Annotated in this window: 52 protein-coding genes and 1 tRNA gene (1 of these 53 only partly in view); 27 read left to right on the forward strand and 26 right to left on the reverse strand. The window is 66.4% G+C overall.

The annotated features are described in order from the left end of the window. Positions 1-7 precede the first annotated feature (7 nt). A complete protein-coding gene (gene tyrS / locus N5D30_RS16190; RefSeq protein WP_220813836.1) occupies positions 8-1,207 on the reverse strand; it encodes a tyrosine--tRNA ligase in 1,200 nt (399 codons plus the stop codon). Positions 1,208-1,387: 180 nt separating this feature from the next. Between tyrS and N5D30_RS16195 the strand changes: the two genes are divergently transcribed. Further along, positions 1,388-2,818: a peptidoglycan DD-metalloendopeptidase family protein gene (locus N5D30_RS16195; RefSeq protein ID WP_279909765.1), complete on the forward strand. Its 1,431-nt coding sequence runs from the start codon at positions 1,388-1,390 to the stop codon at positions 2,816-2,818. A 1-nt stretch (position 2,819) separates the two neighbouring features. Beyond that, the gene (locus N5D30_RS16200; RefSeq protein WP_279909766.1) at positions 2,820-3,911 is read left to right on the forward strand and encodes an anhydro-N-acetylmuramic acid kinase; all 1,092 of its coding nucleotides are present in this window, start codon (positions 2,820-2,822) and stop codon (positions 3,909-3,911) included. A gap of 51 nt (positions 3,912-3,962) precedes the next feature. Here the strand turns inward: N5D30_RS16200 and erpA are convergent, their stop codons facing one another. Continuing rightward, a complete protein-coding gene (erpA, locus tag N5D30_RS16205; RefSeq protein ID WP_220813833.1) occupies positions 3,963-4,313 on the reverse strand; it encodes an iron-sulfur cluster insertion protein ErpA in 351 nt (116 codons plus the stop codon). A 167-nt stretch (positions 4,314-4,480) separates the two neighbouring features. Continuing rightward, complete coding sequence (argC, locus tag N5D30_RS16210; protein WP_279909767.1) at positions 4,481-5,515, reverse strand: N-acetyl-gamma-glutamyl-phosphate reductase; 1,035 nt, start codon at positions 5,513-5,515, stop codon at positions 4,481-4,483. A 136-nt stretch (positions 5,516-5,651) separates the two neighbouring features. On the opposite strand from argC, the gene hemJ reads away from it, so the two are divergent. From hemJ to N5D30_RS16230, 4 genes are all read left to right on the forward strand, one after another. Then, positions 5,652-6,077, forward strand: a complete 426-nt coding sequence (gene hemJ, locus N5D30_RS16215) for a protoporphyrinogen oxidase HemJ (RefSeq protein ID WP_279909768.1) — start codon at positions 5,652-5,654, stop codon at positions 6,075-6,077. A gap of 21 nt (positions 6,078-6,098) precedes the next feature. Beyond that, a complete protein-coding gene (locus N5D30_RS16220; RefSeq protein WP_279909769.1) occupies positions 6,099-7,061 on the forward strand; it encodes a nitronate monooxygenase family protein in 963 nt (320 codons plus the stop codon). A 95-nt stretch (positions 7,062-7,156) separates the two neighbouring features. Continuing rightward, positions 7,157-8,140: a DUF805 domain-containing protein gene (locus tag N5D30_RS16225; protein ID WP_279909770.1), complete on the forward strand. Its 984-nt coding sequence runs from the start codon at positions 7,157-7,159 to the stop codon at positions 8,138-8,140. 3 nt (positions 8,141-8,143) lie between these two features. Next, positions 8,144-8,950, forward strand: a complete 807-nt coding sequence (locus tag N5D30_RS16230; RefSeq protein ID WP_279909771.1) for an SDR family oxidoreductase — start codon at positions 8,144-8,146, stop codon at positions 8,948-8,950. Here N5D30_RS16230 and N5D30_RS16235 read toward each other — a convergent pair. After that, positions 8,947-10,428, reverse strand: coding sequence for an AAA family ATPase (locus N5D30_RS16235; protein WP_220813827.1), 1,482 nt, complete (start codon positions 10,426-10,428; stop codon positions 8,947-8,949). The two genes, N5D30_RS16230 and N5D30_RS16235, sit on opposite strands and share 4 nt — an antisense overlap. 243 nt (positions 10,429-10,671) lie before the next feature. Here N5D30_RS16235 and coq7 point away from each other — a divergent pair, with 243 nt between their 5' ends. Further along, on the forward strand, positions 10,672-11,319 hold the full coding sequence (gene coq7 / locus N5D30_RS16240) for a 2-polyprenyl-3-methyl-6-methoxy-1,4-benzoquinone monooxygenase (RefSeq protein ID WP_279904544.1): 648 nt from the start codon (positions 10,672-10,674) through the stop codon (positions 11,317-11,319). A gap of 65 nt (positions 11,320-11,384) precedes the next feature. Here coq7 and N5D30_RS16245 read toward each other — a convergent pair whose 3' ends face one another. Beyond that, entirely contained in the window at positions 11,385-11,807 is a 423-nt protein-coding gene (locus N5D30_RS16245) for an OsmC family protein (RefSeq protein ID WP_192329118.1), read from the reverse strand. 236 nt (positions 11,808-12,043) lie between these two features. Between N5D30_RS16245 and crp the strand changes: the two genes are divergently transcribed. Then, complete coding sequence (gene crp / locus N5D30_RS16250; RefSeq protein WP_220813825.1) at positions 12,044-12,688, forward strand: cAMP-activated global transcriptional regulator CRP; 645 nt, start codon at positions 12,044-12,046, stop codon at positions 12,686-12,688. Positions 12,689-13,161: 473 nt separating this feature from the next. Here crp and trpC read toward each other — a convergent pair whose 3' ends face one another. The 12 genes from trpC to N5D30_RS16310 form a co-directional block, all read right to left on the reverse strand. Continuing rightward, positions 13,162-13,995, reverse strand: coding sequence for an indole-3-glycerol phosphate synthase TrpC (gene trpC, locus N5D30_RS16255; protein ID WP_279909772.1), 834 nt, complete (start codon positions 13,993-13,995; stop codon positions 13,162-13,164). Next, positions 13,992-15,038, reverse strand: coding sequence for an anthranilate phosphoribosyltransferase (gene trpD / locus N5D30_RS16260; RefSeq protein ID WP_279909773.1), 1,047 nt, complete (start codon positions 15,036-15,038; stop codon positions 13,992-13,994). The genes trpC and trpD overlap by 4 nt, the downstream gene beginning before the upstream one ends. Further along, positions 15,038-15,631: an aminodeoxychorismate/anthranilate synthase component II gene (locus tag N5D30_RS16265; protein WP_279904547.1), complete on the reverse strand. Its 594-nt coding sequence runs from the start codon at positions 15,629-15,631 to the stop codon at positions 15,038-15,040. The genes trpD and N5D30_RS16265 overlap by 1 nt, the downstream gene beginning before the upstream one ends. A gap of 12 nt (positions 15,632-15,643) precedes the next feature. Further along, positions 15,644-17,122: an anthranilate synthase component I gene (trpE, locus tag N5D30_RS16270; protein ID WP_279909774.1), complete on the reverse strand. Its 1,479-nt coding sequence runs from the start codon at positions 17,120-17,122 to the stop codon at positions 15,644-15,646. Positions 17,123-17,195: 73 nt separating this feature from the next. Beyond that, positions 17,196-17,960: a phosphoglycolate phosphatase gene (locus tag N5D30_RS16275; protein ID WP_279909831.1), complete on the reverse strand. Its 765-nt coding sequence runs from the start codon at positions 17,958-17,960 to the stop codon at positions 17,196-17,198. Positions 17,961-17,998: 38 nt separating this feature from the next. Continuing rightward, positions 17,999-18,673, reverse strand: coding sequence for a ribulose-phosphate 3-epimerase (gene rpe, locus N5D30_RS16280; protein WP_279909775.1), 675 nt, complete (start codon positions 18,671-18,673; stop codon positions 17,999-18,001). A gap of 138 nt (positions 18,674-18,811) precedes the next feature. Continuing rightward, on the reverse strand, positions 18,812-19,639 hold the full coding sequence (locus tag N5D30_RS16285; RefSeq protein WP_220813819.1) for an ABC transporter permease: 828 nt from the start codon (positions 19,637-19,639) through the stop codon (positions 18,812-18,814). A 16-nt stretch (positions 19,640-19,655) separates the two neighbouring features. After that, positions 19,656-20,903, reverse strand: a complete 1,248-nt coding sequence (locus N5D30_RS16290) for an ABC transporter permease (RefSeq protein WP_279909776.1) — start codon at positions 20,901-20,903, stop codon at positions 19,656-19,658. 123 nt (positions 20,904-21,026) lie between these two features. Beyond that, complete coding sequence (locus N5D30_RS16295; protein ID WP_279909777.1) at positions 21,027-22,067, reverse strand: ABC transporter substrate-binding protein; 1,041 nt, start codon at positions 22,065-22,067, stop codon at positions 21,027-21,029. 43 nt (positions 22,068-22,110) lie between these two features. Then, a complete protein-coding gene (locus N5D30_RS16300) occupies positions 22,111-23,220 on the reverse strand; it encodes an ABC transporter ATP-binding protein (protein ID WP_279909778.1) in 1,110 nt (369 codons plus the stop codon). Positions 23,221-23,449: 229 nt separating this feature from the next. Beyond that, positions 23,450-24,079 (reverse strand): response regulator transcription factor, encoded by a 630-nt coding sequence (locus N5D30_RS16305; RefSeq protein WP_279909779.1) that lies wholly within the window; start codon positions 24,077-24,079, stop codon positions 23,450-23,452. Next, a complete protein-coding gene (locus N5D30_RS16310) occupies positions 24,076-26,448 on the reverse strand; it encodes a transporter substrate-binding domain-containing protein (RefSeq protein ID WP_279909832.1) in 2,373 nt (790 codons plus the stop codon). Before N5D30_RS16310 ends, N5D30_RS16305 begins: the two co-directional genes overlap by 4 nt. Positions 26,449-26,555: 107 nt before the next feature. On the opposite strand from N5D30_RS16310, the gene N5D30_RS16315 reads away from it, so the two are divergent. After that, the gene (locus tag N5D30_RS16315) at positions 26,556-27,533 is read left to right on the forward strand and encodes an alpha/beta hydrolase family protein (protein ID WP_279909780.1); all 978 of its coding nucleotides are present in this window, start codon (positions 26,556-26,558) and stop codon (positions 27,531-27,533) included. 34 nt (positions 27,534-27,567) lie between these two features. On the opposite strand, the gene N5D30_RS16320 is transcribed toward N5D30_RS16315, so the two are convergent. The 3 genes from N5D30_RS16320 to N5D30_RS16330 are packed head-to-tail and all read right to left on the reverse strand — an operon-like array spanning position 27,568 to position 30,039. Further along, positions 27,568-28,344 carry a TerB family tellurite resistance protein gene (locus tag N5D30_RS16320; protein ID WP_279909781.1) on the reverse strand — a complete coding sequence of 259 codons (777 nt, stop codon included), beginning with the start codon at positions 28,342-28,344 and terminating at the stop codon, positions 27,568-27,570. A gap of 1 nt (position 28,345) precedes the next feature. Then, positions 28,346-29,017, reverse strand: a complete 672-nt coding sequence (murU, locus tag N5D30_RS16325; RefSeq protein WP_279909782.1) for an N-acetylmuramate alpha-1-phosphate uridylyltransferase MurU — start codon at positions 29,015-29,017, stop codon at positions 28,346-28,348. Then, positions 29,014-30,039 (reverse strand): phosphotransferase, encoded by a 1,026-nt coding sequence (locus N5D30_RS16330; RefSeq protein WP_279909783.1) that lies wholly within the window; start codon positions 30,037-30,039, stop codon positions 29,014-29,016. Before N5D30_RS16330 ends, murU begins: the two co-directional genes overlap by 4 nt. A 126-nt stretch (positions 30,040-30,165) precedes the next feature. On the opposite strand from N5D30_RS16330, the gene N5D30_RS16335 reads away from it, so the two are divergent. The 11 genes from N5D30_RS16335 (at position 30,166) to N5D30_RS16385 (ending at position 44,272) form a co-directional block, all read left to right on the forward strand. Further along, on the forward strand, positions 30,166-32,934 hold the full coding sequence (locus N5D30_RS16335; RefSeq protein ID WP_279909784.1) for an LPS-assembly protein LptD: 2,769 nt from the start codon (positions 30,166-30,168) through the stop codon (positions 32,932-32,934). Further along, the gene (locus tag N5D30_RS16340) at positions 32,915-34,207 is read left to right on the forward strand and encodes a peptidylprolyl isomerase (protein ID WP_279909785.1); all 1,293 of its coding nucleotides are present in this window, start codon (positions 32,915-32,917) and stop codon (positions 34,205-34,207) included. Before N5D30_RS16335 ends, N5D30_RS16340 begins: the two co-directional genes overlap by 20 nt. Positions 34,208-34,301: 94 nt before the next feature. After that, positions 34,302-35,300, forward strand: a complete 999-nt coding sequence (gene pdxA / locus N5D30_RS16345; RefSeq protein WP_279909786.1) for a 4-hydroxythreonine-4-phosphate dehydrogenase PdxA — start codon at positions 34,302-34,304, stop codon at positions 35,298-35,300. A gap of 121 nt (positions 35,301-35,421) precedes the next feature. After that, positions 35,422-36,234 carry a 16S rRNA (adenine(1518)-N(6)/adenine(1519)-N(6))-dimethyltransferase RsmA gene (rsmA, locus tag N5D30_RS16350; protein ID WP_279909787.1) on the forward strand — a complete coding sequence of 271 codons (813 nt, stop codon included), beginning with the start codon at positions 35,422-35,424 and terminating at the stop codon, positions 36,232-36,234. A gap of 31 nt (positions 36,235-36,265) precedes the next feature. Continuing rightward, positions 36,266-36,646, forward strand: a complete 381-nt coding sequence (gene apaG / locus N5D30_RS16355; protein ID WP_220813806.1) for a Co2+/Mg2+ efflux protein ApaG — start codon at positions 36,266-36,268, stop codon at positions 36,644-36,646. Then, positions 36,646-37,467: a symmetrical bis(5'-nucleosyl)-tetraphosphatase gene (locus N5D30_RS16360; RefSeq protein ID WP_279909788.1), complete on the forward strand. Its 822-nt coding sequence runs from the start codon at positions 36,646-36,648 to the stop codon at positions 37,465-37,467. Before apaG ends, N5D30_RS16360 begins: the two co-directional genes overlap by 1 nt. Continuing rightward, positions 37,464-37,793 carry a thiosulfate sulfurtransferase GlpE gene (gene glpE, locus N5D30_RS16365; protein WP_279904564.1) on the forward strand — a complete coding sequence of 110 codons (330 nt, stop codon included), beginning with the start codon at positions 37,464-37,466 and terminating at the stop codon, positions 37,791-37,793. Before N5D30_RS16360 ends, glpE begins: the two co-directional genes overlap by 4 nt. A gap of 275 nt (positions 37,794-38,068) precedes the next feature. Continuing rightward, a complete protein-coding gene (locus N5D30_RS16370; RefSeq protein WP_220813803.1) occupies positions 38,069-39,991 on the forward strand; it encodes a PrkA family serine protein kinase in 1,923 nt (640 codons plus the stop codon). A 114-nt stretch (positions 39,992-40,105) separates the two neighbouring features. Next, positions 40,106-41,377 carry a YeaH/YhbH family protein gene (locus N5D30_RS16375; RefSeq protein ID WP_220813802.1) on the forward strand — a complete coding sequence of 424 codons (1,272 nt, stop codon included), beginning with the start codon at positions 40,106-40,108 and terminating at the stop codon, positions 41,375-41,377. Positions 41,378-41,387: 10 nt separating this feature from the next. Then, complete coding sequence (locus N5D30_RS16380) at positions 41,388-42,953, forward strand: SpoVR family protein (protein ID WP_279909789.1); 1,566 nt, start codon at positions 41,388-41,390, stop codon at positions 42,951-42,953. An 80-nt stretch (positions 42,954-43,033) separates the two neighbouring features. Then, positions 43,034-44,272: a multifunctional CCA addition/repair protein gene (locus tag N5D30_RS16385; RefSeq protein WP_279909790.1), complete on the forward strand. Its 1,239-nt coding sequence runs from the start codon at positions 43,034-43,036 to the stop codon at positions 44,270-44,272. Between the two features lie 74 nt (positions 44,273-44,346). Here N5D30_RS16385 and folK read toward each other — a convergent pair whose 3' ends face one another. Next, a complete protein-coding gene (gene folK, locus N5D30_RS16390) occupies positions 44,347-44,877 on the reverse strand; it encodes a 2-amino-4-hydroxy-6-hydroxymethyldihydropteridine diphosphokinase (RefSeq protein WP_279909791.1) in 531 nt (176 codons plus the stop codon). After that, the gene (folB, locus tag N5D30_RS16395; RefSeq protein ID WP_279909792.1) at positions 44,874-45,227 is read right to left on the reverse strand and encodes a dihydroneopterin aldolase; all 354 of its coding nucleotides are present in this window, start codon (positions 45,225-45,227) and stop codon (positions 44,874-44,876) included. The genes folK and folB overlap by 4 nt, the downstream gene beginning before the upstream one ends. Before the next feature lie 75 nt (positions 45,228-45,302). Here folB and plsY point away from each other — a divergent pair, with 75 nt between their 5' ends. Beyond that, the gene (gene plsY, locus N5D30_RS16400; RefSeq protein ID WP_279909793.1) at positions 45,303-45,872 is read left to right on the forward strand and encodes a glycerol-3-phosphate 1-O-acyltransferase PlsY; all 570 of its coding nucleotides are present in this window, start codon (positions 45,303-45,305) and stop codon (positions 45,870-45,872) included. 19 nt (positions 45,873-45,891) lie between these two features. On the opposite strand, the gene tsaD is transcribed toward plsY, so the two are convergent. Further along, positions 45,892-46,917, reverse strand: coding sequence for a tRNA (adenosine(37)-N6)-threonylcarbamoyltransferase complex transferase subunit TsaD (gene tsaD, locus N5D30_RS16405; RefSeq protein ID WP_279909794.1), 1,026 nt, complete (start codon positions 46,915-46,917; stop codon positions 45,892-45,894). 204 nt (positions 46,918-47,121) lie between these two features. On the opposite strand from tsaD, the gene rpsU reads away from it, so the two are divergent. From rpsU to N5D30_RS16435, 6 genes are all read left to right on the forward strand, one after another. After that, positions 47,122-47,337 (forward strand): 30S ribosomal protein S21, encoded by a 216-nt coding sequence (gene rpsU, locus N5D30_RS16410; protein ID WP_021702507.1) that lies wholly within the window; start codon positions 47,122-47,124, stop codon positions 47,335-47,337. 152 nt (positions 47,338-47,489) lie between these two features. After that, positions 47,490-49,484 (forward strand): DNA primase, encoded by a 1,995-nt coding sequence (gene dnaG / locus N5D30_RS16415; protein ID WP_279909795.1) that lies wholly within the window; start codon positions 47,490-47,492, stop codon positions 49,482-49,484. A 67-nt stretch (positions 49,485-49,551) separates the two neighbouring features. Further along, positions 49,552-51,396 carry an RNA polymerase sigma factor RpoD gene (gene rpoD / locus N5D30_RS16420; RefSeq protein WP_220813794.1) on the forward strand — a complete coding sequence of 615 codons (1,845 nt, stop codon included), beginning with the start codon at positions 49,552-49,554 and terminating at the stop codon, positions 51,394-51,396. Between the two features lie 85 nt (positions 51,397-51,481). Next, the gene (locus tag N5D30_RS16425; RefSeq protein ID WP_279909797.1) at positions 51,482-54,829 is read left to right on the forward strand and encodes an EAL domain-containing protein; all 3,348 of its coding nucleotides are present in this window, start codon (positions 51,482-51,484) and stop codon (positions 54,827-54,829) included. A gap of 17 nt (positions 54,830-54,846) precedes the next feature. Then, positions 54,847-54,923: transfer RNA gene (locus N5D30_RS16430), tRNA-Ile, on the forward strand. A gap of 174 nt (positions 54,924-55,097) precedes the next feature. Further along, positions 55,098-56,045 carry a Dyp-type peroxidase gene (locus N5D30_RS16435; protein WP_279909799.1) on the forward strand — a complete coding sequence of 316 codons (948 nt, stop codon included), beginning with the start codon at positions 55,098-55,100 and terminating at the stop codon, positions 56,043-56,045. A gap of 51 nt (positions 56,046-56,096) precedes the next feature. Here the strand turns inward: N5D30_RS16435 and N5D30_RS16440 are convergent, their stop codons facing one another. The 3 genes from N5D30_RS16440 to N5D30_RS16450 all read right to left on the reverse strand — a co-directional run. After that, positions 56,097-56,255 (reverse strand): YqaE/Pmp3 family membrane protein, encoded by a 159-nt coding sequence (locus tag N5D30_RS16440; RefSeq protein ID WP_003084988.1) that lies wholly within the window; start codon positions 56,253-56,255, stop codon positions 56,097-56,099. Between the two features lie 83 nt (positions 56,256-56,338). Beyond that, positions 56,339-56,572, reverse strand: coding sequence for a DUF1145 domain-containing protein (locus tag N5D30_RS16445; protein ID WP_279909800.1), 234 nt, complete (start codon positions 56,570-56,572; stop codon positions 56,339-56,341). Between the two features lie 14 nt (positions 56,573-56,586). Continuing rightward, positions 56,587-56,619, reverse strand: partial view of a sulfatase-like hydrolase/transferase gene (locus N5D30_RS16450; RefSeq protein WP_279909801.1) — the end only. Its footprint extends 1,683 nt past the window's final position; the window shows 33 of its 1,716 coding nt (coding positions 1,684-1,716); its start codon lies beyond the right edge, outside the window — the gene reads right to left on this strand; its stop codon occupies positions 56,587-56,589.

Raw genomic sequence — 56,619 nt, forward strand, 5'->3', positions numbered from 1 at the left:
AAACTTTTTACTCGGCTTTCAGATGGATGCGTGCGAAGGCCTTCTTGCCGGCCTGGCAGACATGGCTGGAGCCCAGCTTGAACACGAAGCCACGATCCACCACCTCACCGTCCACCTTCACACTGCCGGCACTCAGCAGATCGCGTGCAGCCGCAGCGTTCTTCACCAGGCCTGCCTTATTAAGGACGGAGGAGACCGGCATATCCTCTATAGATAGAAGCTCGACTTCCGGAAGATCGTCCGGCAGCTCGCCATCCTTCAGGCGATTGCCAGCGGAACGATGGGCATTGGCCGCCGCCTCTTCGCCGTGGAAACGAGCAACGATCTCCTCGGCTAGCTTGATCTTGATGTCCCGGGGATTGGCGCCACTCGCCACGTCCGCCTTGAACTGTTCGATCTCTTCCATGGAGCGGAAGCTCAGCAGCTCGAAGTAGCGCCACATCAGCGAGTCGGGCATGGATACCAGCTTGTTGTACATGGCGCCCGGCGCCTCCTGGATACCCACGTAGTTACCCAACGACTTGGACATCTTCTTCACACCATCCAGACCTTCCAGCAACGGCATGGTGACGATGCATTGGGAGGACTGCCCATAGGCACGCTGCAGCTCACGCCCCATCAGCAGATTGAATTTCTGGTCGGTGCCGCCCAGTTCGACGTCGGCGCGCAACGCCACCGAGTCGTAGCCTTGAACCAGCGGATAGAGGAACTCGTGGATGGCGATCGGCTGGTTGCCTTCATAGCGTTTCTGGAAGTCGTCGCGCTCGAGCATGCGCGCCACGGTGTACTGCGACGACAGACGGATGAAGTCGGCCGGAGTCAGCTTGTCCATCCAGGTGGAGTTGAAGGCCACCTCGGTCTTCGCCGGATCGAGGATCTTGAATACCTGGGTCTTGTAGGTCTCGGCGTTGTCGAGCACCTGCTCGCGAGTCAGCGGCGGACGGGTAGTGCTCTTGCCACTGGGGTCGCCGATCATGCCGGTGAAGTCGCCGATCAGGAAGATCACCTGGTGCCCCAGCTCCTGGAACTGGCGCAGCTTATTAATAAGGACGGTATGCCCCAGGTGCAGATCGGGTGCGGTAGGGTCGAAACCGGCCTTGATGCGCAGCGGCTCGCCACGCTTGAGTTTTTCCACCAGTTCGGATTCGACCAGGACTTCTTCCGCTCCGCGCTTGATCAGCGCCAGCTGCTCTTCAACCGACTTCATGACAGGACTCATGCCACTCGCAAAACCAAAAGGGAACCAACCATACAAGATCACTGACCAATTACAAGCTCTGCGCCCGGGGCTGCCGCTCGACAGACAGCCTGGCTTCAGGGTTGCCTATGATGAATTATGATTATATTTTAGGCAGTTAATGCACTCTTCCAAGAAACACCCCGAGCCATGACCCATACCTCTCCCAAAGCTACGTCCTACCCGCGAAGCCATCTGCTGGCTGCCAGCGGTGTCGCGGCGCTGCTGAGCCTGGCCTTGCTGGTGTTCCCATCCCGCGAGGTGGAAGCAAGGAAGACCTACCTGTCGATGGAGCTGGACAATGGCTCCGAACAGATACTGCAGGAAAAGGACGACCTCCGACCCGAGCAGGTTCTGGGGGATCGAGGCGCATCACCCTTCGCCGATGCCAACCTCGCCAATAATCAGAAAAGCGCCCAAGCAGACGCTGATAACGAGAAGAAAGAAGAGCTTCAACCCGCCCCACCCTCCGATCCGCTGCAGAAGAGCGTCACCGTCACCAGCGGCGATACTCTCTCCACTCTCTTCGCACGTGTGGGCCTGAATGCCACGGCCCTGCACGAAGCCATCGACAGCAGCAAGGACGCCAAGCGCTTCAGCCGCCTCAATGTCGGCCAGACCCTGGACTTCAAGCTGACCGCCGACGGCAAGCTGGAGCAACTGAGCAGCAGACTCAACGATCTCGAAAGCATCTCCCTGACTCGCGACGACAAGGGCTTCTCCTTCAAGCGTGAGGTGGTCAAGCCTGATGTCCACACCAGTTACGCCCGCGGCGTCATCAACAGCTCGCTGTTCCTCTCCGCCAAACGCGCCGGGCTGCCACACAGCCTGACCATGGACCTGGCCAACGTGTTCGGCTACGACATCGACTTCGCCCAGGACCTGCGCGAAGGCGACGAGTTCGAGGTGATCTACGAGGAGCACACGGTCAACGGCAAGACGGTGGGCAACGGCAATATCCTCTCCGCCCGCTTCACCAACCGCGGCAAGAGCTATACCGCGGTCCGCTACACCAACAAGCAGGGCGTCACCAGCTACTACAACGCGGACGGGATGAGCATGCGCAAGGCGTTCATCCGCACGCCGGTGGACTTCGCCCGTATCAGCTCCAAGTTCTCCCTGGGCCGCAAGCATCCCATCCTGAACAAGATTCGCGCACACAAGGGTGTCGATTACGCCGCGCCACGTGGTACGCCGATCAAGGCCGCCGGCGATGGTCGTGTACTGCTGGCCGGGCGCAAGGGTGGTTACGGCAACGCCGTCGTCATCCAGCACGGCAACAGCTACCGCACCCTGTACGGGCATATGCAGGGCTTCGCCAAGGGCGTGCGTACCGGCGTAAACGTCAAGCAGGGCCAGATCATCGGCTATATCGGCACCACCGGCCTCTCCACCGGCCCGCACCTGCACTACGAGTTCCAGGTCAACGGCCAGCATGTGGACCCGCTCGGCCAGAAGCTGCCGATGGCGGACCCCATCGCGAACAACGAGAAGCAGCGTTTCCTGCAACAGAGCAAGCCACTGATGGCGCGCATGGATCAGGAAAAGGCCACTCTGCTGGCCGCCAACAAGCAACCCTGACATGTTGCGCTACCTGGGGGTGATGTCCGGCACCAGCCTCGACGGACTGGACATCGCCCTGATCCACCAGGCCTCCCACCCCGCCCTGCTCGCCCACCACTACATCCCCATGCCCGACACGCTACGTGCCGAGCTGCTGGCCCTGTGCTCGTCCGGCCCGGACGAACTGGCGCGCGCGGCGGTAGTCGAACAGCGCTGGGTTGAACTGGCAGCCGACGGCATCCATGCCCTGCTGCAGCGGGAAGGCTTGAGCGCCGGCGATATACGCGCCATCGGCAGCCACGGCCAGACCGTGCGCCACGAGCCGTCCCGCGGCTTTACCGTGCAGATCGGCAACCCGGCGCTGCTGGCGGAGCTGACCGGGATCGATGTGGTCGCCGACTTCCGGCGCCGAGACGTCGCAGCGGGAGGCCAGGGTGCGCCACTGGTGCCGGCCTTCCACGAAGCCCTCTTCGAGCGCGACGACCAGCCCAGAGCCGTGCTCAACGTCGGCGGTTTCAGCAACCTCAGCCTGATCGAGGCGGACCAGCCAGTGCGAGGCTTCGACTGCGGGCCGGGCAACGTGCTGCTCGATGCCTGGATCGATAAGAGCCTGAGCAAAGCCTTCGACCGCGGCGGCGACTGGGCCGCCAGCGGGCGGCTGAATGATGACTTGCTGCGTGCGCTCCTGAGCGATCCCTACTTTGCCACGCACGGTCCCAAGAGCACGGGGCGGGAGCTGTTCAACCTCGCCTGGCTCGAAAGCCATCTGGCCGCTCAGCCCGAGCTGGCTCCCGCCGATATCCAGCGCACACTGCTGGAGCTGACCGCGCGCAGCATCGTCGACTCGCTGCAGCAGGCTCAGCAGAGCACCACCGAATTGCTGGTGTGTGGCGGCGGTGCGCACAACGACACGCTGATGCGGCGCCTGCAGGAATTGCTGCCCGATTGCCGGGTGGCCAGCACCGCCTCGCGCGGCGTGCCGCCGGACTGGGTCGAGGCCATGGCCTTCGCCTGGCTGGCCCACTGCTGCCTGGAACGCATTCCGGCCAACCGCCCGAGCGTCAGCGGGGCGAAGGGCCCGCGCATCCTCGGCGCCATCTATCCGGCCTGAAGAAACGAAAAAGCCGCGCGATTGCGCGGCTTCTGTTCCCTTGGGTAGCGATCAGATCGAGAAGGACGATCCGCAACCGCAGGTGGTCGAGGCGTTCGGGTTGTTGATCACGAAGCGCGATCCTTCCAGCCCTTCCTGATAATCCACCTCGGCACCGGCCAGGTACTGGAAGCTCATCGGGTCGACCACCAAGCTGACGCCCTCGCGCTCGACGATGGTGTCATCGTCGGCAACATCCTCGTCGAAGGTGAAGCCGTACTGGAAGCCCGAGCAACCGCCGCCGGTGACGAACACACGCAGCTTCAGGCGCGGGTTGCCTTCTTCATCGACCAGGTTCTTCACCTTGTTCGCCGCACCCTGGGTGAAGATCAGGGGGGTTGGAGTGAAGGTCTCGACGCTCATCTTGCTGTTCTCCCGGCGCCAGGCGCCATGTCACGTACTGCACGGGCGAGGATTATCCGCTTGTCCGAGCAAATTGGTCAATTATTGCGCGAAGGCAGGGCACGAGGCCCTGCCTGTTTAGATGGGAACGCCCGCGACGAATTCAAGTTGTCGCGGCGGGATGGCGGTCAGGGCAGCAGGGCGGCGTGGGAGAGCCCCAGGCGCTCGTCCAGGCCGAACATGATGTTGAGGTTCTGCACGGCCTGGCCCGACGCGCCCTTGACCAGGTTGTCGATGGCGGACAGCACCACCACCAGGTCGCCGCCCTGGGGACGGTGCACGGCGATGCGGCAGACGTTGGCGCCGCGCACGCTGCGGGTTTCCGGATGGCTGCCGGCAGGCATCACATCGACGAACGGCTCGTCGGCGTAGCGGCGCTCGAACAGCGCCTGCAGGTCCACGCCGCGGTCGGCGACGGTGGCGTACAGTGTGGCGTGGATGCCGCGGATCATCGGCACCAGGTGCGGCACGAAGGTCAGGCCGACCGGGCCGTTGGCGGCGCGGCGCAGCCCCTGGCTGATCTCCGGCAGATGGCGATGGCCCTTGACCGCATAGGCCATCATGCTCTCGCTGGCCTCGCACAGCAGCGAACCAACCTTGGCGCCACGACCGGCACCGCTGACGCCGGAGGCGCAGTTGGCGATCAACTGACTCGAATCGGCCAGACCAGCCTCCAGCAGCGGGATCAGGCCGAGCTGGGTGGCGGTCGGGTAGCAGCCGGGGACGGCGATCAGCCGCGCACCCTTGATCGCCTCGCGATTGACCTCGGGCAGGCCGTAGACCGCCTCGGGCAGCAGGTCCGGCGCGCCGTGGGGCTGGCCGTACCACTTGGCCCACTCCTCGGCGTCCTGCAGGCGGAAGTCGGCGGACAGGTCGATCACCCGGGTGCCGGCGGCGAGCAGTTCGCCGGCCAGGGCATGGGCGACACCATGGGGCGTGGCGAAGAACACCGCATCGCAGGCGCCCAGGGTGGCGACGTCCGGCACGCTGAAGGCCAGGTTGTCGTAGTGACCGCGCAGGTTGGGGTACATGTCGGCGACCTTGACCCCGGCCTCGGAGCGCGAGGTAATCACCGCCACCTCGGCCTGCGGGTGCTGGGCCAGCAGGCGCAGCAGTTCCACCCCGGTGTAACCCGTGCCGCCGACGATTCCGACCTTGACCATTGCATACCCCCGCTGCGCGACCGTTGAGAAAGGCTGCCGATGATACGGCTCCGGGGCAGCCAGGGCCAACCTCGAGGATGCGCTCGGTCATGGCTTTCTCTACTATCGGCGACACATTTCGCGCAGGAAGTCGTCGATGCTCTATCTCTGGGTCAAGGCCCTGCACATCATCGCCCTGGTCTGCTGGTTCGCCGGCCTGTTCTACCTGCCCCGGTTGTTCGTCTATCACGCCATGGCCGAGGACGACGCCAGCCGCGAGCGCTTCTGCGTCATGGAGCGCAAGCTGTATCGCGGCATCATGAATCCCTCGATGATCGCCACGCTGGTGTTCGGCGGCTGGATGCTCCATCTCAATCCGGCCTGGCTGCAGCAGGGCTGGATGCACGCCAAGCTGACGCTGGTGGTACTGTTGGTCGGTTATCACCATGTCTGCGGCGCCCAGCTCAAGCGCTTCGCCCGCGGCGAGAACGCCCGCGGCCACGTGTTCTACCGCTGGTTCAACGAGGTGCCGGTGCTGTTCCTACTGGCCATCGTGGTGCTGGTGGTGGTGAAACCCTTCTGATCACGACAAGAGGAAAGCCCCATGTCCCTGCCCGCTCTGTTCGACCAGCGCCTGCGCCTGCCCGTGGTAGCGGCTCCCATGTTCCTGGTGTCCACCCCGCAACTGGTGCTGGCCTGCTGCAACGGCGGAGTGGTTGGCAGCTTCCCGGCCCTGAACCAGCGCGAGACCAGCGGCTTCAAGGCCTGGCTGGAAGAGATCGAGGCGGGTCTGAAGCCGGACGCGGCGCCCTACGCGGTCAACCTCATCGTGCATGGCAGCAACCCGCGCCTGCAGGCCGACCTGGCGGTGTGCGTCGAGCACAAGGTGCCGGTGGTGATCACCAGCCTGGGCGCGGTCAAGGAAGTGGTCGATGCCGTGCACAGCTACGGCGGCCTGGTCTTCCATGACGTCACCACTCGCCGCCATGCGGAGAAGGCGGCCGAGGCCGGCGTCGACGGCCTGATTGCGGTGGCCGCCGGCGCCGGCGGCCATGCGGGCACCTGGAGCCCGTTCGCACTGATCGCCGAGATCCGCCAGTTCTTCGACAAGACCCTGCTGCTCTCCGGCTGCCTCAACCACGGCCACGAGATCCTCGCCGCCCAGTTGCTCGGCGCCGACCTGGCCTACATGGGCACCCGCTTCATCGCCACCCGCGAGAGCAACGCCGACGGCGACTACAAGCAGATGATCCTCGACGCCCGCGCCGCCGACATCGTGCATACCCCCGCGGTCTCGGGCGTGCCGGCCAGCTTCATGCGCCAGAGCCTGGAAAAGGCCGGCTACGACCTCAAGCGCCTGCAGGACAAGGGCGACGTCGACTACGGCGAGAAGCTCAAGCCGATCAGCGACGAAGCCAAGGCCTGGAAGACCGTATGGTCGGCCGGCCAGGGCGTCGGCGGGATCGCCGATCTGCCGACGGTGGCCGAGCTGATCGCACGCCTGGACGACGAATACCGCGCCGCACAGGGCCGGGGCAGCCAACTGGCGGGGAAATGGCCGCGCTAGTGGCCATTTGGTGCAAATTGCCTGGCCGGCCGCTTGTGAGCGCCCGGCAAAGCCCCTAGGCTCAACGAATTTATAAAAGCGAACAGGGACGCAGCATGACCGAAGCACGTTACAAGATCGTATTCGAAGGGCAGTTGATGCCGGAGCAGACGCTGGAAACGGTGAAGGCCAACCTGGCCCGCCTGTTCAAGAGCGACCCGGGCAAAATCGACGTGCTGTTCAACGGGGCCCCGGTAGCGCTCAAGCGTGACCTGTCCGAGAACGAGGCCGACAAGTACCTGGTCGCCCTCCAGCAGGCCGGCGCCCAGGTGCGCAAGGAACAGGACCTTGCCGCCAGGCTGAGCCTGGTGGATATCGAAGAAGAGAAGGCCGTCAGCGAATCAAGCGAAGCTGGCAGCAGCAATATGGAATGCCCCAAGTGCGGGCACCAGCAGCCCAAGGCCACCGCCTGCTCCGCCTGCGGCATCGTCATCGAGAAGTTCCTCGCCCGCCAGGCACTGCAGGCCCAGAGCACTCCGGGGTCGACAACCGTGTCGCCCTACAGCACGCCCAAGTCCGATGTGGGCGACGGCTACGAGGAGTTCGCCGAGCTGAAGGTATTCAGCGTTTCCGGGCGGATTGGCCGGGTTCGCTATCTGGGTTGGTCGATGGCGCTGCTGCTCATCGCTATGCTGGCCTACGGCATCGCCGCAGGGATCATGGCCGCCTCGCCGATATTCGGCGGCATCCTGATGATCCCGGTGGTCATCGGCGCAGTCGTGGTCAGCGTGCAGATCGGCGTGCAACGCCTGCATGACATTGGCTGGTCCGGCTGGCTCTGGCTGCTCAACCTGATACCCGTGGTCGGCAGCGTGTTCGCGCTGCTGATGCTCATCGTCCCCGGCAACCAGGGCGCCAACCGCTACGGGCCGCCGCCGCCGCCGAACAGCGGTGGTGTCATCGCCCTGGCCTGCACCATGCTGCTGGTGCCTATCCTGGGCATCGTCGCGGCGATTGCCCTGCCGGCCTATCAGGACTATGTCAACCGCGCCGCGGAAGCACAACAGCAGCAAATCCAGCAAGCCCCCTCCGGAGAGTAGGCCTTGAGCGGTTACGCCCTGATCACCGGAGCCTCGAGCGGTCTCGGACTCGCATTGGCCGAGGCGCTGGCCCGGCGCGGGCGTAACCTGATTCTGGTCGCACGCCAGCGCGATGCCTTGGAAAGCATCGCCTGCGAGCTGAGCCAGCGCTTCGGCGTCGAAGCGCTGTTCCGCGTGTGCGACCTGGCCGAACCGCTGCAGCTCACCGGCCTGATCCAGGAGCTTGAGCAAAGCGAGCGGCACATCGATCTGCTGGTGAACAACGCCGGCATCGGCAGCGCCGGCCTGTTCGTGGAGCAGGACTGGTCCATCGAGCAGCAGCTGATCGAACTCAATGTTCTGGCCCTCGCCCGTCTCTGCCACGCCCTGGGGCTGGACATGAAACAGCGCGGTTCGGGACAGATTCTCAACGTGGCCTCGCTGGCCGCGTTCCAGCCCGGTCCGCTGATGGCCAACTACTTCGCCAGCAAGGCCTATGTGCTGCACCTGTCGGAGGCGTTGCGCAGCGAACTGGCGCCGTTCGGTGTGAAGGTCTCGGTGCTCTGCCCAGGACCGGTGGCCACTGCCTTCTTCCGCCGCGCCCAGTTGCGCAGCGAGGGACTGGACCGGCACGGCCAACTGGCCAGCCCGGAAGAGATTGCCCTGCTCGCCATCCGCGGGCTGGAGCGCAACCAGGCCATAATCATCCCCGGCTGGCGGCACCGCCTGGTGCCGCAGCTGTTGCGCCTGACACCCCGCGCACTGGTGCGGCGCATCGCCATGAAGATGGTCCGCCCGCTGTTGCCACGAACGGACGCCGAGCAGCCCTAGCCGGCGTTCACCGTCCGGCCATCGGCCCAGGCACGCAGGGCCGCCAGGTCCTCGGCCATCACCACCGACAGCGGCGCGGTGCTCTGGATACTGTTCAGCAACAGCGTCTGATCCACCGACTGCTGCCGCGCCTGGGCGGCGTACAGAGCGCTGACCACCACTTGCTCGATCTCGGCCCCCGAGAAACCCGCACAGGCGTGCGACAGCTCGGCCAGGTCGAACTGCTCGGGCTCCAGCTCGCGACGGCGCAGGTGGATGGCGAAGATGTCCGACCGTACTGCCGCATCCGGCAGGTCGACGAAGAACAGCTCATCGAAGCGCCCCTTGCGCACCAGTTCGGGCGGCAAGCGGTGGATGGCGTTGGCCGTCGCCACCATGAACACCGGCGCCTTGCGCTCGGCCATCCAGGTCAGCAGGGTGCCGAGCACACGCTGGCTGACACCATCGTCATTCTCACCGGTGGCCAGGCCTTTCTCGATCTCGTCCATCCACAGCACGCAGGGCGCCATCTGGCTGGCCAGCCTGAGCGCCTCGCGCAGGTTGCGCTCGGTCTCGCCGAAGAACTTGTTGTACAGACTGGCAAAGTCCAGGCGCAGCAGCGGCAGCCCCCAGAGGCCGGCCACCGCCTTGGCCGCCAGGCTCTTGCCGCCGCCCTGCACACCGACCAGCAGCATGCCGCGGGGCATGTCCGCACCCTTGCCGTTGAGGAATATCTCCTGGCGCTCGCTCAGCCAGCGCTTGAGGTTGGTCAGGCCGCCCACCTCGGCGAAGCGCGCGGTGTCGTACTCGAAGCTGAGCACGCCCTCCAGGTCGAGCAGCTGGAACTTGGCCTTGTTCAGCTCCGGGATGTCTTCCTGGGTGATGGCGCCGTCGTCGCAGATCACGTTGCGTGCCAGCGCCCGTGCCTCGGCGTGGGTCAGGCCACGCAGGTTCTTCACCATCTGCTGCAGGGTGCGGTTGTCGGTGCGCACCCTGGCTCCACGGTTGCGCTCGCTCCAGCGGGCGGCCTCCTCGCGGACGATGGCCAGCAGCTCCTCCTCGGTCGGCAGCGCCAGGCTGAAGCGCGCCGCGTAGCGCTGGACCTCGGCCGGCAGCTTCACCGCGTGGGAAACGAGCACCAGGGTCGGCTTGTGCGCCTCCTCGCTCATGGCGATTTCCTTGAGCAGACGCACCAGCCTGGGGCTGTCGCCGAGGAAGGGGTGCAGGTCGCACATCACGTAGAGGTTGGGTACCGGGTCGGCCTTGATCATGCGCAGCGCCTGCTCCGGCTCGCGGCTGTCCAGTTCGCCCATCGGCTCGCCGCCGAAGGCCAGACGCTGCAGGCCCTCGGTCACCGACCAGGTGTGGATGCCCAGACCACGCTTGACGGCGAGCGAAGTCAGCGTCTCCAGCACCCGGCGCTCGTCCCAGGACTCGATCACCACCAGCTTGACCCGGGACTCGAGCACCAGCCCCAGGTCGTGGATATCGTTCTTCAACACTCGCTCCTTGTGAGACCACCCGAACCAGGCCCACAGAATACCGAAAGCCACCAGGGAAGGCGCGTGGACTCCCTGTTCTGCAGGATAATCGACGGGACCGAGCCTCGTAGGGTGCACAGGCAGTCCCCTTGGTGCGCACGGCGCACCCTACACGGCAGCCATGCGGCCTCTTGTCGCCAAGCGGATTTCTGCCCGGGGGCTCAGGTAAACTGCCGGCATGCTTTCCCGCGGAGATGGCCCATGACCAACGAACGCCAGTTTTCCCCCGTCGACCGCCTGCTGATGCAGGCCGACGCCGCCATGCGCACCCTGCTGCCCTTCAGCGGCGCCCCGGCGCGGCCGTCGCCGGCCATCCTGCAGAACGAGTCCGAACTTAGCGACGAGGATGCCCGCCACGTGGCCGGCCTGATGCGCATCAACCATACCGGCGAGGTCTGCGCCCAGGCGCTCTACCAGGGCCAGGCGCTGACAGCCAAGCTGCCCGAGGTACGCAAGGCCATGGAGCATGCCGCCGACGAGGAGGTCGACCACCTGGCTTGGTGCGAGCAGCGCATCCGCGAGCTGGGCAGCCATCCAAGCGTGCTCAACCCGATCTTCTACGGCCTGTCCTTCGGCGTCGGCGCGGTCGCCGGGCTGATCAGCGACCGGGTCAGCCTGGGCTTCGTCGCCGCCACCGAGGACCAGGTGGTCAAGCACCTGGACGAGCACCTGGAGCAGATTCCGCCGGAGGACGCCCGGACCCGCGCCATCCTCGAGCAGATGCGCGAGGACGAGCAGCAGCATTCAACCAGCGCCCTGGAGGCCGGCGGCCTGCGCTTCCCGGCGCCGGTCAAGTTCGGCATGACCCTGCTGTCCAAGGTGATGACCAAGAGCACCTACCGCATCTGAATCGCGGACATGATAAAAAGGCGCCATCTGGCGCCCTTTTTCATTGACTCATGCGTGGGTGCGGATCAGCCCAGCTCGACGATTTCGTAGTCGTGGGTGATCTCGACGCCGGCGCGGCCTAGCATGATCGAGGCCGAGCAGTACTTCTCTGCCGACAGCTCGACGGCGCGCTTGACCTGCGCCTCCTTGAGGCCACGACCCTTGACCACGAAGTGCAGGTGGATCTTGGTGAATACCTTGGGGTCCTCGTCGGCGCGCTCGGCCTCGAGGAAAGCCTCGCAGCTTTCCACCGGCTGGCGCGACTTCTTCAGGATGCTGACCACGTCGAAGTTGCTGCAGCCGCCCAGGCCGATCAGCACCATCTCCATGGGACGCACGCCGAGGTTGCGACCACCCGCCTCGGGCGGACCATCCATCACCACCACGTGCCCGCTGCCGGACTCGCCGAGGAACATGGCCTCGCCGGCCCACTGAATACGCGCTTTCATCGCAAGGACTCCAACTCCCAGAAAAATGCCCGCCAGCTTAACACAGCACCTGGCGGGAGCTTTTCGACCCACCGGTCAGCCTGCAGGTCGGAAGCGCTGCAGACTGCGTCGCAAAAACGCATTACCACAGGCCACCTGTCTGTTAAGCTGCCGACGGATAACTGGCACACTTGTTCGGATAACTAATAAGAAATTCGCCTGCTGGACAAAGGCTTACTCATTTTCGGGACTCGGGCATGGTCGCTATTACCCTTACACCTAAGATCAAGAACATCGACAAGCTGCTCGCGCACTGTCACCGCCGCCGCTACACAGCCAAAAGCACCATCATCTATGCAGGGGACCGTTGCGAGACCCTGTTCTTCATCGTCAAAGGCTCGGTCACCATCCTCATCGAGGACGACGACGGCCGCGAAATGATCATCGCCTACCTCAATGCGGGCGACTTCTTCGGCGAAATGGGCCTGTTCGAGAAGGAAGGCGCCGAGAAGGAGCGCAGCGCCTGGGTCCGTGCAAAGACCGAGTGCGAGGTGGCGGAGCTGAGCTACACCAAGTTCCGCGAACTGACCCAGCAGGACCCCGAGATTCTCTATGCGCTCGGCAGCCAGATGGCGGACCGCCTGCGCAATACCACCCGCAAGGTGGGCGACCTGGCCTTCCTCGACGTTACCGGCCGCGTGGCCCGCACCCTGCTCGACCTGTGCAAGCAGCCGGACGCCATGACCCATCCGGACGGCATGCAGATCAAGATCACCCGCCAGGAAATCGGCCGCATCGTCGGCTGCTCCCGCGAGATGGTCGGCCGCGTGCTCAAGTCCCTTGAGGAACAGGGCCTGGTGCATGTGAAGGGCAAGACCATGGTGGTCTTCGGTACGCGCTGAAGAGCCCGCCAATCGGCGTAACGCTGTTCACATAAGGAATAATCGCGCGCTCTGCCCCTCGCCCTTCCGGGGAGAGGCGGGGAAACCAGCAGTCTCGCAGGTTTCCGCCCTCTCCCCCAGCATCTCTCTACTTAGGCGTGCCCCCGAGCAAGCACGTACGGTGCTAGGTTCTGTACGAAAAGTGCCTGCGCTCGGTGATGCTTCGTTAAAAACGGGTTCGGAATGCTCATTTACAGCTCGTAAACTCCGCTTCCTCACCCGTTTTTGCCTCGCCTGACCTTCGCTCGACGACTTTTCGTACAGACCCTAAGTGATGAGTTAACTGCTGTTGGTGAAATCAATCCCTGTGGGAGCGGACTTGTCCGCGAACGGGGCTGACAGCAAAGCTTCGCGGCCAAGGCCGCTCCCACACGGTCACGGCACTCGCCAGCAACACTCAAAGCCTAAGTGATCGGCTTTTTGTGGGCGCTCGATCAGTCCGGGTCGATGCCCGCCACCACGCGGCTGCCGGCGAAGAACAGGCGCTTGAGTTCCGTCCCCGGCTCCTCGGCGCGCATGAAAGCCTCGCCGACCAGGAACGCATACACCTCGTTGATTTCCATCAGCTCCACGTCGGCGCGGCTGAGGATGCCGCTCTCGGTGATCACCACTCGGTCGCGCGGAATGCGCGGCAGCAGGTCGAGGGTCGTCTCCAGGCTCACCTCGAAGCTGTGCAGGTTGCGGTTGTTGATGCCCACCAGCGGCGTATCCAGGGTATTCAGCGCGCGCTCCAGTTCGGCGCCGTCGTGCACTTCCACCAGCACGTCCAGGCCGACGTCCTTGGCGGCGGCGGCCAGCTCGGCCATGCGCACGTCGTCCAGCGCCGAGACGATCAGCAGGATGCAGTCGGCGCCGATGGCCCGCGCCTCCACCACCTGGTAGGGGTCGATCATGAAGTCCTTGCGGATCACCGGCAGTCGGCAGGCGGCACGGGCCTGCTGCAGGTACTCGTCGGCGCCCTGGAAGAAGTCGATGTCGGTCAGCACCGACAGGCAGGCCGCGCCGCCGGCCTCGTAGCTCTTGGCGATCTCGGCGGGGACGAAGTGCTCGCGCAGCACGCCCTTGCTCGGCGAGGCCTTCTTCACCTCGGCGATCACCGCCGGCTGCTTTTGCGCGACGCGTTCCTGCAGGGCGCGGGCGAAGCCGCGCGGGGCGTCGGCCTGGCGCGCCAGCGCCTCGACCTCGGCGAAGCTCACGCGGGCGCGCCGCTCGGCCACTTCCTCGGCCTTGCGGGCAAGGATCTTCTCCAGCACGGTTGGAATGCTCACCCTTCGTTCTCCACACGGAATACAGCGGTAAAGGAAGCCAGCTCGGTCAGCTTCTCCCAGGCCAGACCGGTGTGCAACGCGTCGTGCGCGAGCTGCATGCCCTCGTTCAGGCTGCCGGCGATATCGGCGGCATAGAGCGCGGCGCCGGCGTTGAGCACGATCATGTCGGCGGCCTTCTGGCCGTTCTCGGTCTTGCGCTTGCCCAGCGCGTCGCGGATCAGCGCCAGGGAGTCCTGGGCGCCCTCCACGGTCAGGCCGATCAGGCTCTGGCTCTTGATGCCGAAGTCCTCGGGCTGGATGCGGTATTCGCTGACCGCACCGTCTTTCAGCTCGGCGACGTGGGTCGGCGCGGCCAGGCTGATCTCGTCCAGGCCGTCGCTGGCATGCACCACCAGCACATGCTTGCTGCCCAGGCGCTGCAGCACTTCCGCCATCGGCCGGCACAGCGCCTGGCTGAACACGCCGATCACCTGGTGTTTGACTCCGGCCGGGTTGGTCATCGGGCCGAGCATGTTGAAGATCGTGCGCAGCCCCAGCTCGCGGCGTGGGCCGATGGCATACTTCATGGCGCCATGATGGGCCGGGGCGAACATGAAGCCGACGCCGACGCTCTCGACGCAACGCGCCACCTGTTCCGGCTTGAGGCTCAGGTAGACCCCGGCGGCCTCCAGCAGGTCGGCGCTGCCGCTCTTGCCGGAGACCGCGCGGTTGCCGTGCTTGGCCACCTTGCCGCCGGCCGCGGCGACCACGAAGGCGGCGGCGGTGGAGACGTTGAACACGTTCATACCGTCGCCACCGGTGCCACAGGTGTCGACCAGGCGCTCGGCGTCGATCTTCACCGGTGCGGCCAGCTCGCGCATGACAGTGGCGGCGCCGACGATCTCGTCGATGGTCTCGCTCTTCATGCGCATGCCCATGAGGAACGCGCCGATCTGCGCGTCGGTGCACTGGCCGGTCATGATCAGGCGCATCACGTCCTGCATCTCGGCGGTGGACAGGTCCAGCTGGGCGACCACCCGGTTGAGGGCTTCCTTGATGTCCATCAGCGCGCTCCGCCTTGTTGCTTGAGGAAGTTGGCGAACAGTTCGTGGCCCTGCTCGGTGAGGATGGATTCCGGGTGGAACTGCACGCCCTCGATGTTCAGGGTCTTGTGGCGCAGACCCATGATCTCGTCGACGCTGCCGTCGGCATGCTGGGTCCAGGCGGTGACCTCCAGGCAGTCCGGCAGGGTCTCGCGCTTGACCACCAGGGAGTGGTAGCGGGTCACGGTCAGCGGCTTGTTGAGGCCGGCGAACACGCCCTTGTCCTCGTGGAACACCGGGCTGGTCTTGCCGTGCATCACCTGGCGCGCGCGCACCACGTCGCCGCCGAAGGCCTGGCCGATGCTCTGGTGGCCCAGGCACACGCCGAGGATCGGCAGCTTACCGGCGAAGTGCAGGATGGCCTCGATGGACACGCCCGCTTCGGTCGGCGTGCAGGGGCCGGGCGAGACCACGATGCGCTCGGGCTTCAGCGCCTCGATCTCGGCGATGGTCAGTTCGTCGTTGCGGATCACATGGACATCGGCACCCAGCTCGCCCAGGTACTGCACCACGTTGTAGGTAAAGGAGTCGTAGTTGTCGATCATCAGCAGCATGGTAGGTCCCCCTTACTCAACGGACTGTTCGGCGAGGCTGACCGCGCGGAACATGGCGCGACGCTTGTTCAGGGTTTCTTCCCACTCCAGGGCCGGCTGCGAGTCGGCGACGATGCCGGCGCCGGCCTGCACGTGCAGCTCGCCGTCCTTGATCACCGCGGTGCGGATGGCGATGGCGGTGTCCATGTTGCCGTTCCAGGCGAGATAGCCGACGGCGCCGCCGTAGACGCCGCGCTTGACCGGCTCCAGTTCGTCGATGATCTCCATCGCCCGCACCTTGGGCGCGCCGGACAGGGTGCCGGCCGGCAGGATGGCGCGCAGTGCGTCCATGGCGCTCAGCCCCTCTTTCAGGTGCCCCGTCACGTTGGAGACGATGTGCATCACGTTGGAATAGCGCTCGATCACCATCTGCTCGGTGACCCTCACCGTGCCGGTGGTGGAGACCCGGCCAGCGTCGTTGCGACCCAGGTCGATCAGCATCAGATGCTCGGCGATCTCCTTGGCATCGGACAGCAGGTCCTTCTCCAACTCGATGTCAGCTTCCTCGGTGGCGCCGCGCGGACGGGTGCCGGCGATCGGGCGCACGGTTACCAGGTTGTCCTCGACCCGCACCAGCACTTCCGGCGAGCTGCCCACCACGTGGAAGTCGCCGAAGTTGAAGAAGTACATGTAGGGCGTCGGATTGATGCAGCGCAGTGCCCGGTACAGGTCGATGGGCGCCGCCTGGAACGGGATCGACATGCGCTGGGAGATCACCACCTGCATGCAGTCGCCGGCCAGGATGTATTCCTTGATCGCGTCGACCGCCGCCTCGTAGTCGTCGCGCTTGAAGCTGGAGACGAAGTCCGGCTCCTTGCCGGCCGGCTTGGACAGGTCCACGCCCAGGCGCGGGGTGATCGGCTGGCGCAGCTTGTTCAGCAGCTCCTGCAGCTGGGCCTGGCCCTGCTCGTAGGCGTCGGCCTGGGCCGGGTCGGCGAGGACGATGGCGTGCATCTTGCCGGCCAGGTTGTCGAACACGACGACCGCGTCCGAGACCATCAGCAGGATGTCCGGGGTGCCCAGCGGATCGGGATTCGGGCAGCGGGCCAGCTTCTTCTCCACGTAGCGCACGCTGTCGTAGCCGAAGTAGCCGACCAGGCCGCCGTTGAAGCGCGGCAGGCCGGCGATAGTCGGCACGTTGTAGCGCGCCTTGAACTGCTCGACAAAGGCCAGCGGGTCTTCGCTGTCGAGCTGCTCGACGACCTGGCCGTCGACGCTGACGCTGACCTGGTGGCCGTGCACGCGCAGTACGGTGCGCGCCGGCAGGCCGATGATCGAGTAGCGGCCCCATTTCTCGCCACCCTGGACGGATTCCAGCAGGTAGGAGTTTGGGGTGTCGGCCAGCTTGAGGTAGATCGACAGCGGGGTGTCGAAGTCGGCCAGGGTCTCGAATGCAAGCGGAATGCGGTTGAAGCCGTCGGCGGCCAAGCGCAAGAATTCTTCGCGGGTCATGCTCTGCCTCGTGGTATGAGGAAGTGAAACGGATGTCGGGCAAACGCGCCGGCGAGCGCCGGCCAGGGGAATGTCAGGCGCGCCAGCGCCAACGGGCCAGAGCCTTGAAGACATTCGTCCATTGTTTGCGGGCAACCACCACGATGCTGTCTCGGCGGGATGTAGAGTCCGGCGACATTAGCGCAGCGCCATCCGAGGCGCAACCGGGCAGCAACTGGCGCAGGTCGTCGAGCACCCGCGCCGGGCTCTCCTCGGCGATCGGCCGGCCGTGGTTGTAGCCGTAGGACAGCGCCACGCAGGGCACGCTGGCGGCACGGGCGGCCAGCACATCGTTGCGCGAGTCGCCGATGAACAGCGCGTGCTCCGGCTCCACTCCGGCCAGGCGCATGACGAACAGCAGCGCGGCCGGGTCAGGCTTCTGCTGCGGCAGGGTGTCGCCGCCGACGATCCAGCGGAAGTAGCGGCCGAGCTTCATCTCGTCCAGCAGCGGGGCAACGAAGCGCTCAGGCTTGTTGGTGATCAGCGCCAGCTCCACGCCCTGCTTCTTCAGCCACTTGAGGGTCGCGGTGACGCCCGGGTAGACGGTGCTCAGGGCATGGCTGCCGGCGTAGGCCTCGTTGAACAGTTCCAGGGCCTGCTCGGTGTCGGCATCGCTGACCTCGGTGTGGTCGATGCCGCCGGCCAGGGCGCGGCGCACCAGCACCCGGGCACCGTTGCCGACCCACTCGCGCACCCGCTCGACGCCGGCGGGCGGGCGCCCCAGCTGCACCAGCATGCGGTCGACCGCGGCGGACAGGTCCGGCACCGAGTCCACCAGGGTGCCGTCCAGATCGAACATCACCAGGCGTGGCAGGCTTCCTGCGAACAGCTCGTGGATCACGCGCGCACCTGGGCCAGCTCGGCGCGCATGGCGTCGATCACCGCCTTGTAGTCGGGCTGGTTGAAGATGGCCGAGCCGGCGACGAAGGTGTCGGCGCCCGCCTCGGCGATCTCGCGAATGTTCTTGGCGCTGACGCCGCCGTCGATCTCCAGCCGGATGTCGCGACCGGAGGCGTCGATCAGCGCGCGGGCCTCACGCAGCTTGTCGAGGGTACCGGGGATGAACTTCTGCCCGCCGAAGCCGGGGTTGACGCTCATCAGCAGGATCATGTCGACCTTGTCCATCACGTACTTCAGGCAGTCCAGCGAAGTGGCCGGGTTGAACACCAGGCCGGCCTTGGCGCCGCCGTCGCGGATCAGTTGCAGGGAGCGGTCGATGTGCTCGCTGGCCTCCGGGTGGAAGGTGATGTAGGAGGCGCCGGCCTCGATGAAGTCGCCGATGATGCGGTCGACCGGCTTGACCATCAGGTGCGCGTCGATCGGCGCGGTGATGCCGTACTTGCGCAGCGCCGAGCAGACCATCGGGCCGATGGTCAGGTTGGGCACGTAGTGGTTGTCCATCACATCGAAGTGAACGATGTCGGCGCCGGCGGCGAGCACCTTGTCGACTTCCTCGCCCAGGCGGGCGAAATCGGCGGACAGGATCGACGGGGCGATGGCGAAGGGTTGCATGGCGGCCTCAGGCTTCTATCACGGTGGCGCGATTGTAGCCTGAGTCAGGGGACGGGGCAGTTGTCGTATGTCAGGGAACGTGGGAGCGGCCTTGGCCGCGATGCTCTCCATCTCGCGGCCAAGGCCGCTCCCACTGGGCTATTCCGGTACGGCGGTACGCATCTTCTCGCTGCGCCCGCGCAGCCATTCCAGGGTCAGCAGCATGACCACCGAGAAGGCGATCAGCAGGGTCGCGGCGGCGGCGATGGTCGGCGACAGGTTCTCGCGGATACCGCTGAACATCTGCCGTGGCAGGGTGGCCTGCTCGGGGCCGGCGAGGAACAGGGTCACCACCACTTCGTCGAACGAGGTGGCGAAGGCGAACAGCGCGCCGGAGATCACCCCCGGCGCGATCAGCGGCAGGGTCACCCGGCGGAACGCGGTGATCGGCGAGGCCCCCAGGCTGGCGGCGGCGCGCACCAGGTTGTAGTTGAAGCCCTGCAGGGTGGCCGACACGGTGATGATGACGAAGGGCACACCAAGCACGGCGTGCACCAGGATCAGCGAGGTGTAGCTGTTGCCCAGGCCGAGCGGGGCGAAGAACAGGTAGCTGGCGACGCCGACGATCACCACCGGGGCGACCATCGGCGAGATCAGCAGGCTCATCACCAGCGCCTTGCCGCGGAACTCGCCGCGGGTCAGGCCGATGGCCGCCAGGGTGCCGAAGACCATCGCCAGCACGGTGGCGGCCGGCGCCACGATCAGGCTGTTCTTCAGCGAGCGCATCCACTCGGCCGAGGTGAAGAACGACTCGTACCAGCGCAGGGAGAAGCCCTGCAGCGGGTAGACCAGGAAGCTGCCGGAGTTGAACGACAGCGGGATGATCACCAGCACCGGCAGGATCAGGAACAGCAGCACCAGCGCGCACAGGCCGCGGTGGGTCCAGAACCAGGCGCGCTCGACGGGGGATTTGTAGGGGCTCAGCATCTCGATGTTCTCCTGATCAGCCCAGACGCAGGCGGCTCGCGCCCACCAGCCAGCTGTACACCACGTAGAGCAGCATGGTGGCCAGCAGCAGCAGGCCGCCGAGGGCCGTGGCCATGCCCCAGTTGATGGTGGTGTTGGTGTAGAAGGCGACGAAGTAGCTGATCATCTGGTCGTTCGGGCTGCCCAGCAGCGCCGGGGTGATGTAGTAGCCGATGGACAGGATGAACACCAGCAGGCAGCCAGCGCCGACGCCGGCCAGGGTCTGCGGGAAGTACACCCGCCAGAAGCTGGCGAACGGGTGGCAGCCGAGGGAGATGGCGGCGCGCATGTAGCTCGGCGAGATGCCCTTCATCACGCTGAAGATCGGCAGGATCATGAACGGCAGCATGATGTGCACCATGGCGACGTAGACGCCGGTGCGGTTGAACACCAGTTGCAGCGGCTGGTCGATCACGCCCATGGCGATCAGCGCGCTGTTGATCAGGCCACCGGACTGCAACAGCACGATCCAGGCCGCCACGCGCACCAGGATCGAGGTCCAGAACGGCAGCAGCACGAGAATCATCAGCAGGTTGCTGGTGCGGGTCGGCAGGTTCGCCAGCAGGTAGGCCAGCGGGTAGGCCAGCACCAGGCAGATGGCGGTGATCACCACGCCCATCCAGAAGGTGCGGACGAAGATGTCCAGGTAGATGGCCTGGTCCGGGGTGGCGGACGCCAGCTCGCCGAGGTCGTCGATGCGATGGTCGAGGGACGCCAGCAGGAAATAGGAGGTGAAGGCGCTGTCGTTGCGGCGGATCACCTGCCAGTACGCGGGATCGCCCCAGCGCTCGTCGAGGCTTTCCAGCGCGTCCTTGTAGGAGGCGGGCTCCTGCTTGAACGGCAGGGCGCGGCCGGTCTTGGCCAGCAGGCTGCGGTAGCCGGCCAGCTCCATGTTCAGGCGCTTGGAGAGGTCGCCGATGGTCTGGTTCTTGCGCGCCTCGGCCAGGTCCTGGGCCAGGGCCTGGTACACCGACTCTTCGGGCAGGCCGCGGCCATCCCAGGCGGCGATCGCCTCGACGGTGCGCGGCAGGCTGCCGACCACCTCGGGGTTCTCCACGCTCTTGTACAGCAGGATGCCGATCGGCAGCAGGAACACCACGAAGAGGAACACCAGCAGCGGCAGGATCAGGCCCTGGGCCTTGAGCCGGTTGATGCGCTCGGCGCGGGCCAGCTTCTGCTTCAGGGTCAGGCCGGCGAATTCGGTGAGGGATACGGTAGTGGCCATCGCGGGCTCCAGAGACACCGGGACAAAGCGCCCTCGCCCAAGGTCGGGCGAGGGTCAGGAGGGACGGGGGAGCGTCCCTCCTACCAACTCCCCTTCACAGGGAAGGGGCACTGCACGGGATGCTTATTTCGCCGCCCAGGCGTTGAAGCGCTGCTCCAGCTGCTCGCCGTAGTCGGCCCAGAAGGTCACGTTCATGGCCACCTGGTTGGCGATGTTCTCCGGGGTGGTCGGCATGTCCTTGAGCAACGCCGGGTCGAGCAGCTCGACGGCCTTCTTGTTGGCCGGGCCGTAGGCGATGTTCGAGGAGTAGATCTTCTGCTGCTCGGGCTGCACGCTGAACGCGGCGAAGGCCTTGGCGGCGTCGCTGTCCTTGGCGCCCTTGGGGATGGCCCAGGCGTCGAAGTCGTAGATGCCGCCGTTCCACACCACCTTGAGGTTGCTCTCCTTCTGCACGGCGGCGATGCGGCCGTTGTAGGCGGAACTCATCACCACGTCGCCGGAGGCGAGGAACTGCGGCGGCTGGGCGCCGGCTTCCCACCACTGGATGTGCGGCTTGATCTGGTCGAGCTTCTTGAAGGCACGGTCCTGGCCTTCCTGGGTGGCGAGCACGGTGTAGACGTCCTTCGGCGCCACGCCGTCGGCCATCAGGGCGAACTCCAGAGTGTACTTGGCGCCCTTGCGCAGGCCGCGCTTGCCCGGGAACTTGGCCACGTCCCAGAAATCGGCCCAGCCGGCCGGTGCGGCGGACAGCTTGTCGGCGTTGTAGGCGAGCACGGTGGACCAGACGAAGAAGCCCACGCCGCACGGCTGGATGGCTCCTTCGACGAAGTCTTCCTCGTTGCCGAACAGGGACGGGTCGAGTTCCTCGAACAGGCCCTCGTCGCAACCGCGGGCCAGCTCGGGCGACTCCACTTCCACCAGGTGCCAGGACACGCTGTTGGTGTCGACCATGGCCTTCACCTTGGCCATCTCGCCGTTGTATTCGCCGGCGACGATCTTGCCCTTGCCGGCTGCTTCCCACGGTTTGTAGAAGGCCTTGACCTGGGCGTCCTTGTTGGCGCCGCCGAAGGAGATCACCGTCAGGTCGGCGGCCATCGCCTGGGAGGCGCCGAACAGGCCGAGGGCCAGGGTCCCGAGGCGGAACATGCTGCGGATGTTGCTCATTGTTGTTTTCTCCACTGTGCAGGGTTGGAAATGCGCGGCGCCGTCACTCGACGACCAGAGGGTCCAGCGCCCTTACGTGCTCCACATGCCAGCCGAGCGGTACCACGTCGCCCACGCCCAGGGCGGGGTCGAGTTCGGCGATCGGCTGCTTGACGAAGAAGTTGGGGTTGCCGCACACCTCCATGCGGATGCGCACGTGGTCGCCCAGGTAGATGAACTCGGCCACCCGGCCGCTGAAGCGGTTGGCGCAGCTCTCGCTGGCGCCGTTGATGCGTACCCGCTCGGGGCGGATCGACAGGCTGACCGGCTCGCCCGGCGCGCCGACCTTCACCGCCAGCGCTTGCACCTGCTCGCCACGGGCGGTGCGCACGGTGCAGCGCTCGCCGTCGCGGCTGACCAGCTCGCCGGCAAGGCGGTTGTTCTCGCCGATGAAGTGGGCGACAAAGGTGTTGCTCGGCGCCTCGTAGAGGTCGCGCGGCGGGGCGATCTGCTGGATCTCGCCCTGGTGGAACACCGCCACCCGGTCGGACATGGTCAGCGCCTCGCCCTGGTCGTGGGTCACGTAGACCACGGTCACGCCCAGGCGCTGGTGGATGTGCTTGATCTCCATCTGCATGTGTTCGCGCAGCTGCTTGTCGAGCGCGCCGAGGGGCTCGTCCATCAGCACCAGCTGCGGCTCGAACACCAGCGCGCGAGCCAGCGCCACGCGCTGCTGCTGGCCGCCGGAGAGCTGCGCCGGGTAGCGGTTGCGGAAGTTGTCGAGCTGGACCATGGACAGCGCGCGCTTGACCCGCTCGGTGATGTCGGTCTTGCTCATGCCGCGCACGGTGAGGGGGAAGGCCAGGTTCTCGGCCACCGTCATGTGCGGGAACAGCGCGTAGTTCTGAAACACCATGCCGATGTCGCGCTTGTGCGGCGGCACGTTGTTGATCGCGCGCCCGGCCAGGAGAATCTCGCCGGCGGTGGGCGTCTCGAAGCCGGCCAGCATCATCAGGCTGGTAGTCTTGCCGGAGCCGGACGGGCCGAGCAGGGTGAGGAACTCGCCCTTGCGGATGTCCAGGTTGAGGTCTTTGACGATCAGGCTCTCGCCGTCGTAGCTCTTCTGCACGCCCTTGAAGCTGACGAGCACGTCGCTGGAAACATTCTCGGCCATCACCACACCTTTGTTCTTGTTGCCGTGGTGTAAGACTAGAAAGCCATGGAGCCAGCGCAAATCGGGCGGTATGAGAGATTGCTATAAGGCTTGCAGACGACGCGTTGTAGGGATCGCCCTACACACAGCAAGTCAGGTAGGAGCGGCCTAGGCCGCGATAGGGGGGAGTGCTGGAGCATCGCGGCCAAGACCGCTCCCACAGGGAGAAACTCGCAGCCTCTGGCACCTTCTACAGCAGCTTGTGCTCCACCGCGTACTTCACCAGGTCGGCCACCGAGTGCAGGTTAAGCTTCTGCATCAGGCGCGCCTTGTGGGTACTGATCGTCTTGCTGCTGACCGACAGCTGCTGGGCGATCTCGTTGACCCCCTCGCCGCGCACCAGGCGCTCGAACACCGAGAACTCGCGCTCGGACAGCAGCGAGTGTGGCGGCCGCGAATCGGTCAGGCCGACCTCGAAGACCATCCGGTCGGCCAGCTCCGGGTCGATGTAGCGGCCGCCCGTGGCGACCTTGCGGATGGCGGTGAGCAGCAGCGCCGGGTCGCTGTCCTTGGTGGCGTAGCCCGCCGCGCCGATCTTCAGGGCGCGGGCCGCCATCTGCGCCTCGTCGTGCATGGACAGCACCAGCACCGCCGGCGGTTCCGCCAGCGCGCGGATGCGCGGGATCGCCTCCAGGCCGTTGACGCCGGGCATGGATATATCCAGCAGCACCACCTCGCAGGGGGTGTGGCGCAGGGTCTCCAGCAGTTGCTCGCCGTTGCCCGCCTCGCCGACCACGGTCATGTCCCTCGCCAGGCCGATCAGCTGCTTGATGCCCTCGCGGACGATGGTGTGGTCTTCGGCCACCAGTACTCGAATCACGCTACGACCTCTCTATCCAGTGCCACCCGCACGCTCAGCGTAGTGCCCTCCCCAGGCGCGCTGTCGATCGCCAGGCTGCCGCCGAGCATCAGCACGCGCTCGCGCATGCCGACTAGGCCGAAGGATTGTGCGCGCTGCGCGCCCGCCTCGAAACCCCGACCATCGTCACTCACCCGCAGCAGCAGCTCGTCACCCTGCACCTCCAGGCCGACCTCCACGGTGTGCGCCTCGGCGTGGCGCAGCACGTTGGTCAGCGCCTCCTGCAGCACGCGGAACAGGCCGATGGCCTTGGCGTCGGACAGCGCCGGCAGCTGCTCGGGCACCTGCACCAGGCAGGGAATCTGGCTGCGCGCCTCGAAGCGCCGCGCCTGCCACTCGATGGCCGAGGCGATGCCGGCGTCGAGGATCGGCGGGCGCAGCGCGGTGGCCACGTCGCGCACCAGCTGGAACAGGTTGGCGATCAGCTTCTTCATGCTGTCCAGGCGCGCCTGCAGGCCGGCGTCGAGACCGGCGTAGGCCAGTTCGCACATGGAGGTCTCCAGCTTGAGCACGGTGAGGACCTGGCCCAGCTCGTCATGCACCTCGCGGGCGATGCGCGCTTTTTCTTCCTCGCGCACGCTCTCCAGGTGCGCGGACAGTTCGCGCAGTTGGGCGCGCGACTCGGCCAGTTCCAGTTCGATGGCCTTGTTCTCGCTGATGTCCCACACCACGCCGTCCCACACCACGTGTTCGGCGCTCAGCTGGCGGGCACTGGACTTGATGTCGGCCCAGCGCACGCGGCCGTCGCGGGTCAGGATGCGGCCCTGCCAGTGCCAGTCGCTGGCCGTCTCGATGGCGGCGTCCTGGGTGGCGTGGTAGGCGGCGCGGTCGTCCGGGTGGACCAGGCTGCGGATGCCGAAGTCCGCCGCCATGATGGTCGCCGCCGGGTAGCCGACCAACTGCTCGCTGCCCTCGCTGATGAAGGCGAAGTCCACCGGCGCGCCGGGCACCGGGCGCTCCAGGCGGAACACCAGGCCCGGCACGTTGCCGGCGATGCCCTTGAGGCGCGCCTCGCTCTCCTCCAGGGCGGCGCGGGCCCGGCGCCGCTCGGTGACGTCGGTGAGGTAGACCACCAGGTACTCGGCCTCGCGAAAGCGCAGGAAGCCCAGGGTCACGTCCGCCGGCATCCAGCTGCCGTCGGAGCGCCGGCAGTTGCTCTCGAAGTTCAGCGCGCCCTCCTCGTGCTGGCGCACCCGCTTCCACAGGCTGAGCCAGCGATCCATGCCCAGGCCCGGCTCGAACTCCTGCAGCGGCCGGTCGACCATGGCGCCGCTGTCGTAGCCGAGCATCTCGGCCACCGCCTGGTTGGCGTAGCGCACCCGGCTGTCCCAGTTGACCCAGAGGATGCCGACCGTGCTGTGGTCGAGGGAGAACTGGGCCAGGCGCAGAGCCTCCTCCGCCACCTCGCGCCGGGCCAGGGTCTGGCGGGAGTCCAGCAGCAGCCGCTCCAGGCGTCCGCGCTGGCGGCGCAGCACCGTCAGCAGCAGCAGGCTGACCAGCAGCAATGCGCCGAGCAGGATGCTCAGGTTGCGCCAGAACAGCGGGGACTCGCCGAGGCTCGGCGTCCTGGCCGTCAGCCAGCGCTGCTGCAGCTGCTCGAACTGCTTGGCCGGCAGGCCACGCAGGCCGACGTCGAGAATCGCCGCCAGCTGCGGCCAGTCGCGCCGGGTGCCGAAGCGCAGCAGCTGGGGCAGGCCGACGTCGGCCAGCACGGTCAGCCCGGCGAATTCGCTCTCCTGGCTCAACCGGCTGAGCTGGGCCTGGTCGATGGCCGCGTAGCGCGCCCGCTGCGCCAGCACCGCGCGCAGGGCCTCGCGGTCCGACGGCAGCGCCTGCAGACGCAGGTTGAAATAGTTGCCGCGCAGGTAGTCGGCGACCGCGCTGGGCTCACGCACGGCGATCGGTTCGCGCTCGCCGAGGCTCTCCAGCTCGACGCCCAAGTCGCCCAGGCGCTCGCCCACCAGCAGGTGCGGAATGCGCAGATAGGGGTCGGAGAACTGCCACAGGCGCAGGCCGGCGGGGGTCTGCGTCATCCCGGGCGCGAAGTCGATGCGCCCCGCTCGCAAGGCCTGGTCCAGCGCCGCCTGGTCCGGGTAGCTGAGCCAGCTCAGCTCGACGCCCAGGCTCTTGGCCAGGGCCTCGGTCAGCTCGATGTTGAGCCCGCTCAGCTGTTGCTGGCGGCGCTGGTACTCGGCGTAGGGCGCCTGCAGCACCACGCCCGCGCGCAGCCGCGGATGCTCGGCCAGCCAGGCGCGCTGGGCCGCATCCAGCCCGGCCGCCTGGCCGACCAGCGGGCACAGCAGCAACAGCCAACAGAGCACTCGAACCATGCGCACCACGACGATCCACGAGATGACGAAGCCAGACGCTACCTTACCTGACAAACCCCGACGAAGCGCTTAGGCTGCTGGAACCATCCTCTATGCGAAGTGCCGCGATGTGCGATCCCGTCCTGTCGATACTGCTGGCCCTGAGCCTGACCCTCGCCCTGCCCGTCCAGGCCGAGGAAGACCCGCCCGCCCCCGCCGAAGCGCCCGCCGCCGAGGGCGAGGCGCAGCCCGCGGAGGCGCCGCGCCAACCGCTGGAGGAGCGCAGCCAGGACCTGGCGCAGGGCCTCGAACGCCAGGTGCCGCGGGACGAGCAGCAGACCCTGCAGGCGGGCGGCGAATCGTTCCTCGCCCTGTGGAAGCCGGCCAACGCGCCCGAGTCCAAGGGCGTGGTGATCCTGGTGCCCGGCGCCGACGAGAGCGCCGACTGGCCGCAGGCGATCAAGCCGCTGCGCCTGAAACTGCCCGACGTGGGCTGGAGCAGCCTCAGCCTGACCCTGCCCGACAGCAAGGCCGCGCCCCTGCCGGAAGCGGTGCTGCCGCGCCCGCCGGAGCCGGTGGCCGTGGATACCGAGGCGGCTCCGGCCGAAGGTGAAGAGCAGCCCCCGGCCACCGAGGCCGAGAATGCGCCGCCCGCCAAAGCCGCCCCCGCGGAAACCCCGGCGCCGGTCGACCCGGCCGAGCGGGTCTTCGCCCGCATCCAGTCCGGCATCGCCTTCGCCGAACAGCAGGACGCCAAGCACATCATCCTGCTCGGCCACGGCGACGGTGCCTACTGGGCGGCGCTGTACCTCAAGGAGCGCCAGCCGGAGACGATCAAGCACCTGGTGACGGTGGCGGCCCAGCTGCCGGCCGGGCAGACGCCACCGCTGGAGGAGCTGATCCCCGGCCTGAAGCTGGCCACCGGGGACTTCTTCTACAAGGACCAGCCCGCCGACCGCGGCAACGCGGTGCGCCGCAAGCAGGCCAGCAAGCGCCTGGATCACCAGGGCTATACGCAGATCGCCCTGAAGGCTCTACCGGGCAACCTGGAGGCCGAGCAGGAACAACTGTTCCGCCGGGTGCGCGGCTGGCTGGACAAGCAGTAACCCCCAGCGCCGCTCCCACAGCCCTCGCCAACCCCTAGCGGAAGCCGCGGCGCTGACGCACCAGCTCGTAGGCGACCTGCAGTTCACGGGTCTTGTCGGTGGCGGCACGCAACTGCGCGGGGCTGGCGCCGGAGCCGGAAATCTTGTCCGGGTGGTGGCGGCTGATCAGGCGGCGGTAGGCACGCTTGATCGCCGCCGGCTCGGTGTCCGCCTGCACGCCCAGCAGGCGCAGCGCCGCCTGGTAGTCGCCGGTCCGGAGCTCCGGCACCTTGCGCTCCGGCTCGTACTCGTCGGCCAGGGCATTCAGCGCGTCGCGCTTCCAGCCCAGCCACAGCCCCCAGCGCTGGATCAGCTCGTACTCCGCCTCGCTCACCCGGCCGTCGGCCCAGGCCATGCGCCAGCAGGTGCGCAGCAGCACCTCGCCCCGTTCGGGCCGGCTGCGCAGCGCGCGCAGCGAGGTGCGCAACTCCTTCTCGCCGGCCTGCTTGCCGCGGTTGAACGCCTGCATGGCCTGCCGCCGCGCCGCCTCGTCCAGGCCGAGGCGCTGCATCTCGTTGCGCGCCGTCTGGATATGGCTGTCGAGCACCCGGCCACCGCTCTTGGCCAAACGGCCGATCAGCATGAACAGCAGGTCCTCGTCGTCCAGGGCCGAGCGCCTTCCAATGCCGACCAGCTCTCGCAGGTGATCGAGGGATTGCAGGCGGATGCGCCGATCCAGCACCTGGCCGAGCAGGCCGCCGAGCAGCGCGCCGGGGATGCTGGCCAGGGCCATCCCAGCCGCGGCACCGATCAGAGTCGCCGGCCACAGCATCTCAGGCCTCCGCCGCCAGCAGGCGCTCGACGTCCGCCAGACGCTCGTGGGTGCCGACGTCGATCCAGCGCCCGGCGAAGCGCTCGCCACTGACCTGCCCGTCGGCCATGGCCGCACGCAGCAGCGGCGCCAGCTTGAAGGCTCCCGGCTGGCAGCCGGCGAACAGGCGCGGATGCAGCACGGCCATGCCGCTGTAGGTGAGCGACGGCTCGCCGGCGACGGCATCCGTCACCCGGCCGTCGCGTAGCAGGAAGTCTCCGCTCTGATGGTGGACCGGATTGTCGACCAGCACCAGATGGGCCAGGCCGTCCAGCGGCCGGCGCAGCGCGGCGAAGTCGTAGTCGGTCCAGATGTCGCCGTTGACCACCAGGAAAGGTTCATCGCCCAGCAGCGGCAGCGCCTTGAAGATGCCGCCGCCGGTCTCCAGCGGCTCGCCCTCGGCGGAGTAGGCGATACGCAGGCCGAAGCGGCCGCCATCGCCCAGGTAGTCCTCGATCTGCTGGCCGAGCCAGGCGTGGTTGATCACCAGTTCGGTGAAGCCGGCGGCGGCCAGGGCGCGGACGTGGAACTCGATCAGCGGCGTGCCGGCGGCACGCACCAGCGGTTTGGGGGTGTGCAGGGTCAGGGGGCGCAGGCGCTCACCCTTGCCCGCCGCGAGAATCATCGCCTTCATGCGGGTTGCGGCTCCCCCTGCGGCAGACCGGCCAGCAACTCGCCGAGCACGGCCAGTTCCGGCCGCCGCGCCAGTACGGCGTCTATATAGGCGAAGAAGCGCGGCACGTCGGCCAGGTACTTGGGTTTGCCATCGCGGTGGCAGATGCGGGCGAAGATGCCGATCACCTTCAGGTGGCGCTGCACGCCCATCAGGTCGCTGGCGCGGTGAAACTCGGCGAAATCGTCCGGCACCGGCAGCCCCGCCTCGCGGGCCATCTGCCAGTAGCGCTGCAGCCAGCCGGCCACGCGCGCCTCCGGCCAGCTGAGGAAGGCGTCCTTGAACAGGCTGGTGGCGTCATAGCTGATCGGGCCATGCACCGCGTCCTGGAAGTCGAGGATTCCCGGGTTGGGCTCGCTCAGCATCAGGTTGCGCGGCATGTAGTCGCGATGCACGAACACCCGCGGCTGGGCCAGGGCGCTGTCCACCAGCAGGTCGCAGACCTGCCGCCAGCAGTTGAGCTGCTGCCCCTCCAGCTCCACGCCGAGATGGCGCTGCAGGTACCAGTCGGGGAACAGCTGCAGCTCGCGGCGCAGCAGGGCGTCGTCATAGACAGGCAGCGCACCTTCGGCCGGCAGTTTCTGGAAGCTCACCAGGGCCTGCAGGGCGGACTCGAACAGGCCGTCGGCATTGTCCGCCGTCAGCACCTCGAGCCAGGTCTGCCGGCCCAGGTCGTCCAGCACCAGGAAGCCCCGCTCCAGGTCCTGGGCCAGCACCCGCGGCACATGCACGCCGGCCTCGGCCAGCAGGGCGGCGATCCTGACGAAGGGCCGGCAGTCTTCCTGGGGCGGCGGCGCGTCCATCAGGATCAGGCTGCGGCCTTCGGCCTGCCAGCGGAAATAGCGGCGGAAGCTGGCGTCGCTGCTCGCCGGGGTCAGTTCGCCGGGGACGACCGGCCCCCAGCCCTGGCGTTGGAACAAGGTGGGCAGGCAGCCGTCCAACCAGTCTTCGAGCAGCTGCAGACGTACATCATGGTCAGGCATTACAGGGTCTCCGACGGCGCTAGCCGTTGCGCGGGTCATGCTTTATTATCCAGCATCTTTTTCAGCCCATCGAGAGGCGTGCGGCCCCCGCGGGTCGAAGGCGCGCAGGAAGCCCGGACTAACAAGATGGCAGTAAACCTCCCCCTGTTCCGTAAAAAATTCCCGTTGCTGGTAACCGGTGGCCTGCTGGCCCTGCAACCCCTGGCTGCGCCCCTCGTCATCGCTGCCGAGCAGTATGACTGCTCCGCCTCCGCCACCGGCGGCTGGGCCTGCTCGCCGAAGAGCAACGCCACCGCCCAGCTGCCGCGCCCGCAGCACAGCGCCTCGTCCGTCAGCACGCTGGCCGACGGCAGCGCCACCCAGCCGGCCAAGGGCCAGGCCCAGGGCGAACAGACCGTGCTGGTCACCGAGAGCGGTGGCCGCGCCCTGACCAGCCGCAGCGCCGACTACAGCCACCTGGACTGGGTGCCGCGCGAGAAGCTGACCAGCGCCCAGCTGGCGGAAGTCGGCCCCTACTGCGCCGGCGCCTACGTCGAGCCGCTGCGCCCGGGCATGAGCGACGGCACGCCGCTGGACGAGTCGCCCATGTTCGTCTCCGCCAGGGCCTCGCGCTACGAGCAGGAGAAGCAGACCGCCACCCTCGCCGGCGACGTGGTCCTGCGCCAGTCGAGCATGCAGATCGAGGCCAACGAGGCCAGCCTGCACCAGGCCGAGAACCGCGGCGAGCTGAAGGGCGACGTGCGCATCCGCGACAACGGCATGCTGGTGGTCGGCGACCGCGCCGAAATCCAGCTGGATAACGGCGAAGCCAAGGTCGAGAACGCCGAGTACGTGATCCACAAGGCCCATGTGCGCGGCAGCGCGCTCTACGCCAAGCGCGAGGAAAGCGCCATCATCCGCCTCAAGGATGGCACCTACACCCGCTGCGAACCGGGCAGCAACGCCTGGCACCTGAAGGGCAACAACATCAAGCTGAACCCGGCCACCGGCTTCGGCACCGCGACCAACGTGACGCTGCGGGTGAAGGACATTCCGGTGTTCTACACCCCCTACATCTATTTCCCGATCGACGACCGCCGCCAGTCCGGCTTCCTCGCACCGGGCATCAGCACCTCCAGCGACACCGGCTTCTCGCTGTCCACGCCCTACTACTTCAACCTGGCGCCCAACTACGACGCTACCCTCTATCCGACCTACATGGCCAAACGCGGCCTGCTGATGGAGGGCGAGTTCCGCTACCTGACCCGCAACACCGAGGGCCAGGTCGGCGGCGCATGGCTGGACGACAAGGAAGACGAGCGCGAGCAGCAGTCCGACTACGAAGACCAGCGCTGGATGTACAACTGGCAGCACCGCGGCGGCCTGAACGATCGCCTGCTGGCCGAGGTGGACTACACCGCCATCAGCGACCCCTACTATTTCCAGGACCTCAGCAGCGACCTGGAAAACCTCAGCACGCCCGACTTCCTCAACCAGCGCGGCACGCTGACCTGGCGCGGCGACAGCTTCACCGCCCGCCTCAACGCCCACGCCTACGAACCGACCAGCGTGATCGACGTCACGCCGTACGAGCGTCTGCCGCAGCTCACCCTGGACGGCCGGCTGCCGTTCAACCCGGCCGGACTGCGCCTGTCCTACAGCACCGAATACGTGCGCTTCGACCGCGACCTGCGCAGCGGCAACTTCGTCGACAAGGACGGCAACGTCGAGCCCTGGTACGACAACAACGTACGCGGCCTGGCCCGCGCCACCGGCGACCGCCTGCACCTGGAGCCGGCCATCAGCCTGCCCATGGAATGGACCTGGGGCTTCGTCAAGCCGACGCTCAAGTACGCCTACACCCAGTACGACCTGAAGCTGGACTCCACCGGCAAGGCCCAGGTCGGCGGCAGCTACGAAGACTCGCCCGACCGCAGCGTGCCAATCGCCAGCATCGACAGCGGCCTATACTTCGACCGCGACACCCAGCTGTTCGGCACCGCCTTCCGTCAGACCCTGGAGCCCCGCGCCTACTACCTGTACGTGCCGAAGGAAGACCAGGAAGAAATTCCCGTGTTCGACACCGGCGAGAACACCTTCAACTACGCCTCGCTGTTCCGCGACAACCGCTTCTCGGGCCGGGACCGCATCGGCGACGAGAACAAGCTGTCGCTGGGCGTGACCAGCCGCTGGATCGAGAACAACGGCTTCGAGCGCCAGCGCTTCAGCATCGGCCAGGCCATCTACTTCGATGACCGCAAGGTGCAGATGCCGGGCATCGACTACCGCACCCGCGACGATGCCACGGCCGACCTGTCGCCCTACGCGCTGGAGTACATGTACCGCTTCAACCGCGACTGGCACCTGACCTCAGACTTCAACTGGGACGGCGACAGCCACACCACCCGCTCCGGCAGCCTGATGTTCCACTACCAGCCGGAAGACAACCCGAACAAGGTGATCAACGCCGGCTACCGCTATCGCAACGACACCATCCGCTACGACCAGGCCAGTGGTACCTGGACCTACGGCAGCGACTTCGGCACACCGGGCAGTCCGAACTACATCAAGGACTACTACAAGATCCAGCAGCACGACTTCTCGGTCATCTGGCCGGTGGTGCCGCAGTGGAGCGTGATCGCCCGCTGGCAGCACGACTACGCCCGCAGCCGCACGCTGGAAGCCTTCGGTGGCTTCGAGTACGACAGCTGCTGCTGGAAGCTGCGCCTGATCAACCGCTACTGGATCGACTACGACGAAACCAGTCTCAACCCGGACACCAACGAAGAGCCGGACCGCGGCATCTTCCTGCAGATCGTCCTCAAGGGCCTCGGCAACGTGCTGGGCGGCAAGACCGACAGTTTCCTCGAGCAAGGCATTCAAGGTTATCGTGAACGTGAAGATCAAGCTTTCTGATTGTCTGCGCCCGCTGCTGCTGGGCGCAGTGCTCCTCGCTTCCGGCGCTCAGGCGCAATTCCAGTCCCTCGACCGCGTGGTCGCCATCGTCGACAACGACGTGATCATGTACAGCCAGTTGGACCAGCGCCTGCGCGAGGTCGAGCAGACCATCGGCAAGCGCGGCGGCCAGCTGCCACCGCAGGACGTGCTGCAACAACAGGTGCTGGAACGCCTGATCGTCGAGAACCTGCAACTGCAGATCGGCGACCGTTCCGGCATCCGCATCACGGACGAGGAACTGAACCAGGCGATGGCCAGCATCGCCGAGCGCAACAGCCTGACCCTCGACCAGTTCCGCGCCGCCCTCGCCCGCGACGGCCTGTCCTTCGAGGACGCCCGCGAGCAGATCCGCCGCGAGATGGTCATCAGCCGGGTGCGCCAGCGCCGGGTGGCCGAGCGCATCCAGGTCACCAACCAGGAAGTGCAGAACTTCCTCGCCTCCGACCTGGGGCAGATCCAGCTGTCCGAGGAATTCCGCCTGGCCAACATCCTGATCCCGGTACCAGAAGCAGCCTCGCCGGACGAGATCCGTGCCGCGGCGCAGAAGACCGCCCAGGTCTACGACAGCCTGCGTGGCGGTGCCGACTTCGCCCAGACCGCCATGTCCAGCTCCGCCAGCGAGAACGCCCTGGAAGGCGGCGAGATCGGCTGGCGCAAGTCCGCCCAGCTGCCGCCGGCCTTCGCGGAGATGATCCGCGGCCTGTCGGTCGGCGACATCACCGAGCCCGTCCGCACCCCCGGTGGCTTCATGATCGTCAAGCTGCTGGAGAAGCGCGGCGGCGACACTCTGGTGCGCGACGAAGTGCATGTGCGCCACATCCTGATCAAGCCCAACGAAGTGCGCAGCGAGGCGGAGACCCGCCGCCTGGTGGAGCGCCTGTACCAGCGCATCGTCGCCGGCGAGGACTTCTCCACCCTGGCCAAGAACTTCTCCGAAGACCCGGGCTCGGCGCTCAACGGCGGCGATCTCAACTGGATCGACCCCAACAGCCTGGTGCCGGAATTCCGCGAAGTGATGGCGAAGACGCCGAGCGGCCAGCTGTCCGAGCCGTTCAAGAGTCCCTATGGCTGGCACGTGCTGGAAGTGCTCGGCCGCCGCGCCACCGATAGCAGCGAGCAGTACCGCGAGCAGCAGGCGATGAACGTCCTGCGCAACCGCAAGTACGACGAGGAACTCCAGGCCTGGCTGCGCCAGATCCGCGACGAGGCCTACGTCGAGATCAAGCTCTGACGGCCTGATCGATCCGAAGGAGCCCGGCACCGCCGGGCTTTTTCTTGGGCGTAAGATACGCCAGCCACCGCCAGCACTCCCAACGAGGCCGCCCATGACCGCACCCCGCCTGTTTGCCCTCACCCCCGGCGAGCCCGCCGGCATCGGCCCGGACCTGTGCCTGCTGCTGGCCCGCGAGACCCAGCCCGAGGCACTGGTGGCCGTCGCCAGCCGCGCCCTGCTGGCCGAGCGCGCGGAACAGCTGGGCCTGAGCATCGAACTGCTCGAGGTCGGCCCCGGAAGCTGGCCGGAGGCCCCCGCACCAGCCGGCAGCCTGTACGTCTGGGACACGCCACTGGCAGCCCCCGTGACCGCCGGCCAGTTGGACGAGAACAACGCCGCCTATGTGCTGGAAACCCTGACCCGTGCTGGCAAAGGCTGCATCGACGGCACCTTCGCCGGGATGATCACCGCCCCGGTGCACAAGGGTGTGATCAACGAGGCCGGCATCCCCTTCTCCGGCCACACCGAATTCCTCGCCGAGCTGACCCACACCGAGCAGGTGGTGATGATGCTGGCCACCCGTGGCCTGCGCGTGGCCCTGGTGACCACCCACCTGCCGCTCAAGGACGTGGCAGCCGCCATCACCGCCGAGCGCCTGGCGCGGGTCGCACGCATCCTTCACACCGATCTGGTGGAGAAGTTCGGTATCACCCGCCCGCGCATCCTGGTCTGCGGTCTCAACCCCCATGCGGGCGAAGGCGGCCACCTGGGGCGCGAGGAGATCGAGGTGATCGAGCCGACCCTGGAGCGCCTGCGCGGCGAGGGCCTCGACCTGATCGGCCCGCTGCCGGCCGACACCCTGTTCACGCCCAAGCACCTCGAACACTGCGACGCGGTGCTGGCCATGTACCACGACCAGGGCTTGCCGGTGCTCAAGTACAAGGGCTTCGGCGCGGCGGTCAACGTCACTTTGGGCTTGCCGATCATCCGCACCTCGGTCGATCACGGCACCGCCCTGGACCTGGCCGGCAGCGGCAAGGTCGATACCGGCAGCCTGCGGGTGGCCCTGGAAACCGCCTACCAGATGGCCGCCAGCCGGCGCCAGGCATAGAAACATAGCCTGGATGCACGGCCCGGCTACCGGCCAGGGCTTGCCCGCGCTTTCCCTGTTAAACTGCGCCCCTTTCGCCTTGTCCGCCGTGGGCGCCAGCCCAAGGCCTGGAGCCGTACCGATGTCCGAATACCAACACCGCGCGCGCAAGCGCTTCGGCCAGAACTTCCTGCACGATGCCGGGGTGATCCACCGCATCCTGCGCGCCATCCACGCGAAGGAAGGTGAGCGCCTGCTGGAGATCGGCCCGGGCCAGGGCGCGCTGACCGAGGGGCTGCTGAGCAGCGGCGCGCAGCTCGACGTGATCGAACTGGACCTCGACCTGATCCCCATCCTGCAGGCCAGGTTCGGTAGCAACCCCAACTTCCGCCTCAACCAGGGCGACGCGCTGAAGTTCGACTTCGCCCGCCTGGACGCCGCGCCCCACAGCCTGCGGGTGGTCGGCAACCTGCCCTACAACATCTCCACCCCGCTGATCTTCCACCTGCTGGACAACGCGCCGCTGATCCGCGACATGCACTTCATGCTGCAGAAGGAAGTGGTCGAGCGCCTGGCCGCAGAGCCGGGCGGCGGCGACTGGGGCCGGCTGTCGATCATGGTCCAGTACCATTGCCGGGTGGAGCATCTGTTCAACGTCGGCCCCGGCGCCTTCAACCCGCCGCCCAAGGTCGACTCGGCCATCGTCCGCTTGGTCCCGCACGAGACCCTACCGCACCCGACGAGGGACCATCGTCTGCTGGAACGAGTCGTGCGCGAGGCCTTCAACATGCGCCGCAAGACCCTGCGCAACACCCTCAAGCAGCTGCTGCCGAACGAGGCCATCGAAGCCGCCGGCGTGGATGGCGGGTTGCGCCCCGAGCAGCTGGACCTGGCGGCGTTCGTCCGCCTGGCCGACCAGTTGGCCGAACGACAGGCCTCTGGCCAAACGGACTAAACTGCCTTTCCAGCCCGCCGAGTTCATCCCGATGGCCGATTCGCGTTACCAGATCGACGTCAGCGTCGAAACCCGCTACCTGCCGGAGCAGTCGACGCCGGAGCAGAACCGCTACGCCTTCTCCTACAAGGTCACCCTCCTCAACAGCGGCAGCCAGGCGGCCAAGCTGCTCAGCCGCCACTGGATCATCACCGACGGCGACGGCCGCGTGCAGGAAGTGCGCGGCGCCGGCGTGATCGGCCAGCAGCCGCACCTGGAGCCGGGGCAGAGCCATACCTACAGCAGCGGCACGGTGATGGCGACCAAGGTCGGCAACATGCACGGCAGCTATCAGATGCTGGCCGACGACGGCAAACGCTTCGATGCGCCGATCGCGCCGTTCCGCCTGGCCGTGCCGGGGGCGCTGCACTGATGGCGACCTATGCGGTGGGTGACCTGCAGGGCTGCCTGCAGCCCCTGAAGTGCCTGCTGGAACGGGTCGCCTTCGACCCGGCCAGGGATCGGCTGTGGCTGGTCGGCGACCTGGTCAACCGCGGCCCGCAGTCGCTGGAGACCCTGCGCTTCCTCTACGCCATGCGCGACTCGCTGGTCTGCGTGCTGGGCAACCACGACCTGCACCTGCTGGCCGCCGCCCACAACATCGAGCGGCTGAAGAAGAGCGATACCCTGCGGGAAATCCTCGAAGCGCCGGACCGCGGCGACCTGATCGAGTGGCTGCGCCTGCAGAAGCTGCTGCACCACGACGAGCAGCGCGACATCGCCTTGGTGCATGCCGGCATCCCGCCGCAGTGGACGCTGAAGAAGGCGCTCAAGCGCGCCGCCGAGGTCGAGGAAGCGCTGCGTGACGACGCCCGCCTGCCGCTGTTCCTCGACGGCATGTACGGCAACGAGCCCACCCGCTGGGACAGCGACCTGCAAGGCGCGGCCCGCCTGCGGGTGATCACCAACTACTTCACCCGCATGCGCTTCTGCACGGAAGACGGCGCCCTCGACCTGAAGAGCAAGGAAGGCCTGGACAGCGCCCCGCCCGGCTACGCGCCCTGGTTCAGCTGGCCCCAGCGCAAGACCCGCGGCCAGAAGATCATCTTCGGCCACTGGGCGGCGCTGGAGGGCAAGTGCGACGAGCCCGGCCTGTCCGCCCTGGACAGCGGCTGCGTGTGGGGCGGCAGCATGACCCTGATGAACGTCGACAGCGGCGAGCGCCACCTGTGCAGCTGCGAGGAGCAGAAATGAGCGAATTCAAACGCATTCCCCCGGAACAGGCCCAGGCCTTGCGCGAACAGGGTGCCGTGGTCGTGGACATCCGCGACCCGCAGAGCTTCGCCAACGGCCACATCAGCGGTTCCCGGCACCTGGACAACCACAGCCTGGCGGCCTTCATCGCCGCCGCCGACTTCGACCAGCCGCTGATCGTCACCTGCTACCACGGCAATTCCAGCCAGAGCGCCGCCGCCTATTTGGCACATCAGGGCTTTTCCGAGGTCTACAGCCTCGACGGTGGTTTCGAGCTGTGGCACGGCCAGTACCCCGATCAGGTATCCCGAGGCGAGGCCGAGTAAAAAAATTCGCGTGGCGCAAGCCGCGCCACACCCGGCCTGCAGGGTGCCTGTCGACGAATGGCAACCCTTTGTCACCCTTTCGCCACGCTTGACCCCACCGAAACCGAACTACTCTTAAGCCAAGGCCATCCAGAAGGGAGAGCCGGCACACCGGTTCCGGGCCATCGGTAGCGTCTTTGCGGTGTCTGGGGGATTTCCAAAGGCTGTACGGCCCCCTTGCGCGCACCCGCCCGAATGCCCCGCGCCGGCTCATTGCAAGCGAGCGAGGTGCAGTCATGAGTATATTCAGCCACTTCCAGCAACGATTCGAGGCGACTCGGCAGGAAGAATATTCCCTGCAGGAATACCTTGAGTTGTGCAAAGCGGATCGTAGCGCCTATGCCACGGCGGCCGAACGCATGCTGATGGCCATCGGCTCGCCCGAGCTGCTGGACACCTCGGCCGATCCGAGGTTGTCACGGATCTTCTCCAACAAGGTGATCCGCCGCTATCCGGCCTTCGCCGACTTCCACGGCATGGAAGAGTGCATCGACCAGATCGTGTCCTACTTCCGCCATGCCGCCCAGGGCCTGGAAGAGAAGAAGCAGATCCTCTACCTGCTGGGCCCGGTGGGCGGCGGCAAGTCCTCCCTGGCCGAGAAGCTCAAGCAGCTGATGGAGCATATTCCCTTCTATGCCATCAAGGGCTCGCCGGTGTTCGAGTCGCCCCTCGGCCTGTTCAACGCCGACGAGGATGGCCGGATCCTCGAAGAGGAATACGGCATCCCGCAGCGCTACCTGAGTTCGATCATGTCGCCCTGGGCCACCAAGCGCCTCAACGAGTTCGGCGGCGACATCAGCAAGTTCCGCGTGGTCAAGCTGCACCCCTCGATCCTCAACCAGATCGCCATCGCCAAGACCGAACCAGGCGACGAGAACAACCAGGACATCTCCGCCCTGGTCGGCAAGGTCGATATCCGCAAGCTGGAGGAATTCCCGCAGAACGACGCCGACGCCTACAGCTACTCGGGCGCGCTGTGCCGGGCCAACCAAGGCCTGATGGAGTTCGTCGAGATGTTCAAGGCGCCGATCAAGGTGCTGCACCCGCTGCTGACCGCCACCCAGGAAGGCAACTACAACAGCACCGAGGGCCTCGGCGGCCTGCCCTACAGCGGCATCATCCTGGCCCACTCCAACGAATCCGAGTGGCACAGCTTCCGCAACAACAAGAACAACGAGGCGTTCATCGACCGCATCTACATCGTCAAGGTGCCCTACTGCCTGCGCGTCACCGACGAGATCAAGATCTACGACAAGCTGCTCACCCACAGCTCGCTGGCCAACGCCCACTGCGCGCCGGACACCCTGAAGATGCTCGCCCAGTTCTCCACCCTGTCGCGCCTGAAAGAGCCGGAGAACTCCAACATCTACTCGAAGATGCGCGTCTACGACGGCGAGAACCTCAAGGACACCGATCCCAAGGCCAAGTCGATCCAGGAATACCGCGACAGCGCCGGCGTCGACGAGGGCATGAACGGCCTGTCGACCCGCTTCGCCTTCAAGATCCTGTCCAAGGTGTTCAACTTCGACCCGCACGAGATCGCCGCCAACCCGGTGCACCTGCTCTACGTGCTGGAACAGCAGATCGAGCAGGAGCAGTTCCCCGCCGAGGTGCGCGAGCGCTACCTGCGCTACATCAAGGAATACCTGGCGCCGCGCTACATCGAGTTCATCGGCAAGGAAATCCAGACTGCCTACCTGGAGTCCTACAGCGAGTACGGCCAGAACATCTTCGACCGTTACGTGCTGTACGCCGACTTCTGGATCCAGGACCAGGAATACCGCGATCCGGAGACCGGCGAGATCCTCAACCGCGTGGCCCTCAACGAGGAACTGGAGAAGATCGAGAAACCGGCCGGCATCAGCAACCCGAAGGATTTCCGCAACGAGATCGTCAACTTCGTGCTGCGCGCCCGGGCCAACAACAACGGCAAGAACCCCACCTGGCTCAGCTACGAGAAGCTGCGCGTGGTGATCGAGAAGAAGATGTTCTCCAACACCGAGGACCTGCTGCCGGTCATCAGCTTCAACGCCAAGGCCAGCAAGGAGGATCAGCAGAAGCACAACGACTTCGTCAAACGCATGGTCGAGCGCGGCTACACCGAGAAGCAGGTACGCCTGCTGTCCGAATGGTATCTGCGGGTTCGCAAGTCGCAGTAAGAGCAGCCGCAAGCTGCAAGCCTCAAGCGGCAAGAAAGAGCAACGGTACACGCCGCTCCGCCCTAACTTGTAGCTTGAAGCTTGTCGCTTGAAGCTGCCCCGAAGGGGACTCCTATGAGCTACGTCATCGACCGGCGTCTGAACGGCAAGAACAAGAGCACGGTGAACCGCCAGCGCTTCCTGCGGCGTTACCGCGAACACATCAAGAAGGCCGTCGAGGAGGCGGTCAGCCGGCGCTCCATCACCGACATGGAGCACGGCGAACAGATCAGCATCCCCGGCCGCGACATCGACGAGCCGGTGCTGCATCACGGCCGCGGCGGACGGCAGACCATCGTTCATCCGGGCAACAAGGAATTCAACGCCGGCGACCGCGTGCAGCGCCCCCAGGGCGGTGGCGGCGGGCGCGGCTCCGGGCGGGCGAGCAACTCCGGTGAGGGGATGGACGAGTTCGTCTTCCAGATCACCCAGGAAGAGTTCCTCGACTTCATGTTCGAGGACCTGGAGCTGCCCAACCTGATCAAGCGCCACCTGACCGGCGCCGACACCTTCAAGACGGTGCGCGCCGGCATCAGCAGCGAGGGCAATCCTTCGCGCATCAACATCGTCCGCACCCTGAGATCGGCCCATGCCCGGCGCATCGCCCTGTCCGGCTCCAGCCGCGGCAAGCTGCGCGAGGCCAAGGCCGAACTGGAGCGCCTCAAGCGCGAGGAACCGGACAACTTCGGCGATATCCAGGAAATCGAGGCGGAAATCGAGCGCCTCAGCGCGCGCATCCACCGCGTCCCGTTCCTCGACACCTTCGACCTCAAGTACAACCTGCTGGTCAAGCAGCCGAACCCCAGCTCCAAGGCGGTGATGTTCTGCCTGATGGACGTCTCCGGCTCCATGACTCAGGCCACCAAGGACATCGCCAAGCGCTTCTTCATCCTCCTGTACCTGTTCCTCAAGCGGAACTACGAGCGCATCGAGGTGGTGTTCATCCGCCACCACACCAGCGCCAAGGAAGTGGACGAGGAGGAGTTCTTCTACTCCCGCGAGACCGGCGGCACCATCGTCTCCAGCGCGCTCAAGCTGATGCAGGAGATCATGGCCGAGCGCTACCCGGTCAACGAGTGGAACATCTACGGCGCCCAGGCCTCGGACGGCGACAACTGGAACGACGACTCGCCGGTGTGCCGGGACATCCTGATCAACCAGATCATGCCGTTCATGCAGTACTTCACCTACGTCGAGATCACCCCGCGCGAACACCAGGCGCTGTGGTACGAGTACGAGCAGGTCGGCGAATCCTTCGCCAAATCCTTCGCCCAGCAGCAGCTGGTCTCCGCCGCGGACATCTACCCGGTGTTCCGCGAGCTGTTCCAGCGCCGCCTGGTCACCTGAGGGCAGCACCATGAGCGCAGCCGAGAAAAGACGCCAGCCGATCTCCACCGGTTCGGAATGGACCTTCGACCTGATCCGCACCTACGACCGCGAGATCGCCCGCATCGCCGAGCGCTACGCGCTGGACACCTACCCCAACCAGATCGAAGTGATCACCGCCGAGCAGATGATGGACGCCTACGCCTCGGTGGGCATGCCGCTGGGCTATCACCACTGGTCTTACGGCAAGCACTTCCTGGCCACCGAGAAGGGCTACTCGCGCGGACAGATGGGCCTGGCCTACGAGATCGTGATCAACTCCGATCCCTGCATCGCCTACCTGATGGAAGAGAACACCATGTGCATGCAGGCGCTGGTGATCGCCCACGCCAGCTACGGCCACAACAGCTTCTTCAAGGGCAACTACCTGTTCCGCACCTGGACCGACGCCAGCTCGATCATCGACTACCTGGTGTTCGCCAAGCAGTACATCATGCAGTGCGAGGAGCGCCACGGCATCGACGCGGTGGAGGAACTGCTGGACTCCTGCCACGCCCTGATGAACTACGGGGTGGACCGCTACAAGCGCCCCTACCCCATCTCCGCCGAGGAGGAGCGGCGCCGGCAGAAGGACCGCGAGGAGCACCTGCAGAAGCAGATCAACGACCTCTGGCGGACCATCCCGAAGAGCGCCAGCAAGGGCCATGAGCAGGACAACAAGCGCTGGCCCGCCGAGCCGCAGGAGAACATCCTCTACTTCCTGGAGAAGCACGCGCCGCTGCTGGAACCCTGGCAGCGCGAGGTGGTGCGCATCGTGCGCAAGATCGCCCAGTACTTCTACCCGCAGCGCCAGACCCAGGTGATGAACGAGGGCTGGGCCACCTTCTGGCACTACACCCTGATGAACGACCTGTACGACGAGGGCCTGGTCACCGAGGGCTTCATGATGGAGTTCCTACAGTCGCACACCGGGGTGATCTACCAGCCCGGCTTCGACAGCCCCTACTACAGCGGCATCAACCCCTACACCCTGGGCTTCGCCATCTACAGCGACATCCGCCGCATCTGCGAGCACCCCACCGAGGAGGACAAGCGCTGGTTCCCGGACATCGCCGGCAGCGACTGGCTCTCCACCCTCAAGTTCGCCATGCAGAACTTCAAGGACGAGAGCTTCATCCTGCAGTTCCTCTCGCCCAAGGTGATCCGCGACCTCAAGCTGTTCAGCGTGCTCGACGACGACCAGCAGGACGAACTGCTGATCCCCGCCATCCACGACGAGCCGGGCTACCGACAGATCCGCGAGACCCTGGCCGCCCAGTACAACCTGGGCAACCGCGAGCCCAACGTGCAGATCTGGAGCGTCGACCGCCGCGGCGATAGGTCACTGACCCTTCGCCACCAGCAGCACGACCGCAAACCTCTGGGCGACTCCACCCAGGAGGTGCTCAAGCACCTGCACCGCCTGTGGGGCTTCGACATCCATCTGGAAAGCATGCGCGGCGAGCAGATCATCGGCGTGCAGCACGTGCCATCCCGCACCGAGCAGGACAGCGACAACGAATACCCGCGCCTGGACCTGGCGATACCGCCGATCTAGCAATGGCGGGCCCTGCCCGCGCGAGCAGGCCCGCTGACGTGGCGTTTTCGCTTATCCTCCGCCGCAACGGAGGAATCGACATGCAGATCTACAAGGTTGGCGGCGCCGTGCGCGACCGCCTGCTCGGGCGCGAGGTCAGCGACATCGACTGGGTGGTGGTGGGCGCCACGGCCGAAGCTATGCAGGCCGAAGGCTATCGCCCGGTGGGCAGCGACTTCCCTGTTTTTCTCCACCCCGAGAGCGGCGAGGAATACGCCCTCGCCCGCACCGAGCGCAAATCCGGCAAGGGCTACGGCGGCTTCACCTTCCACGCCAACCCGGACGTCACCCTCGAAGAAGACCTGATCCGCCGCGACCTGACCATCAACGCCATGGCCGAGGACGAACACGGGCAGGTCATCGACCCCTACGGCGGCCTGCGGGACCTGCAGGCGCGGCTGCTGCGCCACGTCTCCCCCGCCTTCGCCGAAGACCCGCTGCGCGTGCTGCGCGTGGCCCGCTTCGCCGCCCGCTACGCGCCACTGGGCTTCGAAGTGGCCGACGAGACCCTGGCGCTTATGCGCCAACTGGCGGAATCCGGCGAGCTGCAGGCGCTGACGCCCGAACGCAGTTGGAAGGAGATTTCCCGCGCCCTAATGGAACCGAGGCCGGACGTGTTCGTCCAGGTACTGCGCGACTGCGGCGCCTTGGCCGAACTGCTGCCGGAGGTGGACGCGCTGTTCGGCGTACCTCAGCCCGAGGCGCACCATCCGGAAGTGGATACCGGTGTGCATTGCCTGATGGTGCTACGCCAGTGCGCCGAGCATGGGCAACCGCTGACCGTGCGCTGGGCCTGTCTGCTGCACGATCTGGGCAAGGGGCGCACCCCAGAAAGCGAGTGGCCGCGCCACATCGCCCACGAAGCGCGCGGGCTCAAACTGATCGACGCGGTGAACCAACGCTGCAAGGCGCCCCGCGACTGCGCCGAGCTGGCCCTGCTGGTCGGCGAATACCATACCCACGGCCATCGGGCCCTGGAGCTGCGCCCGACCACCCTGCTGGAGCTGCTGCAGCGCTTCGACGTGTACCGCCGCCCCCAGCGCTTCGAGGAATTCCTCGCCGCTTGCGAAATGGATGCCCGCGGCCGTCAGGGGCTGGAACAGCGCGACTATCCCCAGGCCGACTACCTGCGCGGCGCCATGCAGGCCGCACGCGCGGTGGCAGTGCAGCCATTGGTTGAGCGGGGATTCAAGGGTGCCGAACTGGGCGAAGCGCTCAAGCACGAACGCCTGAAAGCGCTCAAGACCTACAAGAAAGACCGGCAAGACACGCCAACGTAGGGTGCGCCATGCGCACCGAAGCCCCGCAAGGTGCCCGGCCCCGCGCCCCCTACGACAGGGCCCTCACGAAGCGATTACGGCGCGGGATAGGCCCCGATCAACTCGGCCGGCGTCAGCTCGGCGCCACGCCACTGGAACGGCGCCGGCCACAACAGCTGGTCGATCCGCGCCTCGCCCCACAGCTCGGCGAACGTCCGCTTCGCCTCGGGGTGAACGGCTTCGGGCGCCAGCAGGGCCAGCGGCCAGAGCACGAAGGCGTTCTTCAGGATTTCCGCCCGGGGCAGCACCAGGCCATCGAAGCTGCCGGTCAGGTCGTCGTACAGCAGCACGTCGATATCCAGGGGCAGGCCCTTGCGCTCCGGGGCATAGCGACCGTTGTCGGCCTCGATGAACTTGAGGCGACGATCCAGTTCGTGCAGCGGCAGGTCGGTGCGGGCGCTGACCACCAGGTTGTAGAAGTTGCCGCTCTTGATGCCCACCGGCCAGCTCTCGAACACTGGCGAACAGCGCAGGTCGTGGAGAAAGCCGGTCAGTGCATCCAGGCCGGCGGCCAGGCGCAGCTCACGGTCGGTATTGCTGCCCAGCCCGAGGAAGATGGGAGTCATGGCCGGCTGCGCTCGATTTCCACACCCACCGCGCGGGCCGCGGCGTTGACGCCGGGCTTGGTCACCCGCAGGCGCAGCCAGGACAGGCCGAAGCGCTCCAGCAACAACTCGGCCAGGCGCTCGGCGAAGGTTTCCACCAGTTCGAAGCACGCGGCGGCGGCGAACGCCTGCACCTGCTGGTTCACCGCGGCGTAGTCCAGCGCCTTGCCCAGGTCGTCCCCGGCCGCCGCCGGACGAATGTCCCAGGCGAAGGTCAGGTCCAGCAGCAGGCACTGGCGAATGCCACGCTCCCAGTCGTAAGCGCCGATCAGGGTGTCGACTTCCAGCCCCTCGATGAAAACCTTGTCCAAACCTCGTCTCCGCTGGACGACAAGACCCTTGTCCCGCCGCTAGAATCGGGGCTCCCTCGCCCCGGAATGGATACCATGTTCTGGCTGCTGGCACTGCTCGCCTACCTGCTCGGCTCGCTGTCCTTCGCCATTCTGCTCAGTCGCCTGAGCGGCGGGCCGGACCCGCGCGCCAGCGGTTCGGGCAACCCCGGCGCCACCAACATGCTGCGGGTGGCCGGCAGGAAACTGGCCGTGCTGACCCTGCTCGGCGACCTGCTCAAGGGCCTGCTGCCGGTGCTGGTCGCCTACCTCGCCGGCCTCGACATCCAGCAACAGGCCTGGATCGGCCTGGCCGCCGTGGCGGGCCATCTCTATCCGCTGTACTTCCGCTTCCGTGGCGGGAAAGGCGTGGCGACCGCCGCCGGAATGCTGCTCGGCCTCTACCCGCCGTCCGCCCTGCTGGCCCTCGCCGCCTGGGCGCTGACCTTCTTCCTCACCCGCACCAGCTCGCTGGCCTCGCTGATCGCCACGCCGCTGACCCTGCCGCTGCTGGCCTGGCAACGCCCCGAGGCACTGCTGCCGATGTGCGTGCTGACCGGGCTGATCGTGTGGCGCCACCGCAGCAATCTACGCGACCTGATGGCCGGACGCGAACGGCATTTCTAATAGTCGGCCTGAGCCGGACTCATATGGCCGGCAGCTGCTCCATCGGCCAGCGCGCCTGCACCTGGATGGCCGGTCCATCGTGCTGACCGGCCAGCAGTCGCTGGCAGCCGGCGTAGGCGATCATCGCGCCGTTGTCGGTGCAGAAGCGCGGGCGGGCATAGAACACCCGGCCCTTGAGCCCGGCCAGCATGCCTTCCAGCGAGCGGCGCAGAGCCTGGTTGGCACTCACCCCGCCGGCGATCACCAGGCTGTTCAGGCCGGTCTGCTTGAGCGCGCGCTTGCACTTGATGGTCAATGTGTCGACCACCGCATCCTGGAAGGCCAGGGCGATGTCCGCGCGGGTCTGCTCACCGGCGTCACCCGCCTCACGGCACTGCTGCCAGGTATTCAGGGTGAAGGTCTTCAGGCCGCTGAAGCTGAAGTCCAGGCCGGGACGATCGGTCATCGGCCGCGGGAAGGTGAAGCGCCCCGCCGTGCCTGATTCGGCCAGGCGGGCGATTTCCGGCCCGCCGGGATAATTCAGCCCCATCAGCTTGGCCGTCTTGTCGAACGCCTCGCCGGCGGCATCGTCCAGCGACTCGCCGAGCAACTGGTAGCGGCCGATGCCGTCGACCCGCACCAGCTGGGTGTGGCCGCCGGAGACCAACAGGGCGACGAAGGGGAAGGCCGGCGGCTGTTCTTCCAGCATGGGCGCCAGCAAGTGGCCCTCCATGTGGTGCACGCCGATCGCCGGGATGCCCCAGGCGAAGGCCAGGGCCTGGGCGCAGGAAGCGCCCACCAGCAGGGCGCCGACCAGGCCGGGGCCGGAGGTGTAGGCGATGGCCTCGATCTGCGCAGCCTCGACGCCCGCCTCGCCCAGCACCTGGCGGATCAGCGGCAGCATGCGCTTGACGTGGTCGCGCGAGGCCAGCTCCGGCACCACGCCGCCGTAGACGCGGTGCAGGTCGATCTGGCTGAACAGGGCATCGGCCAGCAGGCCGCGCTCACTGTCGTAGAGGGCGACACCGGTCTCGTCGCAGGAGGTTTCCAGGCCCAGCACTAGCATGGGGATTAAAACCTTCAACACTGGCTAAAAAAGAAGGCGCGCATGATAATCGCCGCCCCCTGACCGGGCCAGCGCTTTTCGATCAGAGGCTTTGCATTCCGCTGCGCGAGGCGTTACTATCCGCAGCCCTTGAAAACCGACGTACTCCCGTGCCCTTGCCGGATCGCGTCGTCCATTCGGTAAAACAGTGAAGGTACGACCTGGATGCCAGCCGTCAAAGTTAAAGAGAACGAACCCTTCGACGTAGCTCTGCGTCGTTTCAAGCGCTCCTGCGAAAAAGCCGGTGTACTGGCCGAAGTTCGCAGCCGCGAGTTCTACGAGAAGCCCACCACCGAGCGCAAGCGCAAGGCCGCAGCCGCCGTCAAGCGCCACGCCAAGAAAGTGCAGCGCGAACAGCGCCGCCGCGAGCGCCTGTACTGAGTTATCAGTCGCGCCGCTAGGCTTCCGCGATGCCCGGCTCCGGCCGGGCTTTGCATTTTCAGGCTCCACCCGACTCCGCTTCGCCGACCGGCGAATGACCGGAGTTTTTTCGTTTATGCTCCCGCCTCTGGCACCCGCACGCTGACGAACCCATGGCCGGCCTGATCCCGCAATCCTTCATCGATGACCTGCTCAACCGCACCGACATAGTCGAAGTGGTGGGCTCGCGCATCCAGCTGAAGAAGGCTGGCAAGAACTACACGGCCTGCTGCCCGTTCCACAAGGAGAAGACCCCCTCCTTCAGCGTCAGCCCCGACAAGCAGTTCTACTACTGCTTCGGCTGCGGCGCCGGCGGCAATGCCCTCGGCTTCGTCATGGACCACGACAGCCTGGACTTCCCCCAGGCCGTCGAGGACCTGGCCAAGCGCGCCGGCATGGACGTACCCCGGGAAGACAGCGGCCGCGGCCGCACGCCGCGCCAGCCGACCGACTCGCCGCTCTACCCGTTGCTCACCGCCGCCGCCGACTACTACCGCCAGGCCCTGAAGAGCCACCCGACGCGCAAGGCCGCGGTGGACTACCTCAAGGGCCGCGGCCTGACCGGCGAGATCGCCCGCGACTTCGGCCTGGGCTTCGCCCCGCCGGGCTGGGACAACCTGTTCAGGCATCTGGGCGGCGACGGCATGCAGCAGAAGGCCATGATCGACGCCGGCCTGCTGATCGAGAACACCGAGAGCGGCAAGCGCTACGACCGCTTCCGCGACCGGGTGATGTTCCCCATCCGCGACAGCCGGGGCCGGGTCATCGCCTTCGGCGGCCGGGTACTGGGCGACGACAAGCCCAAGTACCTGAACTCACCCGAAACGCCGGTGTTCCACAAGGGCCAGGAACTGTACGGCCTCTACGAAGCGCGCAAGAGCAACCGCGATCTCGACGAGATCATGGTGGTCGAGGGCTACATGGACGTCATCGCGCTGGCCCAGCAGGGCCTGCGCAACGCCGTCGCGACCCTCGGCACGGCGACCAGCGAGGAACACCTCAAGCGCCTGTTCCGCCTGGTGCCCAGCGTGCTGTTCTGCTTCGACGGCGACGGCGCCGGGCGCAAGGCCGCCTGGCGCGCCCTGGAGGCCACCCTGCCCAACCTGCAGGACGGCCGCCGCGCGCGCTTCCTGTTTCTGCCTGAGGGCGAGGACCCGGACACCTTGGTGCGCCAGGAAGGCACCGACGCCTTCCGCGCTCGCATCAACCAGCATGCCCAGTCGCTGGCTGACTACCTCTTCCAGCAATTGTCGGAAGAAGCCGACCCACGCTCGCTGGAAGGCAAGGCGCACCTGGTGACCCTGGCCGCGCCGCTGATCGACAAGATTCCCGGCAACCACCTGCGCGCCCTGATGCGCCAGCGCCTCTCGGAAATCACCGGGCTCAGCGGCGAGATGCTGCAGCAGGCCGCGCAGAACGCACCACCCGCCCCCAGCGCCAGCCACGAGCCGCCGACGGACTATGGCCACTACTACGACGCCCAGCCGGACTACGGCGATGTCGCCGACTACGCCAACCACATCGAGCCGCCCGCCGAAGCCTACGAGCCGAAGAAGACCTGGCAGAAGGGCGAAGGCAAGGCCTGGAAGAAGGATGGCGAGTGGCGCAAGGGCGGCGACTGGAAGAAAGGCCCGCGCGACGGCGCCCCGCCGCGCAAGCCGGTGCACGTGGAGACGCCGACCCTGACGGCACTGCGCACCCTGCTGCACCACCCGCAACTGGCGCAGAAAGTCGAAGATGTCAGCCATTTCGCCGACGAAGAAGACACCTACGCCCAGCTGCTGGTCGCCCTGGTCGGCACCCTGCAGAAGAGCCCCAAGCTGCGTTCGCTGCAGCTGATCGCCCGCTGGCACGGCACCGACCAGGGCCGCCTGCTGCGCGCCCTGGCGGAAAAGGAGTGGCTGATCGAAGGCGATAATCTTGAAAAGCAGTTCTTCGACACCATTACTACACTTACCCACGGCCAGCTGAAGAAACGCCGCGATCAACTGTTGCGGAGCGTCATGCACAAGAGCCCCAGCGAACTGAGCGACGAGGAAAAGGCTCTCTTGAGAGAGCACTTCAGTCACGCTCCATCGACCGACAGCGAGAGCCCAACTGGCGCGTGATGCGCCAAATCGGGTATAATCCTCGGCTTATTTTCAGCCCGCCAAGACCTTCAGTGGATAGGGTGCTATGTCCGGAAAAGCGCAACAGCAGTCTCGTTTGAAAGAGTTGATCAGCCGTGGTCGTGAGCAGGGTTACCTGACTTACGCCGAGGTCAACGACCACCTGCCGGAGGATATTTCCGATCCGGAACAGGTGGAAGACATCATCCGCATGATCAACGACATGGGGATCAACGTATTCGAGAGCGCTCCGGATGCGGATGCCCTGTTGCTGGCCGAAGCCGACACCGACGAAGCCGCCGCCGAAGAAGCCGCCGCCGCGCTGGCCGCGGTAGAGACCGATATCGGCCGCACCACCGACCCGGTGCGCATGTACATGCGTGAAATGGGTACCGTGGAGCTGCTGACCCGCGAAGGCGAGATCGAAATCGCCAAGCGCATCGAGGAAGGCATCCGTGAAGTCATGGGCGCCATCTCCCTGTTCCCGGGCACCGTCGACAGCATCCTCGCCGAATACCAGCGTGTCACCACCGAAGGCGGCCGCCTGTCCGACGTGCTCAGCGGCTACATCGACCCGGATGACGGCAGCCTGCCGGCCGAGGAAGTCGTGCCCGAGCTGAAGGAAGCCGCCGCCGAGACCAAGGACGACGAGGAAGAGGAGGAGGAAAGCGACTCCGACTCCGACGACGAAGGCGATGGTGGCCCGGACCCGGAAGAAGCCGCCCGCCGCTTCGGCGCGGTCGCCGATCAGCTGGAGAAGACCCGCAAGGCTCTGAAGAAGCACGGCCGCGGCAGCAAGCAGGCGGAGCAGGAACAGACGACGCTGGCCGAGCTGTTCATGCCGATCAAGCTCGTGCCCAAGCAGTTCGATGCCCTGGTCGAGCGCGTTCGCGGCTCTCTGGAACAGGTTCGTGCCCAGGAACGCGCCATCATGCAGCTGTGCGTGCGTGACGCCCGCATGCCGCGTGCCGACTTCCTCAAGCTGTTCCCCGGCAATGAAGTCTCCACCGAATGGTCCGCCGGCCTGGCCAAGGGCAAGGCCAAGTACGCCGAGGCCATCGGCAACCTGCAGGCCGACATCCAGCGCTGCCAGGAGAAGATGAGCGCCATCGAGGCCGACGCCGGCCTGGTGATCGCCGAGATCAAGGACATCAACCGCCGCATGTCCATTGGCGAGGCGAAAGCCCGTCGCGCCAAGAAGGAAATGGTCGAGGCCAACCTGCGTCTGGTGATTTCCATCGCCAAGAAGTACACCAACCGCGGCCTGCAGTTCCTCGACCTGATCCAGGAAGGCAACATCGGCCTGATGAAGGCGGTGGACAAGTTCGAATACCGCCGCGGCTACAAGTTCTCGACCTACGCCACCTGGTGGATTCGCCAGGCGATCACCCGCTCGATCGCCGACCAGGCGCGCACCATCCGTATCCCGGTGCACATGATCGAGACGATCAACAAGCTCAACCGCATCTCCCGCCAGATGCTGCAGGAGATGGGCCGCGAGCCGACCCCGGAAGAGCTGGGCGAGCGCATGGAGATGCCCGAGGACAAGATCCGCAAGGTATTGAAGATCGCCAAGGAGCCGATCTCCATGGAGACGCCCATCGGCGACGACGAAGACTCGCACCTGGGAGACTTCATCGAGGACTCCACCATGCAGTCGCCGATCGAAGTGGCGACCGTGGAAAGCCTCAAGGAAGCCACCCGCGAAGTCCTGGCCGGGCTCACCGCCCGCGAGGCCAAGGTGCTGCGCATGCGCTTCGGCATCGATATGAACACCGACCACACCCTTGAGGAAGTGGGCAAGCAGTTCGATGTCACCCGCGAGCGTATCCGCCAGATCGAGGCCAAGGCGCTGCGCAAGCTGCGCCATCCGACGCGCAGCGAGCATTTGCGCTCATTCCTCGACGAATGATGGCAAAACCCCGGCACCCGCCGGGGTTTTTGCTTCTGCGCCGGCTACACTGACAAGAGTATCCAACGCTTCCCGGAACCGCCGCATGTCGCGTCTGCTGGCCATTCTCCTGTCGTGTCTGGCGTGCTGGGCGCTCCCGGCGGCGGCGCTTGAGCTCAGCCCGGAAGAGCAGGCCTGGCTGGCCGACCACCCACAGCTGCGCCTGGGCATCGACCCTTCATGGCCACCCTTCGAGTTCCGCGACGAACAAGGCCGCTACAGCGGCCTCAGCGCCAGCTACGTCAGGTTGATCGAGGAGCGCCTCAAGATCCGGATGCAGCCGGTGGCCTCGAACGACTGGAGCGAAGTGCTGGCCCGCGCCCAGGAAGGCCGGGTGGACCTGCTGCCAGGCATCATGTCGACCCCCGAACGCCAGCGCGACCTGGCCTTCACCCGCCCCTACCTCGACTTCCCCATCGTCATCCTCGCCCACCGCAGCGGCCCGCAGCCGCGCAGGCTGGACCAGCTGTACGGCCTGAAGATCGCCGTGGTGCTGGACTATGCGCCCCACGTCATCCTGCGCAACCGCCACCCCGACCTCAACCTGCTGCCGTTGCCCAGCGTCGAGGCCGCACTGCAGGCCCTCGCCACAGGCCAGGCCGACGCAATGATCGGCGACCTCGCCTCCAGTGTCTGGAGCCTGCGCGAGCTGAAGCTGGACGGCCTCAGCATCACCGGCGAGACGCCCTACCGCTACCAACTGGCGATGGCCGCGCCGCACCAGAACACGCCGCTGATCGGCATCCTCGACAAGTTGTTCGCCGAACTGACCGAGAAGGAAATCGCCAAGCTGCGCGAGCCCTGGGTCGGCGGCGTGCTGGACGAGCGTGACGCCTGGCTGCGCGCCCTCCCTTACGGCATCCCCGTCTTCCTGCTGGCCCTGCTGATACTGGCCACCGTGCTGCGCATCAACCAGCGGCTGCGCCAGGAGATGCGCAGGGGCCGAAGCCTGGAAGAACGCCTGCGCAGCAGCGAACAGCACTACCGCGGCCTCATCGAGAGCCTCAGCGCGGTGGCCTGGCAGATGCGCCTCAAGGAGCAGCGCTTCACCTACGTCTCGCCGCACGCCGAGAAGCTGCTGGGCTATCCCCTGGACGAATGGCTGGAACCCGGCTTCTGGCAGCGCCACCTGCACCCGGACGATGCCGAGCATGCGCACCGGCACATCCAGGGCGAGGGCCAGGCCGGCTTCGACTACCGCATGCTGGCGGCCGACGGCCGCACCGTGTGGATTCGCGACATCGTCACGCCGATGCCGGGCGACGACGGCCCGCTGCTGCACGGCCTGATGATCGACATCAGCGAGGCCAAGCGCATCGAGCAGGCCCAACGCCTGTCCGAGGAGAAGTTCGCCAAGGCCTTCCACGCCTCGCCGGACGGCCTGCTGATCACCCGCTCGCGCGACGGGCTGATCCTCGAGGCCAACGAGGGCTTCACCCGGATCACCGGCTACGACATCACCGAGGCGCTCGGACACACCACCCGGGAGCTGAACATGTGGGCCAACCCGGACGACCGCCTGCGCATGGTCGAGGCGGTACGCCAGCATGGCGGCCTGCGCGACTTCCGCGCCTGGCTCAACGCCTGCGACGGGAGATTGCGCCTGGGCGAACTCTCGGTCCAGGCGATCATGATCGAGGACGAACCCTGCCTGCTCACCATCGCCCGCGACATCACCGACCGCGAGCAGATGGAAGAACGCCTGCACCTGGCCGCCACCGTCTTCGAGAGCACGGCCGAGGGCGTGATGATCACCGACCTGGAGCAGCGCATCACCGCGGTCAACCGCGCCTTCAGCGAAATCACCGGCTACAGCGAAGCCGAGGCACTCGGCCAGAAGCCCGGCCTGCTCGCCTCCGAACGGCATGATCGGACCTTCTACAAAGATATGTGGCGCCAGTTGAACGAGGAAGGACACTGGCAGGGCGAGATCTGGAACCGGCGCAAGAACGGCGAGGAGTTCCCCGAATGGTTGACCATCAGCGCCGTGCGTGGCCAGGACGGCCAGATCACCCACTTCGTCGGCGTATTCGCCGACATCAGCTCGCTCAAGCAGGCCCAGGAGCGGCTGGACTACCAGGCGCACCACGACCCGCTCACTGGACTGCCCAACCGCGCGCTGTTCGAACACCGCCTGGACAAGGCGCTGCAGGAGGCCCGCACCGAGCGCGGCCATGGCGCCGTGCTGTTCCTCGACCTGGACCGCTTCAAGCACATCAACGACAGCCTCGGCCACCCGGTCGGCGACCAGCTGCTCAAGAGCATCGCCCAGCGCCTGCGCGGCCAGCTGCGCGACATTGACACGGTGGCGCGGCAGGGCGGCGACGAGTTCATCGTACTGCTGCCCGGCCTGCAGCTGCCCGCCGACGCCGAGCGGGTGGCGACCAAGTTGCTGAACTGTTTCAACACCCCCTTCCACACCGAGAGCAGCGAGTTCTTCATCAGCGCCAGCATCGGCATCAGCCTGTACCCGAGAGATGGCGAGGATGTCGCCACCCTGGTCAAGAACGCCGACGCGGCCATGTACAGCTCCAAGGCCAAGGGCCGCAATCGGGTCGAGTTCTACACCCGCAACCTGACCTTCCAGGCCACCGAGCGCATGACCCTGGAACTGGAGCTGCGCCGCGCCATCGAGCGCGGCGAGCTGACTCTCTACTACCAGCCGAAGCTGTGCCTGACGAGCAGGACCCTGGTTGGCGCGGAAGCCCTGCTGCGCTGGCACCACCCACTGTTCGGCGAGATTCCGCCGGACCGCTTCATCCCGCTGGCCGAAGACAACGGCATGATCCTCCAGCTCGGCGACTGGGTGCTGCAGGAAGCCTGCCGGCAAATGCGCTCCTGGCAGGAAAGCCACGCGCCGTTCGGCCCGCTGTCGGTCAACCTGTCCGGCAGCCAGCTGCGCCAGCCCCGGCTGGTGGAGCGCATCGCCGGCACCCTCGACGACTTCGGCCTGGCGGCCAGCTGCCTGCAACTGGAAATCACCGAAAGCTTCATCATGAACCAGGCCGAGGAAGCGCTGCTGGTGCTCCATGAACTCAAGTCGCTGGGCCTGCAGCTGGCCATCGACGACTTCGGCACCGGCTACTCGTCCCTCAGCTACCTCAAGCGCCTGCCGCTGGACATCCTCAAGATCGACAAGTCCTTCGTCCTCGGCCTGCCCGGCGACCCGGACGATGTCGCCATCACCCGTGCGATCATCGCGCTGGGTCGCAGCCTGCAGATGTCGGTGATCGCCGAAGGCGTGGAAACCAAGGCCCAGGAAACCTTCCTCGCCAGCGAGGGCTGCGAACAGATCCAGGGCTACGTGATCAGCCGCCCGCTCTCGGCCGAATCCTTCGCCACCAACTTTCTCGGCCCCCTGCCGATTGGCAGCGCGGAAAAGGCGCCGGTATAATCCGCCGCTCCTTCTGAGGGCCTATAGCTCAGTCGGTTAGAGCAGAGGACTCATAATCCTTTGGTCCACGGTTCGAGTCCGTGTGGGCCCACCAAGCAGAATAAGGACTTAGGCCAGTCATGCGACTGGCCTAAGTCTTTTTGGCCTCCTGAAAACTGCGTACCATCCCGGCTACCGCTCGTATTGCGCTGCGCCCAGCCTCTACGACGTTTCGCCCTGGCTCGCGGAGTCAGGCGCACAAGCTCCCACAGAAGACGCCGAGGCAAAGATGGCCAGCGATTCCCCCTTGTCCCAGGCGGTCGGCACTCCGATCACCCGCAGCGCGATCTTTATCGTCGCCACTCTCAATCCGGGCGAGGGGCACAACGAGACCGTCCGAGCCTTGTGCGGTGACGTAGCGGCGCTGGTCCGTTCGGTGGGCAAGCGCGTGCCGGAAGGCGATCTCTCGTGTGTGGTGGGCTTCGGTGCCGTAGCGTGGGATGCCCTGTTCGGTGCGCCGCGCCCTGCAGCCCTGCATGCGTTTCGCGAGATCGGTACCGGCGAGCGGGTCGCCGTTTCCACGCCGGGGGACCTGTTGCTGCACATCCGCGCGGAGCAGATGGATCTCTGCTTCGAGCTGGCGACCCAGCTGATGACGCGGCTGGGCGAGGCGGTCACGGTGGTCGACGAGGTCCAGGGTTTCCGCTATTTCGACATGCGCAGCATCATCGGCTTCGTCGACGGCACGGAGAACCCGGTGGGCCGCGAGGCCGCGCACTTCACCCTGATCGGCGACGAGGACCCGGACTTCGCCGGCGGCAGCTACGTGCTGGTGCAGAAGTACCTGCACGACATGACCCGCTGGAACCAGCTGTCCACCGAGGCCCAGGAGCGCATCATCGGGCGCACCAAGCTGACGGACATCGAGCTGGACGAGTCGGTGAAGCCGAGCTGTTCGCACAGTTCCCTGACCACCCTGGTCAAGGACGGCCAGGAGGTGAAGATCCTGCGCGACAACATGCCGTTCGGCCGCCCGGGAGCCGGGGAGTTCGGCACCTATTTCATCGGTTATGCCCGCTCGCCGGAGCCGATGGAGGAAATGCTCGAGAACATGTTCATCGGCCTGCCGCCGGGCAACTACGACCGCCTCCTGGATTTCAGCAAGGCGGTGACGGGGAGCCTGTTCTTCGTGCCTTCCGCCGATCTCTTGGAAGAGCTGGCCGACAAGGCACCCTGATCTCCCCGCATGAAAAAGCCGCGCAATCGCGCGGCTTTTTCGTTGCTGCCTTCAGCGCTTGGCGATGATGTACACCGCATGCACGATGCCGGGGATGTAGCCGAGCAGCGTGAGCAGGATGTTCAGCCAGAAGGCGCCACCGAAACCGACCTGGAGGAACACGCCCAGCGGCGGCAGCAGGATGGCGATCAGAATGCGGATGAGGTCCATGCGGTACTCCTTGAGGTCCATGGCGGCGGACGTCGCCGTACTAGCACAGACCCGCGCAAGCGCAGCGGGGTTCAGGCTGAATCTCAGGGGCTGAGACTGCGCAGGTGCAGCACCCCGAACAGCAGCACCTGCAGGCGCGCCAGCATCGGTTGCGCCTGGCGCTGCAGACGCCCATGCAGCACGACGATCTCCAGCACATGGATCACCAGCAGCAGTGCGGCGATGGCGCTCATGTAAGGGCCCGCGAAGGGGTGCAGCAGGTCGGCCAGCGCCAGTATCCAGAACAGCGCGAGTGCGGCCTTGGCCAGGGTCAGCATGGAAAGCTCCCGGTTCAGTTGTAGAGGAAGGTCGGGCCAGGGTGTTC

This window comes from Pseudomonas sp. GD03875, assembly GCF_029840585.1.
Lineage (GTDB): Bacteria > Pseudomonadota > Gammaproteobacteria > Pseudomonadales > Pseudomonadaceae > Aquipseudomonas > Aquipseudomonas paralcaligenes.

Coding starts and splice junctions, on each gene's coding strand:
- tyrS (WP_220813836.1), bottom strand. CDS start 1,207: ATGAAGTCGGTTGAAGAGCAGCTGGCGCTGATCAAGCGCGGAGCGGAA.
- N5D30_RS16195 (WP_279909765.1), top strand. CDS start 1,388: ATGACCCATACCTCTCCCAAAGCTACGTCCTACCCGCGAAGCCATCTG.
- N5D30_RS16200 (WP_279909766.1), top strand. CDS start 2,820: ATGTTGCGCTACCTGGGGGTGATGTCCGGCACCAGCCTCGACGGACTG.
- erpA (WP_220813833.1), bottom strand. CDS start 4,313: ATGAGCGTCGAGACCTTCACTCCAACCCCCCTGATCTTCACCCAGGGT.
- argC (WP_279909767.1), bottom strand. CDS start 5,515: ATGGTCAAGGTCGGAATCGTCGGCGGCACGGGTTACACCGGGGTGGAA.
- hemJ (WP_279909768.1), top strand. CDS start 5,652: ATGCTCTATCTCTGGGTCAAGGCCCTGCACATCATCGCCCTGGTCTGC.
- N5D30_RS16220 (WP_279909769.1), top strand. CDS start 6,099: ATGTCCCTGCCCGCTCTGTTCGACCAGCGCCTGCGCCTGCCCGTGGTA.
- N5D30_RS16225 (WP_279909770.1), top strand. CDS start 7,157: ATGACCGAAGCACGTTACAAGATCGTATTCGAAGGGCAGTTGATGCCG.
- coq7 (WP_279904544.1), top strand. CDS start 10,672: ATGACCAACGAACGCCAGTTTTCCCCCGTCGACCGCCTGCTGATGCAG.
- N5D30_RS16245 (WP_192329118.1), bottom strand. CDS start 11,807: ATGAAAGCGCGTATTCAGTGGGCCGGCGAGGCCATGTTCCTCGGCGAG.
- crp (WP_220813825.1), top strand. CDS start 12,044: ATGGTCGCTATTACCCTTACACCTAAGATCAAGAACATCGACAAGCTG.
- trpD (WP_279909773.1), bottom strand. CDS start 15,038: ATGGACATCAAGGAAGCCCTCAACCGGGTGGTCGCCCAGCTGGACCTG.
- N5D30_RS16265 (WP_279904547.1), bottom strand. CDS start 15,631: ATGCTGCTGATGATCGACAACTACGACTCCTTTACCTACAACGTGGTG.
- trpE (WP_279909774.1), bottom strand. CDS start 17,122: ATGACCCGCGAAGAATTCTTGCGCTTGGCCGCCGACGGCTTCAACCGC.
- N5D30_RS16275 (WP_279909831.1), bottom strand. CDS start 17,960: ATGTTCGATCTGGACGGCACCCTGGTGGACTCGGTGCCGGACCTGTCC.
- rpe (WP_279909775.1), bottom strand. CDS start 18,673: ATGCAACCCTTCGCCATCGCCCCGTCGATCCTGTCCGCCGATTTCGCC.
- N5D30_RS16285 (WP_220813819.1), bottom strand. CDS start 19,639: ATGCTGAGCCCCTACAAATCCCCCGTCGAGCGCGCCTGGTTCTGGACC.
- N5D30_RS16290 (WP_279909776.1), bottom strand. CDS start 20,903: ATGGCCACTACCGTATCCCTCACCGAATTCGCCGGCCTGACCCTGAAG.
- N5D30_RS16295 (WP_279909777.1), bottom strand. CDS start 22,067: ATGAGCAACATCCGCAGCATGTTCCGCCTCGGGACCCTGGCCCTCGGC.
- N5D30_RS16300 (WP_279909778.1), bottom strand. CDS start 23,220: ATGGCCGAGAATGTTTCCAGCGACGTGCTCGTCAGCTTCAAGGGCGTG.
- N5D30_RS16310 (WP_279909832.1), bottom strand. CDS start 26,448: ATGGTTCGAGTGCTCTGTTGGCTGTTGCTGCTGTGCCCGCTGGTCGGC.
- N5D30_RS16315 (WP_279909780.1), top strand. CDS start 26,556: ATGTGCGATCCCGTCCTGTCGATACTGCTGGCCCTGAGCCTGACCCTC.
- N5D30_RS16320 (WP_279909781.1), bottom strand. CDS start 28,344: ATGCTGTGGCCGGCGACTCTGATCGGTGCCGCGGCTGGGATGGCCCTG.
- murU (WP_279909782.1), bottom strand. CDS start 29,017: ATGAAGGCGATGATTCTCGCGGCGGGCAAGGGTGAGCGCCTGCGCCCC.
- N5D30_RS16330 (WP_279909783.1), bottom strand. CDS start 30,039: ATGCCTGACCATGATGTACGTCTGCAGCTGCTCGAAGACTGGTTGGAC.
- N5D30_RS16335 (WP_279909784.1), top strand. CDS start 30,166: ATGGCAGTAAACCTCCCCCTGTTCCGTAAAAAATTCCCGTTGCTGGTA.
- pdxA (WP_279909786.1), top strand. CDS start 34,302: ATGACCGCACCCCGCCTGTTTGCCCTCACCCCCGGCGAGCCCGCCGGC.
- rsmA (WP_279909787.1), top strand. CDS start 35,422: ATGTCCGAATACCAACACCGCGCGCGCAAGCGCTTCGGCCAGAACTTC.
- apaG (WP_220813806.1), top strand. CDS start 36,266: ATGGCCGATTCGCGTTACCAGATCGACGTCAGCGTCGAAACCCGCTAC.
- N5D30_RS16360 (WP_279909788.1), top strand. CDS start 36,646: ATGGCGACCTATGCGGTGGGTGACCTGCAGGGCTGCCTGCAGCCCCTG.
- glpE (WP_279904564.1), top strand. CDS start 37,464: ATGAGCGAATTCAAACGCATTCCCCCGGAACAGGCCCAGGCCTTGCGC.
- N5D30_RS16370 (WP_220813803.1), top strand. CDS start 38,069: ATGAGTATATTCAGCCACTTCCAGCAACGATTCGAGGCGACTCGGCAG.
- N5D30_RS16375 (WP_220813802.1), top strand. CDS start 40,106: ATGAGCTACGTCATCGACCGGCGTCTGAACGGCAAGAACAAGAGCACG.
- N5D30_RS16380 (WP_279909789.1), top strand. CDS start 41,388: ATGAGCGCAGCCGAGAAAAGACGCCAGCCGATCTCCACCGGTTCGGAA.
- N5D30_RS16385 (WP_279909790.1), top strand. CDS start 43,034: ATGCAGATCTACAAGGTTGGCGGCGCCGTGCGCGACCGCCTGCTCGGG.
- folK (WP_279909791.1), bottom strand. CDS start 44,877: ATGACTCCCATCTTCCTCGGGCTGGGCAGCAATACCGACCGTGAGCTG.
- plsY (WP_279909793.1), top strand. CDS start 45,303: ATGTTCTGGCTGCTGGCACTGCTCGCCTACCTGCTCGGCTCGCTGTCC.
- tsaD (WP_279909794.1), bottom strand. CDS start 46,917: ATGCTAGTGCTGGGCCTGGAAACCTCCTGCGACGAGACCGGTGTCGCC.
- rpsU (WP_021702507.1), top strand. CDS start 47,122: ATGCCAGCCGTCAAAGTTAAAGAGAACGAACCCTTCGACGTAGCTCTG.
- dnaG (WP_279909795.1), top strand. CDS start 47,490: ATGGCCGGCCTGATCCCGCAATCCTTCATCGATGACCTGCTCAACCGC.
- rpoD (WP_220813794.1), top strand. CDS start 49,552: ATGTCCGGAAAAGCGCAACAGCAGTCTCGTTTGAAAGAGTTGATCAGC.
- N5D30_RS16425 (WP_279909797.1), top strand. CDS start 51,482: ATGTCGCGTCTGCTGGCCATTCTCCTGTCGTGTCTGGCGTGCTGGGCG.
- N5D30_RS16435 (WP_279909799.1), top strand. CDS start 55,098: ATGGCCAGCGATTCCCCCTTGTCCCAGGCGGTCGGCACTCCGATCACC.
- N5D30_RS16440 (WP_003084988.1), bottom strand. CDS start 56,255: ATGGACCTCATCCGCATTCTGATCGCCATCCTGCTGCCGCCGCTGGGC.
- N5D30_RS16445 (WP_279909800.1), bottom strand. CDS start 56,572: ATGCTGACCCTGGCCAAGGCCGCACTCGCGCTGTTCTGGATACTGGCG.